This window comes from Terasakiella brassicae (genome assembly GCF_014641495.1).
GTDB lineage: Bacteria > Pseudomonadota > Alphaproteobacteria > Rhodospirillales > Terasakiellaceae > Terasakiella > Terasakiella brassicae.
In genome coordinates this window covers 1-47,137 of sequence record NZ_BMHV01000025.1, presented here as the reverse complement: position 1 = coordinate 47,137, position 47,137 = coordinate 1, and the positions used below count along the sequence as shown (strand labels likewise).

Here is a 47,137-nt window from a genome sequence, read left to right as displayed (position 1 = left end):
CCCCGATGGGCTCAACCGCTTCAGGCACCGTCAGGGAGGTGTTGCAACACCTCCCTGACAAACAAAAGAGGCAGAAAGATCATAACAAATCTTTCTGCCTCTTAATGTATAAGCCCCCGGCCAGAAACAACCCGATGGCCCAAAAAACATCCAATCCCTTGGTACCTTCCGGGACCAGAACCAACGACACCGCCGCAAATAAGGCCCCACCGCCAAAAGCAATAACAAAATGGCGAAATTCCTTTTCCAGCCAGTTCGGACTGATATGTTCAACCTTCGCCAAATAGGCCCCAAGCGGAATTGTCACACCGGCAAAGGTCGAAAAAAGAAGAGCCGTCACCCAGGCCGGATATTGATCCAGAAATGCCATGTCTTGCCCCACACGTTATAATCATTTGAGTATAAAGGGATTATTATTTAATGAGAAGGACATCTTTGTCTTCACAGGGTATGCTTTTTATTTTCGAATAAACGCCCTATTGCGGCTTTCGTGCAATGATAAACAAGGCTTGTGATTTACTAGGTTGCCAGTCTTCTGCAATTTGAAAACCGGCATCGATAAAATCCTTTTTCAGCTCATCAACACGAAAAAATTTTACAGCAGGCAGAAAACCAAAAAAGCTTCCCACCCCGACAATCACTTTCAGCCACAAAAAACCCTGCCCCAGACAGGCTGTGGAGCTGATAAAAACACCCCCCGGTTTCAACATCTTGAAAATACGGTGAATGGCAACGGCTTTATCCTCCAGCAAATGCAAAATATTATGGGCAAGGATGACATCATACCTCTGGTTCTCCACCGCCATTTCATCCAAATCACTGCAGTCAAAGCTGATATTGTCAACGCCTGCCTTTTGGGCTTTTTCCTGTGCGATTTCCAACATATTTAATGAAATATCCACCGCCCGAATATGACGAACACAAGGGGCCAGATGGATCGCCGTTGTCCCCGTCCCGCACCCCAATTCCAGCATCTCGACATCCTTGTTGAGATAACCCCGCGTCTGCTGCAACTTTTTTTGATAGGCATCTTCATTGGTTACTTTGCGTTTGGCATATTTGTGCGCAACACGGTCCCAAAATTGGTTTTGTTTTGTCATATCTTCGACCTCACATACATATTTCGTCGCAGCTTACGCGATCTCAAACAAATGTGAATTGCATAAATATTTAGTTATAGTATGCATATATGCATGGAATGGAAATCAATTACCTTTGACTGGAACCAAATTCGCGCTTTTTTAGTCGCCGCGCAAGAAGGATCCTTCACCGCTGCCAGCAAAGCCTTGGGCGTGACCCAGCCCACAGTTGGGCGCCAAGTCACCGCCTTGGAAGACCACCTTGGCATCACATTATTTGAACGCATGGGCCGCACATTGGAACTGACCCAGACCGGGGTTGACCTGTTACAACATGTGCAGGCAATGGGGGAGGCCGCCGCCCAAATATCGCTGACCGCATCGGGGCAATCCCAAAGCATCGAAGGACGGGTTTGTCTGTCGGCAACCAACGTCTGGGCCGTTTATTTCCTGCCTGACATTCTGGTAAAAATCCGTCAACGTTATCCCGCCATTCAACTGGATATTGTCGCCTCCAACGCCCTAAGCGATTTAAAACGACGCGAGGCCGATATCGCCATTCGCCATGCCCGCCCCACACAGCCTGACCTGTATGCCCAACTGCTTTATGAAACCAACGCGCATTTGTATGTCAGTGATCGTTATCTGGAAAAATTTGACTGCCCGCAAAGTCCTGACGATTTAAAAGAGGCTTCCCTGATCGGTTTTGATCAATCCAACCGTCTGCTGGATTACTTTCAGTCCATTGGCTGTCCGGTAAGTGAACGAAACTTCCCCATAAGATCGGAAAACGGTCTGGTCGCGTGGGAAATGGTCAAACAGGGATTAGGGATCGGCATCATGGTACAGGAAGTCGCCGCACGCACCCCCGGTATTCACCGGATATTGCCGGACCTGCCCGGCGTTCCCGTTCCTGTCTGGCTGGTCACACATCGTGAACTTAAAACAAACCGCCGGATCAGGGCCGTGTTCGAAAGTGTGGCAGAAAGCTTTCGCACCTCTTGAAAACCCCCGTTACATTGCGTTACAGGCAAGCCTGTTTTCTGAAATAAAGCGGTAACATCAACAGATTAGACTGCTTTTATTCAAACGCTTTCCTCATTGGGGTAGGAAAAATGATCAAATTTCTTAAAACACATGGGACCACCCTGACGGTTGGCCTTTTCCTTGTCTCCACGATTTCAGGTGTTTTCCTGTTTTTCCATTTATATTCAAGCGCCTTTCATGCCATGCACGAATGGCTTTCTATGGTGTTATTAATCCCGGTTGGCTTTCATCTGTGGCGCAACTGGCCCGGCTTCATGGGATATTTCAAAAGAAAAACCATCTATATCCCGTTGGTTCTTTCCCTTGTGGCCAGCCTCGCCTTCGCCTATCCGGCTCTGACAAACAATGGCGGAAACAAAAACCCGATGCGCGCCGCCATCGGTGCCCTGCAAAACGGAACCGTGGCCCAAGTCGCGCCCTTGTTTAAACTCACCCCCGAAGCCCTGAGCCAACAACTTAGCGCCAAAGGATATAAAATCACCAGTTCCACACAGACCTTGGCCGACATCGCCCAATCCTCCGGCAAACCCTTAGGCCCCTCTCTGGTCACAGATTTATTGCCTGCCCGGAAGTAAGAAGCAACATCAAAAAAATATCCCGGATAAGCATTGCGCTGATCCGGGATATTTCTTTTAAATCCAAGGCTGGTCCTCCGCTTTCGCGAGGGATGACGTTATCGTGGGTTAACGCGTCAGTGGCTTGAATTTCAAGCGGTGGGGTTGATCGGCATCGGCGCCGAGGCGGCGTTTGCGATCGGCTTCGTAGTCTTGGTAGTTTCCTTCAAACCAGACGACTTCGGAGTTGCCTTCAAACGCGAGGATATGGGTGGCGATACGATCGAGGAACCAGCGATCGTGTGAGATCACCACGGCACAACCGGCGAAGTTTTCAAGGGCGTCTTCCAATGCGCGCAAGGTATCGACGTCCAGATCGTTTGTCGGTTCGTCAAGCAGCAGCACGTTGGCTTCTTCTTTCAGCATTTTCGCCAGATGAACGCGGTTACGTTCCCCACCGGAAAGCTGGCCGACTTTTTTCTGTTGATCACTGCCTTTAAAGTTAAAGCGCGACACATAAGCCCGGCTTTGCATGGAACCTTTACCCAGTTCAATCACATCCAGACCGTCTGAAATTTCTTCCCAGACCGTTTTGTCATCTGCCAAGCTGTCACGGCTTTGATCGATATAACCAAGCTTGACCGTTTGCCCGACCGTAAATGTCCCGGCATCTGGTGTTTCCTGACCTGTAATCATACGGAACAACGTGGTTTTACCCGCACCGTTCGGCCCGATAATCCCGACGATGCCACCGGCAGGCAGGTTGAATTCAAGGTTTTCATAAAGCAGTTTATCGTCAAAGCCCTTGGCGACACCTTCGGCCTTGATAACCACATCCCCCAAACGCGGCCCAGCCGGAATGACGATTTGCGCGTTATTGATCTGCTCTTTAATATCTTTGTTAAGCAGTTCTTCGTAAGATTTGATACGGGCTTTGGATTTGGCCTGACGGGCTTTCGGGGATTGTTTGATCCACTCCATCTCGTGATCCAAAGTCTTTTGGCGCGCGGCTTCTTCTTTGGATTCCTGTTCCAGACGTTTTTTCTTCTGTTCCAGCCATTGTGTGTAATTGCCCTCGTAAGGAATAGCGCGGCCCCGGTCCAGTTCCAGAATCCAGCCTGCGACATTATCCAGGAAGTAACGGTCGTGGGTAACAGCGACAACAGTGCCTTCGTAGGTTTCAAGGAAACGTTCCAACCATGCAACCGATTCTGCATCCAAATGGTTTGTCGGTTCGTCAAGCAGCAACAGATCGGGTTTTTCCAGCAGCAGTTTACACAAAGCCACACGGCGTTTTTCACCACCGGACAGTTTATCAACCGACCAGTCCCCCGGCGGGCAACGCAGCGCATCCATCGCAATTTCGATGGTGCGTTCGATTTCCCAACCGTTTGAGGCATCAATGCGTTCCTGCAATTCGCCTTGTTCAGCCAGCAGTTCGTTCATCTCGTCATCTGTCATGGGTTCCATGAACTTGGCGCTGATTTCGTTGAAACGATCCAGATCGCGCTTGGTTTGACCCAAGGCCTCCATGACGTTTTCCGCAACTGTCTTGGTCGGGTCCAGTTGTGGTTCCTGCGGCAGATAGCCGACTTTTGCCCCATCGGCGGCCCATGCTTCGCCGTTATATTCCGTGTCCAGCCCCGCCATAATGCGCATCAGGGTCGATTTACCTGTGCCGTTGTGACCCAGAACACCGATTTTTGCACCCGGCAGGAAGGAAAGGAACACATCCTCTACAACTTTTTTGCCGCCCGGATAGACCTTGGAAAGGCCCTTCATAACATATACGTACTGATAAGATGCCATCGTACCTTAATATCCAAATGTAAAATGAAAGATGATTTGGATAGTCTTTTAGCAGGACTGCGAGGCTATGTCATGCCTATAAAAACGTGTTATTATGCAGAAAAAAGGATTATAAGACCTCTAAAAAAAGAAACAGTCTATATTCAGGGAGTTAAAATGACCAAATCGGTCCTTGTCGTGGATGACGAACCCAATATTGTTTTGTCACTTGAATTTCTGATGACCCAAGCCGGATACGAAGTCCGTATCGCACGCGATGGAAACGAAGCACTGGAAGCCGTTGTTGAAAAAACACCGGACCTGATCTTACTGGACCTCATGATTCCGGGACGTGACGGTTATGATGTGTGTCAAACCTTGCGCCGATCCGAAGAATGGGCCGCCATCCCCATTATTATGCTGACCGCAAAGGGACGGGAAGTGGAAAAAGAAAAAGGCCTCGCCCTTGGGGCAACCGATTATGTGACCAAGCCGTTTTCCACCAGCGAATTGACCAAACGGGTCAAGGAACTGTTAGGCGACGCGTAAAACAGGCGCTGTTGTGGTCGTGGCAAAGGAGGGGATCCATGCTCAGGCGTATTTCAAAATTAAGCTTGCGTGTCCGCACGTTGCTGTTTTTCGCCCTTTTGGGATTCTTCTGTCTGTCCATAATCGTTGCCAGTTTTTATTTCGCCTTTGACCATATCCAGACCCATAACGACCCGGCCGACAGCCTGCTGTTGTTCGGACTGGGGGCAACGATTGGAATCGGTTTATCCATCATCGCCATCGGGGCCCTGTTCGACCTGAACGTTGCATCCCCCATTCAGGGGCTTATCCGCGATATTCAAACCATCCTGCACAGCAACAAAAACCACCGTGTTGAGGTTTCATCGGGGCGTTATCTGGACCATTTGCCGGAAACGGTGCGCGACCTCGCCCGCCAGTATCGCCGCCAACGCCTTGAAATCGATCAGGCGATTAAGGAGGCAACCGCCAAAACCGTTGACCAAAAGAAAACACTGGAAGCCGTTTTAAAGGATTTGTACGAAGGGGTTATTATCTGCAACCTCAACAATCAGGTCTTGCTTTATAATCAACGCGCCCTTTCCCTGTTGCATGTCAGCGGGGATATCGGACTGGGGCGTTCACTCTTCAGTGTAATTGACAACCCGCCCTTGCTGCATTCGCTTCGCCGTCTGCGCAATCGTTTGGCAGAACACCGCCACGAAAAGCACCCGGAAGGCCTCAGTACCTCTTTTGTCTGCGCAACCCGCGATGGTCGTTTTACGCTGGAAGCGCGCATGACCTTGTTGTTGGGTGATGAAGAAAACATCCCGGTCAGCTATGTCCTGACCTTTCACGATATTACCGAAGAACTGGGGGCGTTGGGGAAACGGGACCATCTGTTGCGCGAAGCCACCGAAGGCCTGCGCCAACCCATCGCCAATCTGCGTGCCGCTGCGGAAATGGTAACAAAAAACGACGAAATGCCCGAACAAATGCGTACCCGCTTTCAAAATGTACTGTTGGAAGAAAGTCAGAAACTTTCTGAGCGGATTAATCGCTTGGCAGGCGATTATCACGGTCTTGCCACCGGGCATTGGCCAATGGCCGATATTTATTCAGCCAACCTGCTCAGCCTCGTCTCCTTGCGCCTGAAGGATGAAAAAAACATCACTGCGATGATGACCGGTATTCCCTGTTGGCTGCGCGGGGATAGCCATTCCCTTGTGCTGGCACTGGATCAGATCGTTCACAACATCCATAAAATCACCGGGGCGCGGGATTTTGATCTGCAATCCGTGCAACGCAATGAGCGCATTCATATTGATGTCATCTGGTCCGGCAAGGAACTTTCCTCAGCCGAGATTGATAGCTGGCTGGACATCAACTTGCAGGAATCCATCGGCGGTATGAGCCTGCGCGACATTCTGGAACATCATCGTTGCGAGATGTGGAGCGAACGAATGGAAAACGGCTGGTCTCGATTGCGCCTGCCCATGATGACGGCACAACGCCCAATGGCGGATAAGACCAGCGAAGATTTGCCCGCCCGACCGGAATTTTATGATTTCTCTTTGCTCAATCCCTCCGATAAACCGCTGGGTGAATGGGGGGAACGCCCGTTAAGTGACTTATCTTACGTGGTTTTTGATACAGAAACGACAGGGCTTAAACCGTCCGGCGGTGATGAAATTATCGCATTGGCAGGCGTACGCATCCTCAATGGGCGCATTTTAACCGGGGAATCCTTTGCCCGTCTCGTCAACCCCAATCGCAAAATCCCCAAATCATCCATCAGATTTCATGGTATCACGGATGATATGGTTAAAGATAAACCACCTGCACAAATCGTTCTGCCGCAATTCTTTGAATTTGCGAAAGACACGGTTTTGGTTGCCCATAATGCGGCCTTCGATATGAAATTTCTGCACCTCAAACAGGATGAATGCCGATTGAATTTTGATCATCCCGTGCTGGATACCTTATTGCTTTCTGTGTTGCTGCATGACCATAAAACGGAACATTCCCTTGATGACATCGCCCGTCGTTTCGGTATTGAAATCGAAGGACGCCATACCGCCATTGGCGATACGCTGGTCACCGCCGGTATTTTCCTGCGCATGATACCGATGTTAAAGGCACGCGGAATTATCACGCTTAACGATGCGCTTCGCGCCAGCCATAAAATCGTTGAAGTGCGCGCCCAACAAGCGCAATTCTAAGGAGCCTTCCCCTTGGAAATTATTCGCAACGCCTGCCCTGTTCCCGCCATTGCTGAAAAAGATGTCGCCCTTGTGGCAGTCGGGGATATTCATGGGCGTTTTGATCTATTGGTGCGCATCCTGCCGACAATCAAAAAAGTGATCCCGCCCGCCTGCAAACGGGTCGATTTGGTTTTGCTTGGCGATATTATTGATCGCGGGGATGCTGCCATTGAGGTTCTGGATCTGATCCGTGAAGGGATTAATGATTGGAATATCATTCCCCTTATGGGCAATCACGAACAGCTTTTGTTACGGGTTCTAAATGCTGATATGGCCAATTATCGTATGCAGTGGGCTTTATGGCGGGGAAACGGCGGGCTTTCCACATTGGAAAACCTGAATATTAAAATCCCCCCGATTGCACAAACCCCGATTTATGAACATCGCAAAGCCCTCGTCAAAGCCTTGGGGCCACAACGCATTGAACAACTCAATACCTTTGCCAGCCATTATAAAAGCGGGAATATTCTGTGTGTTCATGCCGGGATCGACCCAACCATTTCCATCGAAGATAATTTCAATGCAACGAAATTATCAACCCACCCGAAACATTGGGCATGGATCCGCGATGAGTTTTTGGAACATACAGGCCCTTTTGAGGATGGCACCTTTATTGTGCATGGACATACCGTGCTGCCCGACCCTGTTCTGGAACCCCATCGCATTGGGCTGGATACAGGGGCTTGCCTGTATGGTGTTTTATCCGGTGCGCTTTTTTTCAATTCTGAAATGACCGTCTTTCAGGTCACAACCGATCAATAAGGAAACATAAAATGAGATATCTTGCTTGGGTTCTTATGGCGATTGTCTTCCTCGCCACCTTCTTTTTCACACAGGACCTGTTGCTCGCCTTTGCCGCTGAACTCGGCGCAGTCTTTATCATGCTGATTTTCGGCAAACAGTTTTTCTTCGGAGATGCAGCCAACAAGGATAAGCCTTAAGCGCGAGGATGAGCTTTCTTATATTCCGCATTCAGCTTGACTTCATCCACGGCGGTATAGCGTTGCGTTGTCGACAGCGAAGCATGTCCCAGCAATTCCTGAATCGTGCGCAAATCCCCGCCACCTGCCAGCAAATGCGTTGCAAAACTGTGGCGTAAAGCATGGGGTGTTGCCGTTTCGGGCAAGTTTAACAGGGGGCGTAATTTTCGAATTTGGCGTTGTATCACACCGGGGTCCAGCGCCTTGCCCCGTGCCCCGACAAACAACGGGCCATTTTGTTTTAAATCAAACGGGCAATCTTCCAGATAGGCATTGACCGCCGCGATCACCAGCGGCAGAACCGGGACCATGCGTTCCTTATTGCCCTTCCCGGTAATGCGCATGACATCTGTGTTGGGGGCTTCTTTGCGTTTCAGGCTCAATGCCTCCCCAATGCGCAAGCCGCAGCCATAAAGCAGGGTTAAAACCGCCGCATCACGTTTTGCAACCCACGACAGGCCGCGTTTGTCATGCCAATCGCCTTGGCTCAGTTGTGCAATCGCATCCAACGACACAACGGCTTCTTGTTGGGATAAGGCCTTGGGAACCGCCTGTTTTTGTTTGGGCGTTCGAACCGCCGCCAATGCCGGATTTTCCAAAATGCCTTGCTGATTTAAAAACTTAAAGAAATTACGCAGCGTCGACATTTGCCGATTGATGGAACTGCGCGCAATTCCGGCTTCGGTCCGGTCTGCCAAAAACCCGCGAAAATCAGCGGCACTGAAACTGCGTAAATCTTCCACCCCGGCCGGATACCCCAGCAGATTTTGCGAAAAGATAAAAAAAGCCGACAAATCGCGTAAATAAGCATCCAGCGTGTGTTTAGAGGCACGACGTTCACTTTCCAGCCAGCGCCGCCAGACGGCAATCGCCTCTTTCAAGGCCGGTTCACAGTCAAACTGTATCCGGTTCAGGCTGTCTGCATTTGTTGCCAAATCAGTCGTCCAGTTCGCCTTGCTCGAGCCATTTTTCCACCAGAATTTCAGCAACCCGCGCCATAAAAGTAATCAACTCGGTTCCCTGATGGGGGTGAAACATATTTTCATCGCGTGCCCCTAAAATCAAAAGACCGGTCGGCATGACTTCGCTCGGATACAGACGCGCCAAGGCAACAGAACGCACCAGATCGCGCGCCGCACCAAACAAAGGATCCCCGCTTTCAACACGGGCAATCAGTTGAACATCACTATCGCCCAGTCTTTTTTGCACTTCGCCGTTGGGCAGTAAAACCGGCATGCCATCCGCAGACATATCAATTGCCTCCACGGCCCCTTCCAAGGCAACCGCTGCCATATCAATATCCAGCAAGACCGGCAATTCATCCTGTACGATACCGATAAATTCATCCAGCGAACGCGCTTCCATCATCGCCAGAACCGCTTCATGGGTTGCGGTTTGGATCGACATATTTGTGCGCGAATTATCAACCAGCACATCCTGTCTGGCACGCAAACGCTTCAAGGCTTCGTGCTGCAAATCAACGATTTGTTCCCCGCTGTAACGCGCGGGAAGCTCCATCACTTCAAGAATGTTTGGGTTTTGCACAAAAAAATCGGGATGTTTCTTGAGATAGGCAATGATATCGTTATCGCCTAAATCATTGCAAATATGTTTATCCCTGCTGTTTGTCGTCATGGGATCAGCCTTCGCAAAATGTGTCTCTATCAGTGTAAAGCATAGAAGGGTAAATTTGAATCACTTCTTCACGGCCTGTTCTTATAGGAAGATAGGCCGTGAAGACAAAAACAACACCCTGATTTTACAGAATACTCTGGCCTGTCTTGGCCCAATCGGCTTCAAAGGCTTCCAGCCCCTTGTCTGTCAGCGGATGATTAAACAGCTGCCACAAGGCTTTCGCCGGAACAGTTGCAACGTCAGCACCGGCTTGTGCGGCCTGTACCACATGCAACGGCCCACGGATGGAAGCTGCCAGAACTTCGGTTTGGAAATCCGGGTAATTGGCGTAAATTTCGACAATATCTTCAATCAGGTTCATGCCGTCCTGACCCAAATCATCCAAACGCCCGATAAACGGGGAAACAAACGCCGCCCCGGCCTTGGCCGCCAGCAAGGCTTGTGCCGCAGAAAAGACCAGCGTTACATTTACCTTGCAACCATCATCGGCCAAATGTTTACAGGTTTTGATCCCATCACGGGTCATCGGGACCTTAATGGCCACATTATCGGCAATGTTGCGCAGAACAGCCGCTTCTTTCATCATGGTGTCAAAATCAGGTGCGGTCACTTCGGCACTGACAGGGCCATCGACAATGTCGCAAATCTCCCCCACCACATCCAGAAACTTGCGGCCCGACTTGGCAATCAGCGAGGGATTGGTTGTCACGCCATCCAACAGACCGACATCGGCAAGCTCTGTAATTTCCGTTACATCGGCGGTATCGACAAAAAACTTCATCTGGCACTTCCTTGCTTAACAATATAAGACACTATCTGTTTTTCCGTTTTAGGCGGATTTGGTAAAGACTTTATGACATAAAAACACAGAATGATATAAAGTTTCAAACCCTGTGCTGAGAAACATAAAAAGAGGAGTGTCCCTTTCGCGGACAAAATCAAGTGGGCGTGTCCTTATTTGCCGATCAGGAAAGACGCATCAGCGTCCTGCTTCCCCTGCCCTTGAGCGGGGTGTACGATTATGCTCTACCGCCTGCCATGACGGTGAATGAAGGCGATTTCGTCGTCGTGCCACTTGGATCGCGCGAACGTATCGGTGTTGTCTGGGCCATAGATCCACCAGAAAACGATCTTCCCTTTGAAAAACTGAAATGTGTTCAGGACGCCTTAAATCAACCACCTATCCCGGAAGCTTCGCGTAAATTTGTCGATTGGGTGGCGCGTTATACCTTGCAACCCGCAGGTTCGATCCTGAAAATGGTCATGTCGGTCCCCGGCGCGTTGAAAGATCCGGCGCCAAAAGTGGCTTATATAAAGAAGTCTTCCCCACTCCCGGATGGCCTAAAAATCACCAAGGCCCGGCAAAACGTGCTGGATTTTATGGAAGGCATGATCCCGATGGCCGCCAGCGATATCGCCCGCGAAGCCGGTGTCGGGACCAGTGTTGTCAAAGGATTGGTTGATCTCGGCCTTTTAGAACCGGTTCAAATCCATGATCCATCTCCTTTTGGGGAACCGGATTGGCAGCGCGATGGCTATAAGCTGGCCGAACAACAGGAAAAGGCCGCCGACGATCTGGTGGCAAAGACACAAAAAGCTGGCACAAAAGATGGTTTCAGCGTCACCTTGCTGGATGGTGTCCCCGGTTCGGGAAAAACCGAAGTCTATTTCGAAGCGGTGGCCAAGGCGCTTTCCTGCAACAAACAAGTACTTGTTCTCTTGCCTGAAATCGCCTTGTCCTCACAATGGCTCAATCGTTTTAAAACACGTTTCGGGACAGAACCGGCGGTTTGGCATTCCGATATCGGGCAAGCCCGGCGCAAACAAACATGGCGCGCCGTTGTGCGCGGACAGGCGAAAGTCGTTATTGGTGCCCGCTCTGCTTTGTTCCTACCCTTTCGCGATCTCGGATTAATCGTTGTCGATGAAGAACATGATGCCTCTTTCAAACAAGAAGAAGGGGTCATTTATAACGGGCGGGACATGGCCGTTGTGCGCGCGCAGATGGGGCACTTACCTGTCGTGCTGGCCTCTGCCACCCCCTCACTGGAAACAGCGGTCAATAGCTGGGAAGGGCGCTATGATAACTTGCATATGCCGGCACGCCATGCCGATGTGCCGTTGCCTTGCGTCATCACAATTGATTTACGACTGGACAAACCCGAACGCCAGAAATGGCTTTCCCCCAGTTTGATCACCGCGATCAAAGAAACGGTGGCACGCGGCGAACAGGTTATGCTGTATCTCAACAGGCGCGGCTATGCGCCTTTGACCCTGTGCCGGTCCTGCGGACATCGCCTGCAATGCCCCAATTGCACAAGCTGGCTGGTGGAACACCGCAAGGCCGGAAAACTGCAATGCCACCATTGTGGATATTTCACCCGACCGCCGCGCACCTGCCCGTCCTGTGAAAGCGAAAACAATTTCGCAGCCTGCGGTCCCGGTGTGGAACGTCTCGCCGAAGAAGTCGAAGAAACCTTCCCCGAACTGCGCACCATTGTTGCCGCCAGTGACACGGTGACCTCGCCCGCGCAAGCCGCAGAACTGGTCGCAAAAATCGAAAACCACGAGGTCGATTTACTGATCGGAACCCAAATGGTTGCCAAAGGCTATCATTTCCCCATGCTGACCCTTGTCGGTGTGGTTGATGCCGATTTAGGATTGTCAGGCGGTGACCTGCGTGCCAGCGAACGCACCTACCAACTTTTATATCAGGTGGCTGGTCGTGCCGGACGGGGGAATAAGCCGGGAACCGTCATGTTGCAGACCTTCATGCCCGATCATCCGGTGATGAAGGCCTTAAAATCCGGTTTACGCGATCGCTTCTTGCAAACCGAAGCCGAAGCCCGGCGCGGGGCAGGCATGCCGCCCTTTGGTCGACTTTGTGCCTTGATTGTTTCCGGCGAAGATGAAGTTCTGGTCGATGATGCGGCCAATGCACTGGGACGCAACGCTCCGCATGGTCCCGGCCTCCTCGCGCTTGGTCCCGCACCGGCCCCCTTATCCATGATCCGGGGTCGTCATCGTCGGCGCCTGCTTCTGAAAACAGATAAAAACATCCCCATTCAGGCGATTGTGAAAGACTGGCTGGGGCGAACGAACATTTCCAACGCTGTTCGCGTTCAGGTCGATATTGATCCCTACAGTTTTTTGTAAGAATCTTTCAACCTGAAGAATTCGAAATGGCGGCCCGATTCTCTTGCTTCAGAAGTCAATTTCTTAACGATTTTGGTATGACCACACCCGCGAATCTGCCTTATTTTCCGCATGTTTCGAATAATTTGGGCAAGTGCGAGATGCCCGCTTGCATCTACCATCAACGGTGTGTTATGACATCGCCACTCTGTCGTAAAGCTGTGTGCTGCGCGAACAGGGTGATTTTGTCGTTGGGGGACGTGGTTACCATGTCCCTTCGGGTGGACCAGATGTCGAGGGCTGTCCCAGGTGGCTTCTAAAGCACAAGGTGCAAGCGGACTTGCCGGTCGTTATGCCAATGCTCTATTTGAGTTAGCGGTTGATAACGGTGCGGTCGATCAAGTGGCTCAGGATCTTTCTGACCTCAGCGCAATGCTGAGCGAAAGTGAAGATCTAACCAAACTTGTTCTAAGTCCCGTGATTGCACGCGAAGAACAAGGCCGCGCCATGACTGCTGTCATGGACAAGGCACAAATTTCAGATCTCACGAAACGATTTATCGGGGTGGTGGCACAAAATCGTCGCCTCTTTGAACTGGAAGGCATGATCCTTGCGTTCCAATCGCTTCTTGCCGCGCATAAAGGCGAAGTATCTGCTGAAGTTACTTCCGCTAAAAAGCTAACGCAAAAGCAAGTTGATTCGTTGACCGCTTCTCTTAAAGAAGCAATTGGCAGTGATGTCGCTGTTGAACAGAAGGTGGACTCTGCACTCCTTGGCGGTTTAATCGTCAAGGTCGGTTCGCGCATGGTAGATAGTTCCTTGCGCACCAAGTTGCAGCATCTTCAACTCGCCATGAAAGGGGTTGGGTGATGGAAATCCGCGCCGCGGAAATTTCTGCGATCCTCAAAGAACAGATCGCTAATTTCGGAACCGAGGCTGACGTAGCCGAGGTTGGTCAAGTCTTGTCTGTGGGTGACGGTATCGCCCGCGTACATGGTTTGGATAACGTTCAAGCCGGGGAAATGGTTGAATTCCCGGGTGGCTTGAAAGGTATGGCACTGAACTTGGAAACCGACAACGTCGGTATCGTTATTTTCGGTGATGACCGCGCTATCAAAGAAGGCGATACAGTTAAACGTACTGGCGCCATCGTGGAAGTGCCGGTTGGTCGTGGCCTTTTGGGTCGTGTTGTTGACGGTCTGGGCAACCCGATCGACGGCAAAGGCCCGTTGAAAGACGTTACCAATCAGTTGATGGAAGTAAAAGCGCCGGGCATCATCCCGCGTAAGTCTGTACACGAACCTGTTCAAACTGGTTTGAAAGCTGTTGACAGCTTGATCCCGGTTGGTCGTGGTCAACGTGAATTGGTCATTGGTGACCGTCAGACTGGTAAAACAGCCATCATTCTGGACACCATTTTGAACCAGAAAAACGTAAACGACAACGCCAAAGACGAAAGCGAAAAGCTGTACTGCGTCTATGTTGCGGTTGGTCAGAAACGTTCGACTGTTGCACAGTTGGTTAAAGTTCTCGAAGAAAACGGCGCGCTGGAATATTCCATCATCGTTGCGGCGACAGCTTCTGAACCGGCTCCGATGCAGTTCCTGGCACCTTACTGTGGCGCTGCGATGGGTGAGTACTTCCGTGACAACGGCATGCACGCCCTGATCGGTTACGATGACCTGTCCAAACAGGCGGTTGCTTATCGTCAAATGTCCCTGCTGCTTCGTCGCCCGCCGGGCCGTGAAGCTTATCCGGGTGACGTATTCTACTTGCACTCCCGTCTGCTGGAACGTGCGTGTAAAATGTCTGACGCGATGGGTGCTGGTTCTTTGACTGCTTTGCCGGTTATTGAAACACAAGGTGGTGACGTTTCCGCGTTTATTCCGACAAACGTAATTTCCATTACAGACGGTCAGATCTTCCTGGAAACAGAACTGTTCTATAAAGGTATCCGTCCGGCTGTTAACGTTGGTCTTTCTGTATCTCGTGTAGGGTCTTCTGCACAGATCAAAGCCATGAAACAGGTCGCGGGTTCCGTTAAACTGGAATTGGCTCAGTATCGTGAAATGGCAGCCTTTGCTCAGTTCGCATCCGATTTGGATGCGTCTACGCAAAAACTGCTGGCTCGTGGTGAGCGCCTGACAGAGTTGCTGAAACAACCGCAATTCTCTCCGCTTCCGGTTGAAGAGCAAGTTGTATCCATCTTCGCTGGTGTGAACGGCTATCTGGACGGCATCAAAGCAACAGACGTTAACCGTTATGAAGCTGCCATGCTGAACGATGTTCGCGCAAACGGTGCTGATATCCTCACAACGATCCGTAGTGAGAAGGCCCTTAGCGATGAGACCACCGAAAAACTGAAGAAGTACCTAGACGACTTCACCAAGTCTTTCGCTTAATCGTTTTCATCGTTGAAGAAGAGGAATTAGGCATATGCCCAACCTCAAGGACCTAAAGATCAGGATCGACAGTGTCAAATCGACACAGAAGATCACTTCGGCCATGAAGATGGTGGCGGCCGCGAAACTGCGTAAGGCACAAATGTCTGCAGAATCCGCCCGCCCCTATGCCGAGCGTATGGAAGCTATGGTCGGAGCTCTTGCAAAGAGCTTCGACGGTGTCCAAGGCGCTCCGGAACTGCTTGCAGGTAACGGCAAGGACGAAAAGCACCTCATCGTGCTGGTGTCTTCTGACCGTGGTTTGTGTGGCGGTTTCAACGCAAACATTGGTCGTTTTGCCCGCAATAAGATTGCCCAGCTTCAACAAGCTGGCAAGTCTGTAAAAGTCTTGTGTCTGGGGCGCAAAGGTCGTGATCAGGTTCGCCGTCAGTTCGGGGAAACAATCCTTGAAACGATGGAAGATCTGACAAAGAACGGTGCGCAATATTCAGACGCCGATGCCATCGCACTTCGCATCCGTACGATGTTTGAAGAAGGTGAAATCGATGTTTGTACGGTCGTATACAACAAGTTTGTATCCGCCATCACACAAGAAGTCACGCCGCTGCAGGTTATTCCTTTCCAGTTGGATGAAGTTGAGTCCAACGAGGAAGAAGAGAATGACGAACTGAAGGCTTTGTATGAATACGAACCTTCTGAAGAAGACATTCTGGAAGAACTTCTGCCGCGTAACCTTTCGGTACAGATTTTCCGCGCCATGTTGGAAAGCTTTGCTTCCGAACAAGGTGCCCGTATGGCAGCCATGGACAACGCAACACGTAACGCCGGGGATATGATCGATAATCTGACCCTGACTTACAACCGTGCACGTCAAGCCGCTATTACAAGTGAGCTGATCGAAATCATTTCCGGCGCAGAAGCGCTGTAACCGTTAGACGCAAATATTTGCGAAGTAGGAGCTTTTTGCGATGAGCAAAAAAAATGTAGGTAAAGTTACACAGGTACTGGGCGCCGTTGTCGACGTTCAGTTCGGCGAAACTTTGCCGGAAATCATGTCCGCTCTGGAACTTCAAAACCAGGGCAAACGTTTGGTGCTGGAAGTTTCCCAGCACTTGGGTGAAAACACAGTTCGTTGTATCGCGATGGATACGACCGACGGCTTGGTTCGCGGTCAGGAAGTTGTTGATACAGGTGCGCCGATTTCCGTTCCTGTTGGTCCGGAAACACTGGGTCGTATCATCAACGTTATCGGTGAAGCCATCGATGAACGTGGTGAACTGAGAACATCCAAAGGCACGCTGCCGATCCACCGTGAAGCACCGACATTCTCAGAACAGTCTACCGAGACTGAAATTCTGGAAACAGGCATCAAAGTTATCGACCTTCTCGCACCGTATGCGAAGGGTGGTAAAATTGGTCTGTTCGGTGGTGCCGGTGTTGGTAAAACCGTTCTTATCATGGAATTGATCAACAACATCGCGAAAGGCCACGGTGGTTTCTCCGTATTCGCAGGTGTTGGGGAACGTACGCGTGAAGGGAACGACCTTTACCACGAAATGATCGAATCCGGTGTTATCAAGCTGGACTCTAACGAGTCTAAAGCCGCACTGGTTTATGGTCAGATGAACGAACCACCGGGTGCGCGTGCACGTGTTGCCCTGACAGGTCTGACTTTGGCGGAATACTTCCGTGACGAAGAAGGCCAAGACGTTCTGTTCTTCGTTGATAACATCTTCCGTTTCACACAGGCTGGTTCAGAAGTGTCCGCCCTGTTGGGTCGTATCCCGTCAGCGGTAGGTTATCAGCCGACACTTGCAACCGAGATGGGTAACCTTCAGGAACGTATTACGTCCACGAAAAAAGGTTCCATTACGTCTGTACAAGCAATTTACGTACCTGCCGATGACTTGACTGACCCGGCGCCGGCTACGTCATTTGCTCACTTGGATGCAACAACCGTTTTGAACCGTTCAATCGCCGAGCTCGGCATTTACCCGGCTGTGGATCCGCTCGATTCCACATCTCGTGTACTTGAGCCGCGCGTTGTTGGTGAAGCTCACTATAAAGTGGCTCGTGAAGTTCAGCGCGTCCTGCAAACATACAAGTCTTTGCAAGACATCATCGCCATCCTTGGTATGGACGAATTGTCTGAAGAAGATAAAATGTTGGTTGCCCGTGCACGTAAGATCCAGCGTTTCCTGTCTCAACCGTTCCACGTTGCGGAAGTGTTCACAGGTTCGCCGGGTAAATACGTTAAACTCGACGACACCGTGAAGGCATTTGAAGGCATCGTGGCCGGTGAATACGATCACCTGCCGGAAGCTGCGTTCTACATGGTTGGCGGTATCGAGGAAGCCCTCGAGAAAGCCAAGAAAATGGCTGCAGACGCTGCGTAATCATTCAGAAACCACTAGCCAGGAGACAATACAATGACTGACACTGTCCAGTTCGAACTCGTTTCCCCGGCCAAGCTGCTTCTGTCTGAAGATGTAGAAATGGTTGTGGTTCCGGGCGGCGAAGGTGACTTCGGTGTTCTGCCCGGACACACGCCGATGCTGACGACGGTTCGTCCCGGCATCATCGACATCTATGAAAACGACAAAATTGCAAAACGTATTTTTGTCGAAGGCGGTTTTGCTGAAGTTTCTGGAACACGCTGTGCTGTTTTGGCTGAAGAAGCGATTGCGCTTGATGAACTCAACCGTGATCACGCTGAAGCCCGCTTGCAAAAGGCAAATGATGCCTTGCAAGCCGCAGACAACGACATTGCAAAAAAAGATGCGGAGCGTGAATTACGCGCTGCTGAAGCAATGCTCGCAGCTTGTGGTGCGTAATTAAGCACTCTCAAGAAACATGAAAACAGGGCGTATGGTTTTGCCATGCGCCCTTTTTCTTTGACAGGTTCTTTCTAACTTGCCATCATTTTTAATGATGTAAAAGGAAGGAGGGTTTTATGTCACAAACAATTACCTACCCTACGTTCGTGGAATACCGCGCTAAAATCAATCAGGCCAAAGACGATCTGGAAAGTGGTAAGAAAGCCGCCGCCAGTAATCGTTTACGCAGTGTGAACAAACATCTGGACGAGTTAGAGGCCGTACGCAAAGAGCTAAATTGCGAAAGCCTCGGGCGTCTCAATCACCTGCAAAAATTGGCCGCAGAAGTCGAAGCTCTTAAATAATGCTCAGTTACCAGCACGGCTACCATGCCGGCAATATCGCCGATGTACATAAACATACGGCCCTTGTCCTGTTGCTTAAATATTTAGGCACATTGTCGAAACTCGTGACCTTTATTGACAGTCACAGTGGGCGTGACCTCTATAACCTGACCTCGGAACAATCTGAAAAAACGGGGGAATGGAAAGACGGCATTGCTCGTCTAAATGGACAAGACCTCCATTCTCAGGCCTTGAAGGATTATGTTGCCCAAGTGGCAACCTTTGACGAAAACATTTATCCCGGTTCCCCGGCCTTAACCGCACAGATGATGGCGGCCAATCATCGTGGCTTGTTCTTTGAACTCCACCCCGGCGAATTTGAGATTCTCAAAGAGAACCTGTCCAGCGATAAACGCCAACGCCTGATCCATAGCAATGCAATGGATCGTTTAATCGACTATCTCCCCCCACGCAATGCAGACGGTCTGCTATTGGTTGATCCCTCTTATGAAGTTAAAGAAGAATATGCCAGTATCGCCCGTTTGGTTAATCAGGCCCATAAACGCTGGCCGGGTGGCGTGAAAATGGTTTGGTATCCCCTGTTGCCGGAAGACCGCCATGAAGAACTCAAAAAAGGTTTGAAAGACGCAACTTTTTATGAACTCATAGGCCCACGTAAAGAACGCGGCATGTACGGAACGGGCCTTGCGCTAATCAACGCACCTGAACACTTTGACAGCGCCTTTACAGAAGCCGCAACAGAGATGGAAAGCTTACTGTTTAACACATGATCACACGCGAGCAATTCAATCAACACTGTGCCACCCTGAAGGGGAGTACCCATGTTATTCAATGGGGTGGTGCGGATGTTTGGAAAATTGGCGGCAAAATATTTGCCATTGCGCCGCATGTTGGCGAAGGGGAATTTCAAACAATCAGCATTAAGGTCAATGATTTTGTATATGAAATCCTTACCCAGAAAGACGGCATTGTTCCGGCCCCCTATCTTGCGCGCGCCAAATGGATTCAAATTCAATCCCCGGATGCTATGACGGATGAGGACTTGATCCAGCATGTCACCGATGCTTATGAAATCATTACGACCAAATTGACCAAGACCTTGCGACACGAATTGGGATTATGACCCTTGAACCGACAAAACCGTATCGGGATAATCGCTAAATACACCATCAACCCCCATGGCCCACAGGCGCTTTGCGGCCCGACGGTCATTGATGGTAAACACATACAGGTCACGCCCTGACTGCTTGACAGCCTCGATGGTTTCTTTTGTCAAAGGGCGTTCCCACAGATGAATGGAAACAACATTCAGGTCATTTGCCTGTTGTTCCCAATCCTGTGGAAGTTCGTCATATATGATGGCTAGCGGACAATGCGGATTTTTTTGTCGAAAACCAAGCAAAGCCGCCTGATCAAAGCTGGAAACAAGGATGTTATCTGTTTCTTCGCCCACAATATCAGCAACGGCCAGACCCAATTGCTCCCCTTCACCACGATGGGTTTTCAATTCGATATTGAAGCCCAAATTCAACGCGCGACAACAGGCCAGCGCATCACGCAGCAGCGGCATACGTTCCCCGACAAAGCGACCATCACCAAACCATTGCCCTATATCCAACTGAACCGCTTGTTCCCAATCCTGCTCACGAATAAAGCCCGATGCATTTGTGCAACGGTCCAGACTGTCATCATGGAAAAGAACCACCGTTCCATCCGCCAGCAAAGTTGCATCCGCTTCAATCCAGCGACACCCCACCCGCGCGGCATCCCGAATCCCTGCTAATGAATTTTCAGGTGCATGTGCAGCACACCCACGATGACCGATCACGTTTGCCATCTGCATATTTTTTTAATCTTCCCTTAACATCACAACACCTGCCCCGACCAAAAGACCACCGGACATAAAATTCAACACACGCATGGGAGTTGCGGATTTAAAAACACGGCGCGCCTTGGATGCACTTAATGCCCAACAGAAATTGATGCTGGCAAATGTCGCAGGAACGAGAACAGCCGCCCAGAGGGCTTCTTGCAGACTCAAAGCTTCCATATCAATGAACGTCGGTAAAAAACCGACATAAAACGCCACCAGTTTCGGATTGCCCAATGTCACCAATAGACCACTGACGAATCCAGCCCCCTTATAAGACTTTTTAGGGATCTTAATTTCCTGATTGTCCTGCATGGCATGACGAATGGCCTGTATCCCTAAATAAATCAAATAGCAAGCCCCCAAGTATTTGATCACCAGAAACAATGTTGAATAACTGGCCGCCACATATCCCAGACCCGAAATCGCCGCAATTAGCCAGAGCAAATCTGCCAAAAAGACACCGCCGATGAACCCAAATGTCGAGGCAATCCCACCAAACAAAGCGCGTCCGACAAGGGCTGCAACCACCGGTCCCGGAACCAGGGCCAGAATAATCGTTGCACCAACCAATGCGACTAAGGATTGGATATCCATTCTAAAAGGTCTCCTATCATTTTGTTTTTATAAACCATATGTAGAGTAAAAGATGAAAAATAATCTATTTTTTCAACTTGACTCTGCATTATATGCATGACACTTTTTAGTTGCTCTTGCCGCAATAAATGTCTGAAAAAAGAAACATGCAAAAACTTCCCCTTCCGAATGAGGAATTGGAGAAAGTCTCCCACATTCATATTTTGGAGGCAATCGACTTTCTGCAAATTCATAAAAGCTACGCCAATTTCAAAAGTGCAAAGTCCTGCTATCTGATTTTCCCTCTCTGTCCGCCTCTTGCCGTCAAAATGGTTTTTGGCAAAGCCCTTTCCATTTGCCGTAACGGGGAACGTATACGCCCCTTTCACTTCAATAGCCGGACTGCCATTAAAATTTTGCAAATGCGTGGTTTTGAATGCATCAACACTCACCCCCACCAGCCCAGTGCAAACGACAGACAAAACGAGCGTGAATATGAAGGTCAAAAGCGCCTACAGAAGCATTATGTCCGAGAAAGAAACCGCACATTAGCCAAACGTAAAAACGAGATATTCAAGCTAAAACACGGATATCTGTTTTGCGAACTTTGCGGACTGGAACCCATCCAAGCCTATGGCAAAATCGGGGAAAGCTGTATTGAAGTTCATCACAAGATCCCCTTATCCAGTCTCAAGGATACACGAGAAACCACATTGGATGATCTGCAATGCCTCTGTGCAAATTGCCACCGGATTGAACATGCAATTCTTCGGGATGCGCACTCTTAACCCAACTTAACGCCCGCGCCGTTTGGCTTTTTTTCCGCCCCCCGCACCCGCGCGTTCTGCCGCCCCCTTGGCGACCCCGGCTTTGTTCAGCCCCAGATCAGCGGCTTCCAGACGACGGATTTCGTCACGCAGGCGGGCGGCTTCTTCAAATTCCAGATTAGCAGCCGCATCCTTCATCTGCTTATCCAGATCGGACAGAACCGATTTCAGGTCTTTACCGACCAAATGCTTTTTGTTGCCCGCCCCGGTGTCAACCGTCATATAGTCGCCCTGTGATACGTCCTCCAGAACATCTGAAATATGGGATCTTACCGTTTGCGGTGTAATACCGTTGGCTTCGTTATAGGCCTGCTGTTTGGCACGCCGTCGATTGGTTTCGCCAATGGCGTAATCCAGACTTTGCGTCATTTTATCGGCATAAAGCAAAACACGCCCGTTGATATGACGTGCCGCCCGCCCAATGGTCTGAACCAAGGATCGCTTGGAACGCAAAAACCCTTCTTTATCCGCATCCAAAATCGCAACCAGCGAACATTCCGGGATGTCCAGGCCTTCACGTAACAGGTTGATCCCGACCAGCACGTCAAAGGCACCCAGACGTAAATCCCGGATAATTTCAATGCGTTCTAACGTATCAATATCACTGTGCATATAACGCACACGCACGCCTTGTTCATGGAAATATTCGGTTAAATCTTCCGCCATACGTTTTGTCAGAGTTGTAACCAGAACCCGTTCACCGCGTGCCGCCGTTTCACGGCATTCGTTCAATAAATCATCCACCTGTGTTTCCACCGGGCGCACGATACAGACCGGATCGATCAAACCCGTGGGGCGGATCACCTGTTCGGCAAAGACACCACCGGTGCGTTCCATTTCCCAGTCCCCCGGTGTCGCAGACACAAAGATAGACTGCGGACGCATGGCATCCCATTCTTCAAACTTCAACGGGCGGTTATCCACACAGGACGGCAGGCGGAATCCATAAGAGGCCAAGGTGCTTTTTCGATTATAATCCCCGCGATACATACCGCCGATTTGCGGCACGCCGACATGGCTTTCATCCACGATTAACAAGGCATCATCGGGTAAATATTCAAACAAGGTCGGGGGAGCCTGACCGGGCAGACGATCTGTCAAATAACGCGAATAATTCTCAATCCCCGAACAAAAGCCCGTGGTTTCGATCATTTCCAGATCAAAGATCGTGCGCTCTTCAATACGCTGGGCTTCAATCAGTTTATTGTTGGCGCGGAACCATTCAACACGCTCTTTCATCTCTGCCTTGATTTTCTTGGACGCCTGCATCAAGGTCGGGCGCGGGGTCACATAGTGACTGTTGGGATAGACCGTGACTTTATCCAGCGCCGTAATTTTCTCACCAGTCAGGGGATCAAATTCCCAAATATCTTCCAATTCTTCGCCAAAGAAAGACAAACGCCATGCCCGGTCTTCAAAGTGGGAGGGGAAAACCTCAACCACATCGCCGCGCACACGGAACGTGCCACGATGAAAATTATTGTCATTGCGGGTATATTGCAGTTCAACAAGGCCTTTCATCAAATCACGCACGTCATATTCGTGACCTGCTTCAATGCCGAGCGTCATTTCAGAATAGGTTTCCACCGCCCCAATCCCGTAGATACAGGAAACAGAAGCAACAATGATCGTATCGCGATATTCCAGCAAAGATCGCGTTGCAGCGTGACGCATCCGGTCAATCTGTTCGTTGATGGAGCTGTCTTTTTCTATATAGGTATCGGTCTTGGGAACGTAGGCTTCCGGCTGATAATAATCATAAAAGGAAACGAAATATTCCACATGATTGTCCGGGAAAAAACTTTTCATTTCCCCATACAATTGGGCTGCCAAGGTTTTGTTTGGCGCCAAGACAACGGCTGGGCGCTGCATTTCCTGAATGACATGGGCGATGGTAAAGGTTTTACCCGATCCCGTTACCCCCAGAAGAACCTGATCTTTTTCACCATTTTGAATACCTTCCACCAACTCGCGAATTGCCGTCGGTTGATCACCTGCCGGCTTATAATCGCTGACGAGCTTGAAATCCTTGCCCCCCTTGGGGACAGGATGTTTCGGTGGGGTAAATATCGCATCAACTGTCATGGATTGAGATATAGCCCGAAGACCGCAATTGCTCAAGCATCACACGTTATTATTCTTATAGACCCTCAAAAAAATTTAATTCATAGTCATTCAAAATTATTATATTTAAAAATTGGTACTCTTGATGAAAAAATATTTTCGGCAAAGTCTGGGCCTCCAGCACCCTTTTGATCGTATTGATTTTTACAATCTCGCAAATTGACCTTATCCTCTCGGAACTGGGCCTTACACAAGACTGGCAGGTTTTTGCTGTGCGCACGCTCTCAACCTTGGCGTGGATTATAGGCGCCCTGCTTGTCATCAGGATTGCACGTATAGTTTTGTGGGAAGGCATTGTCACCCGCGCAAGCGGTATGGCACCGCCTCGATTAATTGTACAGTTAGGTAATATCGTTATTGTCTTTCTCGCCGTTTCCGGTGCGGCAGCTTTCGTCTTTGGACAATCCATTACCGGGTTTTGGACGGCCTCCGGGGCTATTGGTATTGTGGTCGGTTTTGCGCTTCGCAACCTTATTCTGGATACATTTTCGGGCCTCGCCATCCATATGGAGCGCCCTTTCAAAGTTGGTCAATGGATTAACGTTCACACACGTTTTGGTGAATATAAAGGCCGTGTTGAAGAAACCAACTGGCGCACAACGCGTCTTTGGACGACAGGGCGCAACATCATCATTATCCCCAACAGCTTTATCACCACCACAATCTTATCCAATTACAGTATGGGTGGGTTGGGCGAGGTCTCGCGCTTCGAATTGGTTTTTACACTGGATTTTTCTGTCCCGACAGAACGGGCCATTCGTGTTTTAACGGCTGCGGTTCAGGCCTCGATCGGTGACAAAGGCCCCCTGCCCAAACCCGCGCCCAAGGTTCGCGCAAATAACATTACCCCCTATGGTGTTGAGTACAAAATTCGTTATTATATTGACCCTGATTTTGTCACCACAGCAAAGGCACGCAATACAATTATCACACATGTCATGGAACACCTGAACCATGCGGGCCTGACTTTATCTTATCCAAAACGTGACGTATATTTTACCCGCATGCCGTGGCGACAAAAAAGTTGGGCCTATCCGAAAGACCTTGTCGGACAAATTCAAAAGATCTCTCTTTTCGAATTTCTGGAATTAGACGATTTGGAATATATCGCCCAAGGTGTCAAAGTGAGGAACTATAAGGCAAAAGATACCATCGTTCATCAAGGTGAACACGGCGACTCGATGTTTATTCTGGCAGAAGGCTTGCTGGAAGTTCTGGTGGAACGCGAAAACGGTGAACTTTTGAAAGTCGCCGATCTGGCGCCAGGTACTTTCTTCGGTGAAAAGTCCCTGCTTAGCGGGGATCAACGTTCCGCCACTATCATCTGCGTAACAGACACCGTTGTCTGCGAGATCACAAAACCGGTTATGGCACAACTGTTTGAGCGCAGCCCCGAAGTTGCAGAACAGCTCAGCAAGGCCATCGCCATTCGTGACCTGCAAAATCAATCTGCACTGTCTGAAGACAAAGAAGACAGCAGCCCAGAAATGATTGAAAAAGAAACAGGCCTTTTCCTTGAAAAAATCAAAACTTTTTTCAGTATTCGCAGCCTAAAGAAAGCATAATTTTTTTTTGAATTAATCCAAATCACATATCGCCTTCTTGCGCGTCGATTCCCTTCTTCTTGTGTTTGAAACTCGAACATTCCCCACTGTAAAACCGGTCGTTGCACGACTGAAATTCAGTATGAAAGCGCACGGGCAAGAAATTGTCATAAAACACAGCCAATAAAACTTGCGTCCTATGCAGGGCGAGCGTAGGTTCTGTCTGGGCAAAGCGGTCTCTGTTTTCGCTTGTCCGTTTATCGATGTTTTTTTTGACACACAAACCTAAAAGGTCAGGGCTCCATGTCATTTTTAGCTGACAAACTGTCTCGCATTAAACCTTCCCCGACAATCGCCGTATCCACCAAGGCCGCAGAATTGAAAGCTGCTGGTCGCGATGTGATCGGCCTCGGTGCAGGCGAACCCGATTTCGATACCCCGCAACACATCATCGATGCCGCTGTCAAAGCCATGAACGAAGGCAAGACGCGCTACACGGCTGTTGCAGGCACACCGGAATTACGCCAAGCCATTTGCGACAAGCTGAAACGTGACAACGAACTCACCTACACACCGGATCAAATTTCCGTCGGTTGTGGCGGTAAACAAACCATTTATAACGCCTTGATGGCCACCCTGAACGATGGCGATGAAGTCATCGTCCCAGCACCGTACTGGGTATCCTATCCCGATATCACCCTGCTGGCTGGCGGCGTGCCGGTTTTCGTTAACTGCACGGCTGAAAACAATTTCAAAATGCAAGCTGCCGATCTGGAAGCCGCCATCACAGATAAAACAAAATGGGTTATCCTGAACTCTCCGTCCAACCCGACAGGTGCGGCTTATTCACGCGATGAAATGAAGGCACTGACTGACGTTCTGGTGAAATATGACCATGTGCACGTTATGACAGACGATATGTACGAATTGATCACCTATGATGATTTTGAATTTGTCACACCGGCCCAGGTCGAGCCCAAATTGTTTGATCGCACCTTGACATTAAACGGTGTCTCCAAGGCCTATAGCATGACAGGCTGGCGTGTCGGTTATGCTGCAGGCCCGCTTGAAATCATCAAGGCGATGAACAAAATTCAGTCCCAAAGCACCACACACACGTGTTCTATCGCGCAAGCTGCTGCCGTCGAAGCCTTGAACGGTCCGCACGACTTTGTGGCTGAGCGTAACGCCGTGTTCAAAGAACGCCGCGATATTGTTGTGAAGATGTTGAACGAAGCCGAAGGTCTGGAGTGCAAAACACCGGAAGGGGCATTCTATGTTTACCCGTCCTGCGCCGGTGTCATCGGGAAATCGACACCCGATGGTAAAACAATCAAAACCGACGAAGATTTCGTAACCTACCTGCTGGAAGCAGAAGGCGTGGCAGCGGTTCATGGCGAGGCATTTGGCCTGTCACCGCATTTCCGCGTTTCTTACGCAACCAGCAACGAAGCCTTGATCGAAGCTTGCACACGCATCCAACGTGCCTGTGCCGCATTGAAGTAATTCTTGGTTTAAAATCGATAAAACTGCGCAACGAGTGAGTAACTCCTTGCGCAGTTTTTTTGTTCAATCTATAAATCTTTTGACCATCATCAAGCACACCATTAGGCTGAAAAACTAAAGTGCGCACGACGATAAACAAGAATACTCCATTATTCATTGGCTAATTGTTTGATATGACTGAAGATATCGCGAGCCTTAAAAATGAGATTGCCTCGCTTAAAGGCAAACTGGTTGCGCAGCGCCGAGAGGTTGCGCGCTATCGCATGATGTCGTCTGTCTTTCAGTCGGCGACACAACCGATTGCCTTGGTAAACGCCAACTATCAAATCATCAGTATCAATCCAGCCTTTTCAACCCTGACCGGATATGACGCCAATGAAATTCAGTATTTCCCCATTAACGGCTTAATTGCGCACCACAAACGCGATGAGCTTTGGCCCGCCGTCCAAATCAGCCTGGAACAAGAAGGCCATTGGGAAGGCTTGTTGTGGAACGAAAGCAAGTTCGGCCATATCTATCGTGTTGAAACCCATATCCAGAATTTACATAACGATGATCTGGATACGGCCAGCTTCGTTTTTTTCTTCCGCGATGTCACATCCGAGAAAGAGACCGAAGAAAAACTTGACCGACGCAGCAATTACGATCTGATTACCGATTTACCCAACTGGAACTTGTTCCTCAATCGATTTATCAATTCTCTTTATACCTCAGGGCAAAGCGGAACACAGACATCCTTACTCTTTATCGGACTGGACGGTTTTAAAGTTATTAACGATACCTTGGGGCATACCATCGGTGATAAGCTGTTACAAGAGGTCGCCCTGCGCTTTAGCAACGCACTGGAACACAATGTCACGGTTGCCCGTTTTAGCGGCGATCAGTTCACGGCTGTTCTCCCCAACATCAAAGATGATGAAGAAACACGTCAAGCAGCGGAAGCTATTCTGGCCTCGCTGGACCGTCCCTTTGAAATTGAAAATGAAGAAATTCATATTTCCTGTTCCATCGGTATTTGCACATGGCCCGGCGATGGCGATGATGTGGAAACCTTGTTGCGAAACGCCGATAGCGCCATGCATCAGGCCAAGGAAAAAGGGCGCAATACCTATCATTTCTTTACCCCGGATCTGGATGCCACCGCACAGGCCAAGCGCGCCATTGAACGAGACCTGCGCCACGCCATTAAAACATTTGACGAATTCCACATTGTCTATCAACCGATTGTTGATCTTGAAACAGGTCAGATGAAAAGCGCCGAAGCCTTGATCCGTTGGCATAGTGCGGAACGGGGCCTTGTCTCGCCTGACCAGTTCATCCCGCTGGCAGAACGCAACCACCTGATCCTGCCGATTGGTGAATGGGTTCTGGAAACGGCCTGCCGCGAAATTAAAAGCTGGTCGGAACAATCGCAAACGCCTTTCCGCGTCAGCATCAACCTGTCCAGTCGTCAATTCAAAGAAGACAACCTGCCCGAGGTGATCAAAGGAGTACTGGACCGAACTGGCTTCAATCCGAACCAGTTATCATTGGAAATTACAGAAACGCTGATGATGGAAAATCTGGATGAGGCTCTGAAAATGCTGCACGAATTAAAAGCAATGGGTGTGCGCCTGTCCATTGACGATTTCGGCACAGGATATTCCAGCCTGAACTATCTCAAACGCTTCCCGCTCGATACCTTGAAAATTGATCGGATGTTCGTGCGCGATGTCACCACAAACCCGGAAGATGCCGCTGTTGTTGCCGCCATTTTAACAATGGCACACAGTATGGGACTGGAAGTCGTCGGCGAAGGGATTGAGACCAAAGACCACAATGATTTCCTGTTTGCAAAAGGGTGTCAATTGGGGCAAGGCTATTATTTCAGCCGACCTTTACGCATTGATGAATTTAATCTTTTTGCCGAACGCAGTGAATATGAAGGTATTTCCTGATTTTTATGCGGCTTTGCGCTTTTTGCCGCCTCCAATTTGATCAATGTCCTTTCCATCACACACAATTCGCGTTAGCCTCTCCTATAAGATAAGTAGAATCCTAGAGAGGCACGCGCCTGTGCCCACTTGATTTGTACGGACGCGTCCCTGACATAGATCGGGAGGGTCGAAATCGTGTCCAAACAACCATCACAACCGCGCTGCTGCGCTATCGTTGGCGCCTATCTAAGCGGGAAGACAAGCCTGTTGGAAGAAATTCTCTTTACAACAGGCGCAATCAATCGAAAAGGCAATGTCAATCAGGGAAATACGGTCGGCGACTCGTCAGCCGAGGCCCGCGCCCATACCATGACGACTCAACTCAATATTGCCACAACATCATACCTTGAAGAAGAATGGACCTTTATAGATTGTCCCGGTTCGGTCGAATTTATGCAGGACACCTATCAGGCCTTAATGGTTTGTGATGTCGCTGTTGTCGTATGTGATCCTTCACCGGAAAAAGCCATTACAATCGCCCCGGTTCTCAAATTTCTGGATGAGCACAACATTCCCCATATGGTTTTCATCAATAAAATGGATCAACCGGAAGCCAGCGTGCGTGAATTGATGAACGCCCTGCAAGACATTAGCGAACACCCGCTCTTGCTGCGTGAAGTGCCCATCCGCGAAAATGGCGAGATTACTGGTTACGTCGATCTGGTGTCGGAAAAAGCCTATAAATGGCATGACGGGGAACGCTCTGAATTGATCAAAATGCCGCAAGCCATTCAAGATCGCGAACAGGAAGCCCGCACAGAACTTCTGGAATCACTCGCGGATTTTGACGACAAGCTGCTGGAAGAAATATTGGAAGAAGTTCAGCCACCAAAATCCGAGATTTACGAAAACATTCATAAAGACCTTGCAGAAGATGTCATTGTACCTGTTTTTTTTGGTTCAGCCGAACATCGTGGCGGCATCACACGTCTTCTCAAAGCGTTGCGCCATGATGCCCCCGAAGTCATGCAAACGGCAGAGCAACACGGTATAGACACGGTCGGCAACAGCGCACAGGTTTTTAAAACCATTCATGCTGCCCATGCCGGTAAACTTTCCTTTGCACGTGTCTGGTCCGGCCACCTCAAAGACGGCATGACCTTAAACGGCGAACGTGTATCCGGTATTCAACATATGTTGGGCAGTGAAGGACATAAAATAAATACAGCCCGCACCGGACAGGTTGTTGCCTTGGGACGATTGGAAAACACAACAGCCGGACAAATCTTATCCGAAGACGGGGAAACAAAGCCCCCCTATTGGCCGGATCCCCTTCCACCGATGTATGCCAAGGCTGTGCAGGCGCTCAAGCGGGCCGATGAAGTCAAACTTTCCGCAGCCCTCGCCAAATTAAACGACGAAGACCCGTCTTTGATTGTCGAGCAAAATCAGACCAGCGGAGAACTTCTTTTACGCGGACAGGGCGATATGCATATCAAAATTGCACTGGAACGTCTGGCGGATCGTTTTTCAATGGACGTTGACGCCCATCCCCCAAAAGTCGCCTATAAAGAAAGCATTCGCAAAAGCGCAACCAAACACGCAAGACACCGCAAACAAAGTGGCGGTCACGGTGAATATGGCGATGTTCATATTGAAATCAGTCCCCTACCGCGTGGTAGCGGTTTCTCATTTAACGATACCATCACGGGCGGTGCGGTCCCTAAACAATATATTCCCGCTGTGGAAAACGGTGTCATGGAATATATGCAAAAAGGTCCATTGGGTTTTCCGGTTGTCGATATCAGCGTTGTGTTAATTGATGGTGGTTTTCATGCCGTAGACAGTTCCGAAATGGCTTTCAAAAAAGCGGCGCAAACCGCAATGCGAGAAGCCATGCCCGATTGTTCCCCCGTCTTGCTGGAACCTATTCACAATGTGACCATTCAGGTTCCCAGTATCTATACCTCAAAAGTGCAACGCATTATTTCCGGGCGACGAGGACAAATCCTTGGATTCGATGCAAAAAAAGGCTGGAAAGCCTGGGACGAGGTCAACGCCTTCATCCCGGAAGCCGAACTGCAAGACATGATTTTAGAGTTAAGGTCACAAACTTTAGGGATTGGATCCTATATTGACCAATTCGATCACCTTCAGGAACTCAGTGGTAAACAAGCAGACCAAGTCGTTAACAACAATAATCAGATTTAAAGGTCTAAAGAAAACTACTTTAACGCGGATTCGGGATAAGGGATTTATTAAGTTATTGATTCACAAGTATAAGGTGATGGGAGTAGGCTATTTATAGCTACAAAACGGCCTACAATGGAGGTATCCATGGTTCCCATCGAAGAGATTTTCTGTGAGATCGACGATTTCTGCAAGCGTTTCTTTCCTGCTTTTGAACGCGGTCTCCTTCCTAAAGAAGAAGGAAGCAAACGTCTACGAGCCAGCCGCATGAATGCCAGTGAGATCATGACTATTCTGATCTTGTTTCATCTCAGTCATTATCGTGATTTCAAGAATTTTTATCTTCATTGCGTTCATCGGCAATTATCCAGTTATTTCCCTAACCTTCTCTCATATAATCGTTTTGTGGAAATTCAGGGGCGTGTATTTCCTGCTTTTTGTGCGTTTCTCAAATCGAAAACAGCCTTACCAACAGGACTGTATTTTGTTGATAGCACGACTTTGAGCGTGTGCCGCAATCAACGCATCAACAGTCACAAAACATTTGTCGATCTGGCCCAACGGGGAAAGTCTTCCATGGGCTGGTTCTACGGCTTCAAACTTCATCTGGTTATCAACAATCGCGGTGAGTTGATGTCATTTCACCTGACGCCGGGCAATGTCGATGATCGCAAGCCTGTTCCTGGATTATTCAAGAGCCTGAAAGGCTTAGCCGCAGGTGACAAAGGCTACATCTCCAAAAAGTTGACGCAAGATTTGTCAGAACAAGGGGTTGAGTTCATTACAAAACACCGAAAGAAAATGAAACCAGCCAATCATACTTCTTTCCAGAAATGGTTCCTGTCCAAGCGGGCAATTGTCGAAGCTGTTATCGGACAACTGAAAGAAATTTGCCAGATTGAACATTCAAGACACAGGAAAACAGATCATTTCTTCATCAATCTGCTTGCAGGATTGGCTGCATATGTTTTGAAACCGAGGAAACCTGCATGTTCACTGAAAGGCTTGCCGACAACATTCCTTATCCCGAATTGACGTTACTTTAGATATTTTTATGTAAGATTAAGAACTTTGTCTGCCCTATACAGATTGATTTATATCAATCACTCGACCGTTGCAATATGGCATTCAATTACAAATTGATTTTCATGCGGCTTATTTAAACAGGATTATTATCATATTTCAAAATAGCAAACCTGATATTGTCCGTACCATTTCGATATAAAAAGATATACCATATATCTGAATCTATAACCTCGACCGGGAAACATTTATAAGATTAGGCATGCCGAGAAAATAAAATGCCAGCTCCTTGCTTTCCCTAAGAGCTAACTAAAAAGAGGGCAAAAATCATGTTCTTAGATAAATTAAAAATCAGCTCGAAAATATGGCTTCCGGCTATTATTTTTACAATCGCACTGGTCGCGGTCGCCGGTATTGCGGCTCAAAACATGAAGCAAACTTTGCTAACAGACCGTCAGGACAAAGTTCGTAGCGTTGTTGAAGAAGCACATAGCATTGTCGAAGGCTATGTTGCCAGAGTCAAATCCGGTGAACTTAGTACCGAAGACGCACAAAAGCGCGCACGAGAGGTCATTAAATCCATTCGTTACGGCGGGTCGGAATATCTTTGGATCAACGATACCAACAACATCATGATCATGCATCCGATCAAGCCCGCACTGGATGGTCAAAAGCTTGATAAGTTGCAAGATAAAAACGGGAAATATCTGTTCACTGAATTTATTCAGGCGGTACAAAATGAAAGCGGTTCCGGTTTTGTCGATTATTTCTGGCCAAAGCCCGGATTTGAAGACGCGGTCCATAAAATCTCCTTTGTCTCGCTTATAAAAGACTGGGGCTGGATTATTGGCAGCGGTCTTTATACCGATGATGTCGATGCGGCCTTCTGGGCACAATTTAAGATTTTTGCCATTATGGTGATCGTGGCTTTGCTCGTTGCTGGCGCAATCTCATTTCTGGTCGCAAAAAACCTCAGCACTGGCCTGAGCCGAATTTCCAATCAGATGTCTCACTTGGCTGAAGGGAAGCTGGATATTGAGGTTTCCGGTCAGCATCGTGGCGACGAAATTGGCGAAATGGCGCGTGCGGTTGAAGTTTTCAAACAAAACAGTATTGAAGCCAACCAACTGCGTACCAGTCAGGAAGAAAACAGGATTTTAGCAGAACAAGAGCAAAAACAAAGCCTGATCACAATGGCGGACAATATCCATAACCAAATACATAGCGTTATGGAAAAAATGGGCGGTGTTGTCGCCCGGCTTGGCCAATCGGCCGATACCATGCATAACAACGCAGAAGCAACAAACCAGCAAAGTTCCTCGGTTGCCAGTATTTCTGAGCAAACCTCTACCAATGTTCAAACCGTTGCAGCCGCAACTGAAGAGTTGAATTCCTCCAGTCACGAGATCGGCAGACAGGTTGAACATACAAATCAAACCGCTGAAGCCGCAGCCCAGGAAGCCCAACAAACCAACATCGTTATTCAGGGGTTGAGCGGGGCCGCCGGAAAAATTGGTGAAGTCGTCAGTATCATTCAAGATATCGCGGAACAAACCAACCTGCTGGCATTGAACGCCACCATCGAAGCCGCCCGCGCAGGCGAAGCCGGAAAAGGCTTTGCTGTCGTCGCCTCAGAAGTTAAAAATCTGGCAAATCAGACCGCACGGGCAACAGATGAAGTCTCACAACACATTTCAGCTATTCAGCACCAAACCAGTGATGCGGTTGGCGCAATTGAAGGGATCACCAACACGATTTCCAACATGCGCGAAGCCTCAACCGCCATTGCTGCTGCCGTTGAAGAACAACACGCCGCCATTCAGGAAATCAGTCGAAGTGTTCAGGAAGCCTCACGCGGCACGCAAGAAATTTCCAGCCATATTGCAGCGGTTGCCGAAGATGCAAATCAAACGATGCTGTCCGCCGATGAAGTCAAAAGTGCAAGTGATGAATTGCTCGCAAGCTCCGATGCACTTGATCGCGCCATGACTGACCTCGTCAATGACCTGAGACAAAAAGGTGCCTAATTGATCACTCTTTTGAAAAAAGGCTCCCTTGGATGGGTGCCTTTTTTCAATCATATCTTATATCGTTCTTCATTCTGATAATAGTCTGGAAAGCCTATAACCTCTTGAAGGTGTTCAAAGCTTGCCAGTGACTTCGGGTGATACCCGCCTTTCAGTTCTTCCAACGCGGTTTCCATTGCCTGAACCGCCGATAAAATCAGCGTCAAAGGATAAGCAGCGATTTTATAGCCCATTTCAGCCAACTGCATCGGCGGCAATACCGGTGTCTTGCCTTGCTCCACCATATTGGCCATTTTTGCCCCTTTGACCTCTTGGCAAAAAAACGTCATTTCGTCAACAGACTGCGGAGCTTCCAGAAACAGGATATCGGCCCCGATCTTTTCAAAAGCCTTCATACGACGAATTGCTTCGTCCAGCCCTTCGGTTTGACGGGCATCGGTGCGCGCCATAATCAAAATATCAGCCCCTTCGTTTCTGGCATCAACAGCAGCCTGAATACGCATGCAGGCTTCGTCAAAACCAACGGTTTGTTTCCCCTTGGTATGCCCACATCGTTTGGGGGACAACTGATCTTCAATCATAATCCCGGCAAACCCGGCTTGGGCATATCCTTGGACAGTTCGTTTGACATTTAACGCATTGCCATAGCCTGTATCGCCATCCCCAATAACCGGCAACGCCGTTGCCTGACAGATGGAACGCCCCTGATCGACCATCTCCCCATAAGAGATCAAGCCCGTATCCGGCATCCCCAGACGGGCCGCAGAAACACTGAAGCCGCTCATAAATGTTAAGGGGTACCCTGCCCGTTCGATCAACGTTGCGCTTAAGCCGTCAAAGCAACACGGCATCATTAAAAAGTCATCTCCCGCCAATAAAGCGCGCAGGTTTGAAGCCGTCGACACGTTGTTTATCCTTTTTTCAGTGATTTGATTTGCGAAGAAACGATGATTTGCCCATCACCGCGATATGCTTCGTGGTTTTTTTCTATATCGCTCAGTTTATAAAGATAGTTAATCATCATGCCCGCAGATTGTTTCATACCTTTTTGCGACACATCCCCTAACCAATTGAGACGTTCCATACGTGCCCCGTTGCTAAGGTGGAAATGTGCAACCGGATCCAGCGGGCGCGCGCCCTTGCGCTTTGCTTCCGTCAAATAACGTGCCGCCAAGCGCATCAACGGTGCTTTTAATGCCTCACATGCCTCCGGTTTATTAACCCACCGTCCATCATCCAGCAAGGCCTTCAAGCCCCCCTTGGCCCCTTTTTGTCCGCTGGCAAGTTTAAGGGCTTCGCGTTCACTTGTTTGTAAAAGCGCACTATCGCCTTCCGCCAGTGTTTCATCCAGCCACTTTCGAAAACCGGGAATAGGTGAAAGCGTGGCAAATGTCTTCAGGTTCGGCAGATCCTTTTTCAGGCTTGCCACAACTTTCTTGATCAGGAAATTGCCAAAACTGATGCCTGCCAATCCGGCCTGTGCGTTGGAAATAGAATAGAAAATAGCGGTATCAGCGGCATCCGGGTCCAAAAGGGGCGCATTTTCGTCCAACAAATCCTGCACATTGTCCGCCATACCGTTTACCAGAGCAACCTCGACAAAAATCAGCGGTTCATCCGGCATACGGGGGTGGAAAAAGGCAAAGAGACGACGATCACGCGCCAGACGGTTTTTCAAATCCGACCAGCTTTGGATGGAATGAACGGCCTCATATTCCGCAATTTTTTCCAGAACACTGGCGGGGCTATCCCATGTCAGACGCCGTAATTCCAGAAACCCCACGTCGAACCACGAAATCAGAACATCTTTCAAATCGCGTTCCACGATTTTCAAACTGCTCTCTTCACGGGCCATTTGCATCAACTCGGCCCGCAAATCAACCAAGAACTTAACCCCTTGCGGCAAAGCATTAAACTGACGGAGCAACGTCATGCGTGCAGGTTCCAAATTGCGGCGTAATTCGATTTCAAAACCCCGTTTGGCTTCTTCATCCGTGGCATTTTGGAAATTAGAAATCGATTGATCAACCGCTTGGCGATCCGTTCCAAAATCTTCCGCCAGAATTTTTAAAAACCGTTTTCGCCCCTCTGTATTCAATTCCAGATAAGCCTGTCCCAAAGTTGCTGCCCGTTGACGCGCCGAGACCTCTCCACCCTGAGACTGCAAACAGGCATTCAATTGTTTGCGCACCTGTTGACATTGATGCACAGGTAAATCCGGGGATAGGTTTAATGCGTCTTCACTCCCGCCAGCCTGCGCAATGGTTCGCCAATTGAAGCTCCAGCTTTTGATTTTTTCCAGCAAATCAGCCAATTTTCGTTCCTTTCATACGTATATTTGCCCGGATCGGTGCGACCTCTTGCAAAAACGCCAAAGCATTTGCGGGTCTTCTTTCCAATTTAGGCGATAAAGCGCGCATCACAAGCTGGCTTAAATCTTCCGGGACATCCGTGCGCATTTCTTTTGGGGTGTCAAAGGCCCCACGCGGCAGTTCCCCCGTCAGCATCCGATACCCCAAAACACCCAATGCAAAAATATCGGCCCGCGTATCCACGCTTTTTGAATCACGTTTTTGTTCCGGTGCGATGAAATCTTCGGTGCCAATCCAATATCCCGCCTGCGATTCCTCGCTATCCGGGAATTTAACCATGCCGGTATCACATAGCTTCACCAACCCGACATTTAACTGGGTTAATAAAACATTTGCCGGTTTAATATCACGATGAACAAGACCCCGCCCATGAAACGCCGACAACGCACTACCAACCTGAAACAAAATATCACACGCCCGTAAAATATCCAGCATGCGTGCTTCCGGCGCATCTTGAATTTCGGGTGCATAGCCCTGTGCCGGGCCGTCCCGTCCCATCTCATATAACAAATTCGTCGCGATATAGGGCATGACGTAAAAGGGCTTATCCCCCACATATGAAAGGTCACGCACCGCAATTACATGAGGATGATCTATTTGCGCCAGAACGCGAGCCTCACGTAAAAAACGCCGATGCCAACTGGCAATCGAATAGGGCAGTTTCTTCAACAGACGTTTTTTAACATCAAAAACTTTGACCGCCACCCGAGTCTGTAAATCAGGGTCAAAACATTCGTACAGGTCAGAACTTCCCGTTGACCGAATTATGCGTTTCACGATGTATTTGCCTATCTTGTCATAGGCGATTTGCGGCATCTCTCTCATAAAAAGAGAAGACCAAAATTAGAACGCCTGCACAAGCTTAAAAAAAAAAGCTGCGGGTTTGACACCGCAGCTTTTTGTCTTGGTTACCAAGAGGCTTACCACTCGACTTTTTCCACACCTTCGAAGATGACTGTGGAACCATCGTCGAATTCGATCTGACCTGTCAGACCGGATACATCGTGATAATCGGCCATTTGTTCGGCCGTTGCAGAGTCCGAAGAAATAACATCCTGCGAACCATCGTCGTTGGTAATGGTCAATGTCCAACCTTCCGAACCGTTCAGATGGATCGTATCGAAATCGGCACCGCCATCGACCCAATCCTGACCACTGGTCCCGCTGTCGGCGCTTCCGCTAAAGATAAAGAGATCATTACCAGCACCACCGCTCATAACATCTTCGCCGTCACTGACGTAGAATGTGTCATTACCATCGCCGCCGATCATAACATCATCCCCGTCACCATCGACCAGAATGTCATTACCATCGCCACCGGCCAACTGAGCCCCGTTATCATCGGCATACAGGATGTCATTCCCATCGGTACCGATTTCATTACTGTAGGTACCGGCAACATCAGCATCGATATTTTCAATGCTGACATCCATGCCATCCACCGTTTGAACGCTGGCTGTCAGATCGAAACTATCGTGATGACCATTTTCGTCAACCGGAACCGTCACGGTTCCACTGACACTCAGGTCTTCACCCAATGTGGCACTCGGAATTTTCAAGGTTGAACCGTCAACACTGACGTCATCCCCGCCCGTTACCGAGATGCTGCCATTTTGGTCAATACTGACAGTCGCATCCCCAATGCTGAGTTCAGAACCATGCGGGATCGTTGACAGATCCACACTCAATTCATCCCCCAGCAGGCTTTCGCTGGCATCGTTCATGCTGAGTGCGAAAGTCACCGGATAGGCCATGACGGCAGCAGCCGCAGCTGGTGTGTAATCAACCGAGTCGATCACAAACTTGGACGTTTTGCAGTAATTATCGGTTTTATGTTCACCCGTGATCACAATTTGTGAAAATTCACTGCTGCCTGTCAAGGTCGCAGAAATTTCACCGTTGCCGGAACCATAGATCGTCCCGCTACCGACAACATGACCGTTATCATCCAACAGGGTGTAGTCCGCTTGTTCCTGTGATTTCAGACCGCTTAAATTCACAGTGGCCTGGCTGAGATCATTCTCAAAGGTGAAGGTAATATTTTCACCGTCTGTAATCTCTTTGCCACCACTGCTATCTGCAACACCAAGGCCGCCTTGCGTTTCCTGAATATGGTCCGCACTGGAATACCAGCCACCACTGCTGTCATAGGTATAACCGGTAACACTGATACCATCGTTGGTCTCATCCCAGTTGCTGGGCGAGATCACCCCGGATTGAGCTGCACCATTTTGAATGCTGCCCTCACCGATATTCACGCTGACTTCGGCCCCATCGGCAACACCTGCGACATCAATCGATGCCGTGGCGGTATCGCTCGCACCCTGACCATCAGAAACAGTGTAATCAAAGCTGACTTCCCCACTGAAATCATCAGACGGCATAAAGTTGATCGAACCATCTGCATTCAGTGTGACCGTACCATTACCAACATTGACCGTATCACCAATGGAGATATCAACACCGTCAATTTGTGTGATGCTCAGACTATCACTGCCTGTATCCGTATCGTTACCGACCAGATCCAGAACAATCGCCGTGTCTTCGTTCGTCGTTGCATAATCATTATTGGCAACAGGCGCGTCATTGCCCACCGCTGTATTCACGGTGGTTGTTGCGCTGTCATCCCCATCTGTTGAGGTAACAGACGCTGTCAATTCAAAGCTGCCTGCATCACTGGGGACACGCAGGGTCAAGTTATCCAGATCATCACTGGACAGGGTTGCCGTCCCGTTTGTAACGGAAACGGCCTGACCATCCAGCAACAGAACCGCCCCATCGGGCAGACCGGACAAGGTCACCGCCGACAATGTTTCAGACCCGTCCACATCGGTTTCGCCAACGGCGATATCAAGCGGATATTCCATATAGGCATCACCACTGGATCCACCACCTGTGCTATCACCGGATCCACCAGAGCTGTCACCACCACCAGAACTGTCAGAAACGGAGCCACCATTGGCAAAGTCAGTTACATCAATTTTGCCATCTGCAAATTGCAGTTCTTCGACACCTTCGATGTAATCCGTTCCATCACTGCCGTAATGGGTGACCAGATAGCCGCCCCCATAGGCATTGATGGCATATTCACTGGAATTCCCGCTCAGGACCAGCGTATCGTCGCCGCCCTGACCATTGATGTAATCGTTGCCCATACCGGCAGTGATTGTATCGTCCCCACTGCCGCCATAGATCACGTCATTGCCACTATCCGTATCGATGATATCGTCACCGTCTTCACCGGAGACATAATCATTGCCCGTACCAGCTGAAATGCTATCATCGCCCGATCCACCAAACAGTGTATCGTTGCCATGATCCCCGATGATGGTGTCATCACCGGACCCACCGTAAATCCGGTCATGGCCCGTTCCGCCATCCAGATAATCATCGCCTTGATCACCGGATAGATAGTCATCTCCGTGTCCGCCAATGACCGTATCGTCCCCTTTATCTGCATAAAGGGTATCGTTCCCGGTATTGCCATCGATATAATCATCGCCTTTACCGGCATAGACCTTGTCATTGCCATGAGACGCATCGATATAATCGTCGTCATTGGTTCCAACGATACTGTAATCATTACCGGTTGTTCCTGTGATTGTATTGTCATAGGAACCGGATCCCCCGCCTGTGCTGTCACCGGCACCACCGGAGCTATCGCCCCCGGCATCACCGCCAACCAGTTGACCTTCACCCAGATTAACCGTCAGTTCCGGTGCATCTGCCACGGCTTCAATATCAATATCGGCGGTTGCCGTTGCACTATGGCCTTCACCATCAGACACCGTATATTCAAAGCTTTGTGCCCCGGCATAATCGCCTTTCGGTGTAAAGGTCACGGTCCCGTCAGCTTCCAGCGTCACGGTTCCATTACCCACATCGACCTGTCCGCCCACACTGATTTCTTCCCCGTTAATATGGGTAATTGTCAATGTGTCGTTATCAGCATCATTGTCATTGGCAACCAGATCCAGCACTACACTGGTATCTTCGTTCGTCACCGCACTGTCATCACTGAGAACAGGTTCGCTGTTTGTATGGACGCTGGCAGTTACGGTTGCGGTTTCACTATCACCATTGGTGCCTTCCGTAGATGTGACACTTGCAGACAGATCAAAGTTTGTTTGATCCGCCGGCACACGCAGAACCACATCATCCAGATTGTTACTGGCAATAGACGCCGTACCATTGCTGACCGTGACTTCCTGACCATCCACCAGAACCACAGCCCCGTCCGGCAGGCCGGACAAGGTCACAGCCGACAGGCTTTCCGACCCGTCGATATCTGTCAAATTGGTGCTGAGGTTCAGCGGGTATTCGACAAATTCCTCACCCGCATTATCCGGCAGGGTTTGAACGGCTTCAATGTTATCCAGATACATGCCGCGACCATAATCGATCGCCTCGCCAACACTGACAAATTCAATTGTCATCGGCTCACCCGTGCCTGTGAAGGTGAAAGAGCCATCCTGCCAATCATTATCATTGCCATTGGCGTTGTCATGGTTGAACTCACCAACCACAACCCCATTGACACGAACTTCGATGGCATTGACGGTTTCGTCATAGCCCGCCCGACCAGAATAATCAAAATCGACCGTATAAGTCGCGTCTTCGACCGTATCTAGCGTCCGGTTAATACTGGTGGCATCTGCATAATGGTCACGATTGTCATCGTTGAGTTCAATATAAGAACCGTCCCCATCCGTGTCCCAGACCTCAATCGCATCGGAAGACGTGTTCCAGCCATCCACAGGTGATGTATGGAACCCACCATCGGTTTGACCAAAGGTCGTTGTGAAGATAGTGGAGCTTTCCCCTTCAGACGCCCCCAAGGTCACCTTATTACCTTCACCGATTTCAAGGCTGAGTTCCGGCATATCCGCAACGGCCTCAATATCAACAGAAGCAGTTGCCGTGCTGGTTTCACCCTGACCATCGGATACGGTATAAGTGAAGTCCTGCGTGCCTGCAAAATCACCATCCGGGTTAAAGGTCACAGTCCCGTCTTCATTGAGGGTAACACTACCATTACCGACATCAATACTGCCGCCAACTTCGATGTCCTGACCGTTAATTTGTGTCACGCTCAATTCATCATTATTGGCATCGCTGTCATTGGCTGTCAGGTCCAGAACAACACTGTGATCTTCCGTTGTGGCCCCACTGTCATCACCGGCCTCTGGTGCTTGATTGGCAACCACGGTTGCACTGGCGGTCACGGTTTCAGAATCACCGTTTGAGCTTTCTGTCGCCGTTGCAGAGACTTCAACCGTAAAGTCTTCGCCAGTACCCGGAACAGTAACCGTCAAACCTTCCAAATCATCGGCGGACAATATCCAGCTACCGTCTTCATTTTGCGTTCCGGCAGACAGAACCGCACCATCAGGCAGGCCATCCACGCTCAGGCTCAGACTTTCTGAACCATCCTGATCATTCAAACCAGATGTGATATTCAATGGATAGGTCGTTGTGGTTTCCCCACCATCGGATACTTCAAATTCCAAAGAATGGATCAGATAGTCATCGCCACTGCCTTCGGCACTAAAGACGATCTGATCAAAATCAACACCGCCATCTGCCGTCAAGGTAATGGCGGGATCAACACGATCAGAACCACCGTCAATCATGCCACGACCAACTTCCACACCATCTTTATACATGGTGTAGATCGCATCTTCACCGCCATGCAACCAGGAAACGGAAACATCAACAGAAGATACATCGTGATCGAAATCAAAGACCAGTTCTTCGGATGCTTGATGCGTATTGTCATATCCGATTTCAGACGCCGCACCGGAAGACGCACCGGCAACACCGAAACCAACCGGATTATTGTTATAGGCAATATCGGTATCTTCCAGATTACCGTTTTCATCAACCGTACGTGCTGTAACTGTAAAGCCACCGCCTGTACTGGTCGCATTTTCGGAATTGATCATCACATCAACCGGCTCACCACCTGTTGTTTGCGTGACACCTTCACCGACAGAAACACTTAAGTCAGGAACATCTGCATCGGCTTCCACATCGACATTTGCAGTCCCGGTACTTGTACCGCCCTGACCATCAGAAACGGTATATTCAAAGGATTGTGACCCCGCATAATTCCCATCCGGGTTAAAGGTCACTGTGCCGTCTGCATTCAAGGTGACGGAACCATTGTCGACATCAACACTGCCGCCGACTTCGATATCCTGACCGTTAATTTGCGTAATGCTCAGGCTATCGCCTTCAACATCGCTGTCATTGCCCAGTGGATTGAAGGTAACTGCGTTATCTTCCAACGTATCGGCTTCGTCATGTGTCGCGACCGGGCCATCATTTACACCCTCAACCGTAATGGAAACGGTGGCCGTATCTGTCCCACCCTGACCATCAGAGATCGTATAGGTAAAGTCAGTTTGACCATTCCAGTTTTCATTCGGCGTGAATGTAAAGTTACCGTTGCCATCATCTGTGATCGTCCCGAATTCCGGTTGATCAAAACTGACAATGCTCAGGCTATCGCCATCCACGTCCGTATCATTGCCCAACAGATCGGTGGTGTTAAACGTAATCGGCTGGTCTTCGACACCACTTAAGCTATCTGCAACAGCATCCGGGCCGTTGTTGATATCGATATCAGGAACTTCAGCCGTATCACTTGCCGTTGATGTTGCCTGATCACCATTGCTATCGGTTGAGGTCACAGAAGCATCAATACTGAAATCTTCCGCATCGGCTGGTACGCGCAAAGACAATCCATCAAGATGATTGACAGAGACTGTTGCACTTCCATCCGTAATTGTAATTTCGACACCGTTTTGTGTCAGAACAGCCCCTTCAGGCAAGCCACTCAAGGTCACATGGGACAGGCTTTCCGATCCATCCTGATCCACCAGTTCAGCAGACACATCCAACGGATAGTCGTAATAAGCGACTTCCCCGGATGCATCGGCATAGGTAAATTCAAGATTATCAATTGCGAAATCGCTGTCTCCGGCTGCTGTTGATCCGTCCGCATTAATGGTCGTATCTGCTTTGACAACCAGCTTATCGAAGGTCACACCGTTGATAGACACGCTGGCCGTATCATCGGCGTTGTTCAAACCACGACCATCGAATGTACCACTGGCAACCAGTTCACCATTGTCATAGGCTTCCCAGATCCCCTGTTCGAAGCTTGCATTCGCCCCATTGCCGCCTTCACCGAATTGTTCAACGTTGAAGCTGACATTGTTTACATCTTCGTCAAATTCAAAGACGAGGCTCTCGCTTGCACCTTCTTTGCTGTCATAACCCAACAGGTCTTTTGACCCTGTTGTATGGGCTGCGACACCGATGCCGCCCCCATGACCATTGGTCACTTGTTCAACAGCCGCCGGGTTCCCTTCTGAATCAAAGCCCGAGATCGTCACACCTTGAACAGAACCGGATGCCACATCGTCACCGCTGACACTGCCACCGGCAACCGCACCATCATCACTGACAGCTTCCGGTGCCCCGATATTAATGGAAATCACAGGTGCATCCGCATCAGCTTCAACATCAACGGTGGCCGTTGCCGTTGTCACGCCGCCCTGACCATCAGAAACCGTATAGGTAAAGTCCTGCGTGCCGGCATAATGTTGATCAGGATTAAAGGTGACCGTACCGTCTTCATTCAACGTCAAGGTCCCGTTATCCAATTCGACACTGCCGCCGACCTCAATGTTCTGGCCATTAATCTGGGTAATACTCAGACTATCGCCGTCCACATCACTGTCATTGCCCAATGGGTTGAAAGTAACCGCGTTATCTTCCAATGTTTGGGCATTGTCGGCACCTGCAACCGGGCCGTCATTAACGGCGTCAATATCAACCGTAACGGTTGCCGTATCGCTCATGCCTTCCGGATCACGGATGGTGTAATCAAAACTGACGTCACCGTTCAGATTATCGCTTGGATCAAACGTAACCGTCCCGTCATTATTCAGCGTTACCTGACCGGATCCATCAGACAGTGTAATCGTTTCACCGACATTCACGTCCTGACCATCGATCTGGGTAATGCTCAGTGCATCATTATTCGCATCGCTGTCATTATCCAGCAGATCAATCACAACAGATGTATCTTCATTTGTGCTGGCTGTATCATCCCCGGCAACCGGGGCAATATTCCCATCGGTAATGTCCAGATTGACCGTGGCCGTATCTGTACCCTGCCCATCGGAAACCGTATAAGTGAAATCAGCAGGCCCTTCGTAGCCATTATCGGCAGCAAAGGTAATGGAGCCATCTTCGTTCAATGTCACGCTACCGTGATTAACATTCACGCTATCACCAGCTTCAACAGCCTGCCCGTTGATTTCAACAATGTTCAGACTTTCACTGTCACCCGCCACATCATTGGCAACCACATCCATCGTAATGCTTTGACCTTCTGTCACGGAACCCGTGTCATCAATCGCATCCGGGTCAAAGCTGGAACTAACTGTCAGCGATGTGCTGGCTGTTGATCCGTTCGGTTCTGTTGCCGTTGCCGTCACATTGATCTGGAAGTCTGTGACATCACCTGTCACCGTCATGGTCAAATCTTCCAGACGGTTCAGATCATCTCCGCTGATGACCAACGTTCCGTCAACGATTTCACCCATATTAAAGGTCGCGCCTTCTGGGAAATCCTCGATGGTTACAGTCAGGCTTTCAGAAAGGTCATCATCGGTGATCGCTGCTGAAATATTGACATCATATGTGGTTTCGGAATTTGACGTATCCCACTCCACATTGAACGATGCATCATTAAAGTCAAAGTCATTACCGCCATACTGGCTGGCCTGATCTTCCCAGTTTTGCGTTCCAATGACATCGGAATCATCGAACGAATGATCCAGATTATCGGCATTGAACTCTTCATCACTGAAATACAGACCGCCGTTATTGTCATGTTCAAGGACGTTCCCATCCGCAACAACCTGCCAATTCCCGGCAGCGTCCTGTTGGAAAGTCACCTCCATGCCATTGCTCAGGCCTGTGTTTTCACCATCGCCATCAGATAATAGGAAGAAACCAACACGGTCCTGATCAACCCCGTCCAGAACAAAACTATCGCCCTGACTTTGATCATGCAGGTCGGCAAAGATAATTTGCCCTGTGCTCGGTTCACCATTTTCATCCAGAATGTAATACCCATAGGTATTGTGATATCCGGCATTCGTATCTTGGAAGGTCACCGTCACACTATCACCCGTATGACCGCTTTCAACCAATGAAACCGCAAGCTCCGGCGTATCGGCAACACCATCCACATTCAGTGCAATATTGGCCTGTGCAGACCCACCGTCACCATCGGTCACGGTATAGCTCAAGGTCTCCGTCCCGCTCCAATCTTCGGTCGGGGCGAAGCTAAAGGTATTATCCGCACTGTTAAATGTCAGCATTCCGTTGCCAAGGTCCAGACCTTCTGCCGGGAAGTTATCCAGACTGACCCCGTTGATCTGAGCAATAGACAATCCAGTGCTATCCACATCGCTATCATTGCCTAACAAATCAGTGGCACTAAAGGTAATAGTCGTATCTTCGTTACCGCTGAAGCTATCATCGGTCGCAACCGGACCATCATTGACCGCATCAATCGTCACCGTGGCCGTTGCTGTATCTGTCCCGCCGTGAGCGTCAGAAATGGTGTAACTGAAATTCACATCCCCATTCAGATCATCGGTCGGGTCAAAACTAACCGTCCCATCCGCATTCAAGGTCACCGTACCGGACCCGTCAGACAAGGTTATGGTCTGCCCGGCTGCAATATCCTGACCATCCACTTGTGTAATGCTCAGGCTATCGCCATCAATATCACTGTCATTATCTAACAGATCAATTGTTACGGCCTGATCTTCCTCAGTGACCGTAATATCATCAACTGCGATCGGATCATCATTCTCTGGATTAACCGTCATGGTCACGGTCGCGGTGACAGTTTCACCGTCTTCGTCGGTCACCGTATAGGTAAAGCTATCGGTGCCGTTGAAATCATCATGGGGTTGATAGGTCACCGTGCCATCGGCATTAAACGCCACTTCGCCGTTTTCCGGCTGGGTGACAGAGGTCAGCTCGCCGCCATCGATGATCTGATCATTGGATAGAACATTGATGGTTTTGCTGCCGTCTTCTGCAACACTCGCCGCATCATCATTGGCCGTGTTATCCACATCGGCAAAGTTGATGGTCGCGCTTTGTGTGACCTCGGCCGTGCCATCGGACACGGTGAAGCTGATGTCTTGCGCCCCTTCCTCATCAGAAATGATCGTCCAGGTGCCATCGCCGTTATCGGTGATCGCCAAATTGGATCCACCGGACACAGCGGTGATGTTCAACGCATCGCCATCCACATCGGACGCATTGCCCAAAAGTTGTTCTTTGGTCACCGTGTAAGACTGATATTCGGTGCCGTCCGGCAAGCTGATCGCCCCGACCACCGGGGCATCATTTTCAGGGCTCACCGTCATGGTGACCGTGGCGGTGACAGTTTCACCGTCTTCATCGGTCACCGTATAGGTAAAGATATCGCTGCCGTTGAAATCATCATGGGGTTGATAGGTCACCGTGCCATCAGCGTTAAAGGTCACC

35 protein-coding genes are annotated in these 47,137 nt (G+C 49.5%); 22 read left to right on the top strand and 13 right to left on the bottom strand.

Translation table 11 applies throughout. The features are described 5' to 3' along the window. Positions 1-79: 79 nt before the first annotated feature. Together IEW74_RS14395 and IEW74_RS14390 are read right to left on the bottom strand one after the other, a co-directional pair. Complete coding sequence (locus IEW74_RS14395; protein WP_188666447.1) at positions 80-370, bottom strand: ZIP family metal transporter; 291 nt, start codon at positions 368-370, stop codon at positions 80-82. Positions 371-476: 106 nt separating this feature from the next. Beyond that, on the bottom strand, positions 477-1,100 hold the full coding sequence (locus tag IEW74_RS14390) for a class I SAM-dependent methyltransferase (protein WP_188666445.1): 624 nt from the start codon (positions 1,098-1,100) through the stop codon (positions 477-479). 93 nt (positions 1,101-1,193) lie between these two features. Here IEW74_RS14390 and IEW74_RS14385 point away from each other — a divergent pair, with 93 nt between their 5' ends. Beyond that, positions 1,194-2,084 carry a LysR family transcriptional regulator gene (locus IEW74_RS14385; RefSeq protein WP_188666443.1) on the top strand — a complete coding sequence of 297 codons (891 nt, stop codon included), beginning with the start codon at positions 1,194-1,196 and terminating at the stop codon, positions 2,082-2,084. A gap of 110 nt (positions 2,085-2,194) precedes the next feature. Next, on the top strand, positions 2,195-2,701 hold the full coding sequence (locus IEW74_RS14380) for a DUF4405 domain-containing protein (RefSeq protein WP_188666441.1): 507 nt from the start codon (positions 2,195-2,197) through the stop codon (positions 2,699-2,701). A gap of 108 nt (positions 2,702-2,809) precedes the next feature. On the opposite strand, the gene ettA is transcribed toward IEW74_RS14380, so the two are convergent. Further along, positions 2,810-4,489, bottom strand: a complete 1,680-nt coding sequence (gene ettA, locus IEW74_RS14375) for an energy-dependent translational throttle protein EttA (RefSeq protein ID WP_188666438.1) — start codon at positions 4,487-4,489, stop codon at positions 2,810-2,812. Between the two features lie 156 nt (positions 4,490-4,645). Between ettA and IEW74_RS14370 the strand changes: the two genes are divergently transcribed. The 4 genes from IEW74_RS14370 to IEW74_RS14355 are packed head-to-tail and all read left to right on the top strand — an operon-like array spanning position 4,646 to position 8,180. Further along, positions 4,646-5,017 carry a response regulator transcription factor gene (locus tag IEW74_RS14370; RefSeq protein WP_188666436.1) on the top strand — a complete coding sequence of 124 codons (372 nt, stop codon included), beginning with the start codon at positions 4,646-4,648 and terminating at the stop codon, positions 5,015-5,017. Between the two features lie 38 nt (positions 5,018-5,055). Next, on the top strand, positions 5,056-7,197 hold the full coding sequence (locus tag IEW74_RS14365; protein ID WP_188666434.1) for an exonuclease domain-containing protein: 2,142 nt from the start codon (positions 5,056-5,058) through the stop codon (positions 7,195-7,197). Between the two features lie 12 nt (positions 7,198-7,209). Further along, a complete protein-coding gene (locus IEW74_RS14360; protein WP_188666432.1) occupies positions 7,210-8,001 on the top strand; it encodes a metallophosphoesterase family protein in 792 nt (263 codons plus the stop codon). Positions 8,002-8,012: 11 nt separating this feature from the next. Next, a complete protein-coding gene (locus IEW74_RS14355) occupies positions 8,013-8,180 on the top strand; it encodes a hypothetical protein (RefSeq protein WP_188666430.1) in 168 nt (55 codons plus the stop codon). On the opposite strand, the gene IEW74_RS14350 is transcribed toward IEW74_RS14355, so the two are convergent. The 3 genes from IEW74_RS14350 to fsa all read right to left on the bottom strand — a co-directional run bounded on the left by IEW74_RS14350 (position 8,177) and on the right by fsa (position 10,635). Continuing rightward, on the bottom strand, positions 8,177-9,154 hold the full coding sequence (locus tag IEW74_RS14350; RefSeq protein ID WP_229734377.1) for a tyrosine recombinase XerC: 978 nt from the start codon (positions 9,152-9,154) through the stop codon (positions 8,177-8,179). The genes IEW74_RS14355 and IEW74_RS14350 overlap by 4 nt on opposite strands. A gap of 1 nt (position 9,155) precedes the next feature. Beyond that, positions 9,156-9,854, bottom strand: a complete 699-nt coding sequence (locus IEW74_RS14345; RefSeq protein WP_188666428.1) for a DUF484 family protein — start codon at positions 9,852-9,854, stop codon at positions 9,156-9,158. Between the two features lie 124 nt (positions 9,855-9,978). Then, positions 9,979-10,635 carry a fructose-6-phosphate aldolase gene (fsa, locus tag IEW74_RS14340; protein ID WP_188666426.1) on the bottom strand — a complete coding sequence of 219 codons (657 nt, stop codon included), beginning with the start codon at positions 10,633-10,635 and terminating at the stop codon, positions 9,979-9,981. Positions 10,636-10,796: 161 nt separating this feature from the next. Between fsa and IEW74_RS14335 the strand changes: the two genes are divergently transcribed. The 9 genes from IEW74_RS14335 (at position 10,797) to IEW74_RS14295 (ending at position 19,695) form a co-directional block, all read left to right on the top strand. Continuing rightward, positions 10,797-13,010, top strand: coding sequence for a primosomal protein N' (locus IEW74_RS14335; RefSeq protein WP_188666424.1), 2,214 nt, complete (start codon positions 10,797-10,799; stop codon positions 13,008-13,010). A gap of 288 nt (positions 13,011-13,298) precedes the next feature. Next, the gene (locus IEW74_RS14330) at positions 13,299-13,859 is read left to right on the top strand and encodes a F0F1 ATP synthase subunit delta (RefSeq protein WP_188666422.1); all 561 of its coding nucleotides are present in this window, start codon (positions 13,299-13,301) and stop codon (positions 13,857-13,859) included. Beyond that, positions 13,859-15,391, top strand: a complete 1,533-nt coding sequence (gene atpA / locus IEW74_RS14325) for a F0F1 ATP synthase subunit alpha (RefSeq protein ID WP_188666420.1) — start codon at positions 13,859-13,861, stop codon at positions 15,389-15,391. Before IEW74_RS14330 ends, atpA begins: the two co-directional genes overlap by 1 nt. Before the next feature lie 34 nt (positions 15,392-15,425). Then, entirely contained in the window at positions 15,426-16,319 is an 894-nt protein-coding gene (locus IEW74_RS14320) for a F0F1 ATP synthase subunit gamma (RefSeq protein ID WP_188666418.1), read from the top strand. A 40-nt stretch (positions 16,320-16,359) separates the two neighbouring features. Further along, positions 16,360-17,787, top strand: coding sequence for a F0F1 ATP synthase subunit beta (gene atpD / locus IEW74_RS14315; RefSeq protein WP_188666416.1), 1,428 nt, complete (start codon positions 16,360-16,362; stop codon positions 17,785-17,787). Positions 17,788-17,820: 33 nt separating this feature from the next. Further along, positions 17,821-18,225: a F0F1 ATP synthase subunit epsilon gene (locus tag IEW74_RS14310; protein ID WP_188666414.1), complete on the top strand. Its 405-nt coding sequence runs from the start codon at positions 17,821-17,823 to the stop codon at positions 18,223-18,225. A 119-nt stretch (positions 18,226-18,344) separates the two neighbouring features. After that, positions 18,345-18,572: a hypothetical protein gene (locus IEW74_RS14305; RefSeq protein WP_188666412.1), complete on the top strand. Its 228-nt coding sequence runs from the start codon at positions 18,345-18,347 to the stop codon at positions 18,570-18,572. Beyond that, complete coding sequence (gene rlmJ / locus IEW74_RS14300) at positions 18,572-19,342, top strand: 23S rRNA (adenine(2030)-N(6))-methyltransferase RlmJ (protein ID WP_188666410.1); 771 nt, start codon at positions 18,572-18,574, stop codon at positions 19,340-19,342. Before IEW74_RS14305 ends, rlmJ begins: the two co-directional genes overlap by 1 nt. Then, positions 19,339-19,695 carry an MmcQ/YjbR family DNA-binding protein gene (locus IEW74_RS14295; RefSeq protein ID WP_229734376.1) on the top strand — a complete coding sequence of 119 codons (357 nt, stop codon included), beginning with the start codon at positions 19,339-19,341 and terminating at the stop codon, positions 19,693-19,695. The genes rlmJ and IEW74_RS14295 overlap by 4 nt, the downstream gene beginning before the upstream one ends. Here the strand turns inward: IEW74_RS14295 and IEW74_RS14290 are convergent. Together IEW74_RS14290 and IEW74_RS14285 are read right to left on the bottom strand one after the other, a co-directional pair. Beyond that, positions 19,690-20,415 (bottom strand): glycerophosphodiester phosphodiesterase family protein, encoded by a 726-nt coding sequence (locus IEW74_RS14290; RefSeq protein WP_188666408.1) that lies wholly within the window; start codon positions 20,413-20,415, stop codon positions 19,690-19,692. The genes IEW74_RS14295 and IEW74_RS14290 overlap by 6 nt on opposite strands. Positions 20,416-20,421: 6 nt before the next feature. Beyond that, positions 20,422-21,039, bottom strand: a complete 618-nt coding sequence (locus IEW74_RS14285; protein WP_188666406.1) for a LysE family translocator — start codon at positions 21,037-21,039, stop codon at positions 20,422-20,424. Between the two features lie 146 nt (positions 21,040-21,185). On the opposite strand from IEW74_RS14285, the gene IEW74_RS14280 reads away from it, so the two are divergent. Then, on the top strand, positions 21,186-21,806 hold the full coding sequence (locus IEW74_RS14280; RefSeq protein ID WP_188666404.1) for an HNH endonuclease: 621 nt from the start codon (positions 21,186-21,188) through the stop codon (positions 21,804-21,806). Between the two features lie 6 nt (positions 21,807-21,812). Here IEW74_RS14280 and uvrB read toward each other — a convergent pair whose 3' ends face one another. Then, positions 21,813-23,930 carry an excinuclease ABC subunit UvrB gene (gene uvrB, locus IEW74_RS14275; RefSeq protein WP_188666402.1) on the bottom strand — a complete coding sequence of 706 codons (2,118 nt, stop codon included), beginning with the start codon at positions 23,928-23,930 and terminating at the stop codon, positions 21,813-21,815. Positions 23,931-24,097: 167 nt separating this feature from the next. Here uvrB and IEW74_RS14270 point away from each other — a divergent pair, with 167 nt between their 5' ends. The 6 genes from IEW74_RS14270 to IEW74_RS14245 all read left to right on the top strand — a co-directional run bounded on the left by IEW74_RS14270 (position 24,098) and on the right by IEW74_RS14245 (position 34,175). Next, a complete protein-coding gene (locus IEW74_RS14270; RefSeq protein ID WP_188666400.1) occupies positions 24,098-25,534 on the top strand; it encodes a mechanosensitive ion channel family protein in 1,437 nt (478 codons plus the stop codon). 282 nt (positions 25,535-25,816) lie between these two features. Beyond that, a complete protein-coding gene (locus tag IEW74_RS14265) occupies positions 25,817-27,019 on the top strand; it encodes a pyridoxal phosphate-dependent aminotransferase (protein WP_188666398.1) in 1,203 nt (400 codons plus the stop codon). A gap of 173 nt (positions 27,020-27,192) precedes the next feature. Next, positions 27,193-28,956 (top strand): putative bifunctional diguanylate cyclase/phosphodiesterase, encoded by a 1,764-nt coding sequence (locus IEW74_RS14260; RefSeq protein ID WP_188666396.1) that lies wholly within the window; start codon positions 27,193-27,195, stop codon positions 28,954-28,956. A gap of 174 nt (positions 28,957-29,130) precedes the next feature. Further along, positions 29,131-31,146: an elongation factor G gene (locus IEW74_RS14255; protein WP_188666394.1), complete on the top strand. Its 2,016-nt coding sequence runs from the start codon at positions 29,131-29,133 to the stop codon at positions 31,144-31,146. Positions 31,147-31,272: 126 nt separating this feature from the next. After that, positions 31,273-32,160 (top strand): IS982 family transposase, encoded by an 888-nt coding sequence (locus IEW74_RS14250; protein WP_188666392.1) that lies wholly within the window; start codon positions 31,273-31,275, stop codon positions 32,158-32,160. A 317-nt stretch (positions 32,161-32,477) separates the two neighbouring features. After that, positions 32,478-34,175: a methyl-accepting chemotaxis protein gene (locus IEW74_RS14245; protein WP_188666390.1), complete on the top strand. Its 1,698-nt coding sequence runs from the start codon at positions 32,478-32,480 to the stop codon at positions 34,173-34,175. Between the two features lie 50 nt (positions 34,176-34,225). On the opposite strand, the gene IEW74_RS14240 is transcribed toward IEW74_RS14245, so the two are convergent. From IEW74_RS14240 to IEW74_RS14225, 4 genes are all read right to left on the bottom strand, one after another. Next, entirely contained in the window at positions 34,226-35,080 is an 855-nt protein-coding gene (locus tag IEW74_RS14240) for an isocitrate lyase/PEP mutase family protein (protein ID WP_188666388.1), read from the bottom strand. A 5-nt stretch (positions 35,081-35,085) separates the two neighbouring features. Then, positions 35,086-36,489 (bottom strand): malonyl-CoA decarboxylase, encoded by a 1,404-nt coding sequence (locus tag IEW74_RS14235; RefSeq protein ID WP_188666386.1) that lies wholly within the window; start codon positions 36,487-36,489, stop codon positions 35,086-35,088. Further along, entirely contained in the window at positions 36,482-37,324 is an 843-nt protein-coding gene (locus tag IEW74_RS14230; RefSeq protein ID WP_188666384.1) for a serine/threonine-protein kinase, read from the bottom strand. The genes IEW74_RS14235 and IEW74_RS14230 overlap by 8 nt, the downstream gene beginning before the upstream one ends. 143 nt (positions 37,325-37,467) lie before the next feature. Next, a complete protein-coding gene (locus tag IEW74_RS14225; protein WP_268233813.1) occupies positions 37,468-47,136 on the bottom strand; it encodes a cadherin-like domain-containing protein in 9,669 nt (3,222 codons plus the stop codon). Position 47,137 lies beyond the last annotated feature (1 nt).

Excerpts from the sequence above, each read along its gene's own strand:
- IEW74_RS14395 (WP_188666447.1), bottom strand. The coding sequence starts at position 370 with ATGGCATTTCTGGATCAATATCCGGCCTGGGTGACGGCTCTTCTTTTT.
- IEW74_RS14390 (WP_188666445.1), bottom strand. The coding sequence starts at position 1,100 with ATGACAAAACAAAACCAATTTTGGGACCGTGTTGCGCACAAATATGCC.
- IEW74_RS14385 (WP_188666443.1), top strand. The coding sequence starts at position 1,194 with ATGGAATGGAAATCAATTACCTTTGACTGGAACCAAATTCGCGCTTTT.
- IEW74_RS14380 (WP_188666441.1), top strand. The coding sequence starts at position 2,195 with ATGATCAAATTTCTTAAAACACATGGGACCACCCTGACGGTTGGCCTT.
- ettA (WP_188666438.1), bottom strand. The coding sequence starts at position 4,489 with ATGGCATCTTATCAGTACGTATATGTTATGAAGGGCCTTTCCAAGGTC.
- IEW74_RS14370 (WP_188666436.1), top strand. The coding sequence starts at position 4,646 with ATGACCAAATCGGTCCTTGTCGTGGATGACGAACCCAATATTGTTTTG.
- IEW74_RS14365 (WP_188666434.1), top strand. The coding sequence starts at position 5,056 with ATGCTCAGGCGTATTTCAAAATTAAGCTTGCGTGTCCGCACGTTGCTG.
- IEW74_RS14355 (WP_188666430.1), top strand. The coding sequence starts at position 8,013 with ATGAGATATCTTGCTTGGGTTCTTATGGCGATTGTCTTCCTCGCCACC.
- IEW74_RS14345 (WP_188666428.1), bottom strand. The coding sequence starts at position 9,854 with ATGACGACAAACAGCAGGGATAAACATATTTGCAATGATTTAGGCGAT.
- fsa (WP_188666426.1), bottom strand. The coding sequence starts at position 10,635 with ATGAAGTTTTTTGTCGATACCGCCGATGTAACGGAAATTACAGAGCTT.
- atpA (WP_188666420.1), top strand. The coding sequence starts at position 13,859 with ATGGAAATCCGCGCCGCGGAAATTTCTGCGATCCTCAAAGAACAGATC.
- IEW74_RS14320 (WP_188666418.1), top strand. The coding sequence starts at position 15,426 with ATGCCCAACCTCAAGGACCTAAAGATCAGGATCGACAGTGTCAAATCG.
- atpD (WP_188666416.1), top strand. The coding sequence starts at position 16,360 with ATGAGCAAAAAAAATGTAGGTAAAGTTACACAGGTACTGGGCGCCGTT.
- IEW74_RS14310 (WP_188666414.1), top strand. The coding sequence starts at position 17,821 with ATGACTGACACTGTCCAGTTCGAACTCGTTTCCCCGGCCAAGCTGCTT.
- IEW74_RS14305 (WP_188666412.1), top strand. The coding sequence starts at position 18,345 with ATGTCACAAACAATTACCTACCCTACGTTCGTGGAATACCGCGCTAAA.
- rlmJ (WP_188666410.1), top strand. The coding sequence starts at position 18,572 with ATGCTCAGTTACCAGCACGGCTACCATGCCGGCAATATCGCCGATGTA.
- IEW74_RS14295 (WP_229734376.1), top strand. The coding sequence starts at position 19,339 with ATGATCACACGCGAGCAATTCAATCAACACTGTGCCACCCTGAAGGGG.
- IEW74_RS14290 (WP_188666408.1), bottom strand. The coding sequence starts at position 20,415 with ATGCAGATGGCAAACGTGATCGGTCATCGTGGGTGTGCTGCACATGCA.
- IEW74_RS14285 (WP_188666406.1), bottom strand. The coding sequence starts at position 21,039 with ATGGATATCCAATCCTTAGTCGCATTGGTTGGTGCAACGATTATTCTG.
- IEW74_RS14280 (WP_188666404.1), top strand. The coding sequence starts at position 21,186 with ATGCAAAAACTTCCCCTTCCGAATGAGGAATTGGAGAAAGTCTCCCAC.
- uvrB (WP_188666402.1), bottom strand. The coding sequence starts at position 23,930 with ATGACAGTTGATGCGATATTTACCCCACCGAAACATCCTGTCCCCAAG.
- IEW74_RS14265 (WP_188666398.1), top strand. The coding sequence starts at position 25,817 with ATGTCATTTTTAGCTGACAAACTGTCTCGCATTAAACCTTCCCCGACA.
- IEW74_RS14260 (WP_188666396.1), top strand. The coding sequence starts at position 27,193 with ATGACTGAAGATATCGCGAGCCTTAAAAATGAGATTGCCTCGCTTAAA.
- IEW74_RS14250 (WP_188666392.1), top strand. The coding sequence starts at position 31,273 with ATGGTTCCCATCGAAGAGATTTTCTGTGAGATCGACGATTTCTGCAAG.
- IEW74_RS14245 (WP_188666390.1), top strand. The coding sequence starts at position 32,478 with ATGTTCTTAGATAAATTAAAAATCAGCTCGAAAATATGGCTTCCGGCT.